The sequence below is a fragment of the Brevibacillus sp. AF8 genome (genome assembly GCF_021270385.1).
GTDB lineage: Bacteria > Bacillota > Bacilli > Brevibacillales > Brevibacillaceae > Brevibacillus.
The window spans coordinates 230031-286967 of record NZ_JAGQDN010000002.1; the positions used below are offsets into that span (position 1 = coordinate 230031).

Here is a 56937-nt window from a genome sequence, read left to right on the forward strand (position 1 = left end):
GATTCAGGCAACCTGTTCTTCTTTTTAGTGGGAGATATTATTTTGGGATTTTTCGTCTTGCTTCTCTTTTTGCTTCCCTTTGCTGCCTTCGATCACACGAAACGGATGATCTTTTCTAGGGGTAGTCGACTGCTTTTTCACTGCTTGCCGAGCGATGGAGGGCTTTTGCTTCACCTTGACCTTTGGCTGTCTAGGTTTGCCTGCTCCTGCGCCTTGTGAAAAGAAGGAGCCGGTTTGTAAATAGTTGCGCACGACCAAGAAAAGTACAACGGATAATCCCAAGATGACAATCGTACTGACAGGATCATTGATGAGAGTGATCAAAAATCCGTAAATCGCCAATACGATCACTATCATAATCACTGGTGGAATGCGGCGTAACATAGGGCTTCACCTCTATGGGAATAAAAATGCCTCACGTTATCCGGTCGTAATCATTCTTTCCTGCACGTGCTTCTGATCAAGCTCCCGCATCTTCTGGAAGGAAGCGATGGCTACCTCGACTTGGCTGTCATCTGGTTCACGAGTTGTGATCTTTTGCAGCCACAATCCTGGATAACCAAGATAACGTAGGACGGGTACATCACGGAGCTTGTTTGTCCACTGCAAAACCTCATAAGAGACGCCGATTACCAGTGGCAAAAGAACAATGCGTTGTACGACCCTCTCCGTCAGGGAGTCATAACTGAACAGTGAGTAAATCACTACACCGACGAACACTGAGAAAATGAGAAAACTGCTCCCGCAACGATAATGCAGAGCGGAAAATTTTTGTACATTGGCTACTGTTAATTCTACCCCGGATTCGAATGCGTTAATCACTTTATGCTCGGCTCCGTGGTATTGAAAAAGCCTTTTAATCAACGGAGTTTGTGCAATCGCTGTAATGTAGCCGAGGAGGAGCAAAATTTTAAATCCGCCTTCAGCCAACGTTTGAGGAACGCCATCCGGTACCCATTTTCCGAGTAAAAAGTCTGCCAGGAAAACGGGAACGAGTGTGAATACGAATTTCCCGAACAAGAAGGAAAGTACCCCGACGACAGCAACACCTAGAATCATGGTGAGCTTCGATGGACTTTCAGAAACTTCTTCTCCAGACTCCATACTGTATTGTTCAGAGGCGAAGTTGAGATGTTTGGCCCCATTGGCGCTGGCTTCGACCAAACCAACAATCCCACGCAAAAACGGAATCTTTTTCAGCGTAGTAATCCATTTATATTCGGACCTAGGGGATTCAAAATACTCAATTTCATGATTTTTTTTGCGAACAGCCGTAACAGTCGTGGTTTTGCCACCGAACATAACTCCTTCGATGACGGCCTGACCGCCGTAGCTAGGTACGTTTTGTTGCGCCAATACAATCACCATCCTTACCACTATATTAACGGAAATGGCGACTTGAAGCTACAAGGAGTTCGCACTTTTCCAACAAATGTAAAGTGAAAGTGAAAAGCTTGGAGGAAGAGCATACTAGAGAACAGAGGTGATGGAAATGGAAATAAGCAAAACAGGACGGAGGCACAAGCAAGCACGCGTATCCCATACAGAGGAAGGAAGGAAAGGGAGTAAAAGAATCTCCGCTTCGAAGATTTTGGAGGTTGCATTCTGGGGAACGATCATTTGGGGGCTCGTTCGATGGATTGCTCACTTTTTGAACATGACCCCGTACGGAGTGGGGGCGTTTGCACGTCCTTTTATCAGCATCGAGGACGAAAATACGTTTGCGAGCGTGTGCCTTGGTGGTATTGTGCTGTTTGTTGAAACAGTAGTTGCTTCCTTTGTGTTTAGCTTGCTATTTAGCCGGATCCGTGCGTGGTGGTTGGGACTCGTATACGGGGCGGTCATGTTAGTGATAGCGGGTTTCTTCTTTCATATCGGAAATTGGGAAATAGCCACCTTAAGTACGGAAGGCGCTTGGTACTTGACGTTTGGTTTATTCATAGGGATGACAATTATGCTTGAACAATCAGACGAGAATCATGCATGGAATGAGTCCACAAGGTAGGAGGATTTCTCCGTTCCTTGTCAAAATGGATGTACCAATGTTCGAAATGTTGCTTTGGCGATTGTCTGCTTTGGATTCAGAACGGCTTGTGGTAAAATGTTTCATTAATAAAAAAACTTTTATGGGAAGAGGGATGGTCGATGACTTCCGTCTTGTTACTGAACGGGCCCAACCTGAATTTATTGGGGACAAGGGAACCGGATGTTTACGGAAGGGAAACGCTGGAGGATGTGGTGACAACCTTGACGGGTGTCATGGATGAGTTGGGCGGAAAGCTTGAGCATCTCCAATCGAATCACGAAGGTGTCCTCATCGACGCGATTCATCAGGCGAGAGGTGTCCATGACGGCATCTTGATCAATCCAGGGGCATTCACCCATTACAGCTATGCGATCCGAGACGCATTGGCTAGCGTGGCTCTGCCGACGATTGAAGTACATATTTCCAATATTCATGCACGGGAACCATTTCGACATCACTCGGTCATCGCACCAATCGCGATTGGACAAGTTGTCGGGTTGGGGATCGATGGATATGAATGGGCGTTACGAGCGCTCGTCCGTAAAATTGAAAAAAAATAAAAGCTTTCAAAAAGGGGAAAAGGCTGCCATGAAACAACGTCTGGATAAATTGCGCGAAGCACTTGCACAAGTGGGAGCAGAGGCGTTTATTACCGAAAAAGCAGAGAATCGCTTCTACTTGAGTGGTTTCACCGGATCAACGGGATGGGTAATTGTCACTGAAACAGAGGCGTTTCTCGTCACTGACTTCCGCTATGTAGAACAAGCGCAAGAACAAGCACCTGATTTTACGGTGGTAAATAACGAGAGAAAAGCTGTTGAAGCGATGGCAAAGCTCCTGCAAGAAAAAGGGATCAAGCGTTTGGCATTCGAGAGCAGCGTGTCCTTTGGCACCTATCAGGAATGGCACCAAGGATTTGACGGAGTTGAGCTGGTGTCCACAAGCGGTCTGCTTGAAAAAATCCGCATGTTTAAAGACGAATCCGAGATGGTTATCATTCGTGAAGCAGTTCGCATCGCGGAAGCAGCATTTACGCATATTCAAGGGTACATCAAGCCAGGTGTGCGTGAATCCGATGTTGCCTTGGAATTGGAATACTTCATGCGCAAGCAAGGAGCGTCAGGCTCTGCATTTGATATGATTGTAGCCTCAGGTGTGCGCGGTGCTCTGCCACATGGACGTGCGTCCGAGAAAGTGATTCAGGCAGGGGAAATGGTTACGCTCGACTTTGGTGCTGCTTATCAGGGCTATCATTCTGATATCACACGCACGTTGTCTGTGGGAGAGCCAGACCCGAAAATGCGTGAAATCTACGAAATCGTTTTGCGAGCCCAGCTCGCAGGTTTAGAAGCACTGAAGCCAGGTGTCTCCGCAAAAGACGCTGACGCAGCAACAAGAAATATCATCACAGCAGCAGGCTATGGTGACGCATATGGACATAGCGCGGGTCATGGTCTCGGACTGGAAGTTCACGAGCTGCCAGGGCTGTCGACTGTAAGTACGTTCGTATTGGAGCCAGGTATGCTCGTAACGATGGAGCCAGGCATTTACGTCACAGGACTTGGTGGCGTTCGGATCGAAGACGATGTGTGGATTACAGCTGACGGTCATGAGAACCTGAACAAGTCCACGAAAGAGTTGCTCATTTTGCCTGTGTAATTTATACTTATTCTGTTATTGATTGATTTGGGAGGACTACCATGATCTCTGTAAACGATTTTCGTACCGGTTTGACAATCGAAGTGGATGGCAATATTTATACCGTGCTAGAATTCCAACACGTAAAACCAGGTAAAGGTGCGGCTTTCGTTCGCTCCAAACTGCGCAACCTGCGTAACGGCAACACGACGGAAATGACTTTCCGTGGCGGTGAAAAAGTTAACCCTGCCCGCATCGAATCCAGCACCATGCAATACCTGTATGCGAGCGGAGACGAGTACACTTTCATGAATACCGAGACTTATGAGCAAATGACGTTCACCCGCAACCAAATCGAGCGTGAACTGCGTTTCCTCAAGGAAAACATGAACGTGCAAATCATGCAGTACAACGGCGAAACAATCGGTATTCAATTGCCAAATACGGTTGAACTCGTTGTAACAGAATGTGAGCCAGGTGTAAAAGGTGACACTGCTTCCAACGTAACAAAGAAAGCAACCTTGGAAACTGGTTTCGTAGTAAACGTTCCTCTCTTCGTAGAAGAAGGAGAGCGTTTGATCATCGATACTCGTACGGAAGCATACGTTTCCCGCGCGTAAAAGTACAGATTACAAGAAAAAGCTGTGCCCATATGGGTGCAGCTTTTTTTATTTCCTTCTCCGATTGAAGTGGTATTGTAAAAATTATGCAATTGCACTACATTAATTGTACGAAGAAATAGAAAGTGGAGGGGGATGGCTTTGAGAACGGAACAAGAAATGATGAGCATGCTGATTGATTTCGCTAAAAAGGATGATCGAATCCGCTTGGTAACATTGGAAGGGTCACGCACGAACAGAAATATACCCGCTGATCCATTCCAAGATTATGATATTTCATATTTTGTAACTGAAATGGATTCATTCAAGGAAAATGATGAATGGCTCGATGCTTTTGGGAATCGGATTATGATGCAAAAACCAGAGGATATGGAGCTTTTTCCGTCCGAGCTAGGAAATTGGTTTTCCTATCTGATGCTATTTGAGGATGGGAATAAAGTAGATCTCACACTGATTCCGATAGACGAGACGGAGCAGTATTTCGCAGATAGCGACGGCCTTATTGAGGTTTTGCTGGATAAGGACGAGCTTATCCAACACGATGTGCTCCCTTCCGATCACCAATATTGGATCAAGAAACCAACTGCTAGAGAGTTTGACGACTGCTGCAACGAATTTTGGATGGTCTCTACTTACGTTGTCAAAGGTTTGGCGAGAAAAGAAATCCTGTTTGCGATTGACCATCTCAACGAAATCGCCCGACCGAATTTGCTCCGCATGATGGCTTGGCAAATCGGATGTGAGAAAGGGTTTACCTTTAGTGTCGGTAAAAACTACAAATTTATCGATCGCTATCTTCCAAAAGAAGATTGGGAAGCGCTACTATCCAGCTATAACGAAAACGGCTACCCGCAGATGTGGGAATCGTTATTCATGTGCTACGCGCTATTTCGAAAGTACTCCAAAGCGGTGGCAGATAGTCTCGGATATCCGTATCCAGATTACGATGAAGCCATTACCAAGTACGCGGAAAATATCTACCATTCGTGGAAGTGATGGATGGAACTCAACCGCCTTTTATCAAGGGCGGTTTTCTTATGTTGTGTAGATCGCTCGACGGTCCCCTTTTTGAAGTGTAGCCGGCCAGTGAATCCCTCAGGTATGGCGTGTCAGAGTCGAAGAGAACTGTGCTTTTTCTTCTCCTCCACCATGTTGACTCAAACTTTTTTAAAAAATGTAATCATTTTTGGAAAGAAAATACAAAATGATCCGTTAATCCATATGAAGCCTGCCAAAACGAACGCTGCGCAGCGAACTTTTTTGAAATGGGAGGATTTCCTTTGCAGGATGATTGGTTGCTCATACAACAGGTACAAAAAGGGAATCGGGATGCCTACGCGCACCTGGTCGACAAGTACAAAGAACGATTATACAGCTATCTTTATCGAATGACGGGACAGCAGCAGGATGCTCAAGACCTGACACAAGAGGCTTTCATCAAAGCGTACTGTCAGCTGGATAAGTATAAGCCGACAGATGCTTTTTTGGCCTGGCTGTATCGGATTGCGTCCAACTTGTGTATAGACGCGTGGCGCAAGAACAAGCACTACGCCAAAACACCTTTGGAAGAGACAAGACTGATTGAATCTGATACACCCGAAAAAGCGTATTTGGAAAAAGAAAAGCAAGATACTTTGCAGCAGCAAATCATGGCGTTGGGGGAAGAATACCGCGTTGTGTTTATGCTGAAATACTTGGAACAGATGAGCTACAAAGAGATTAGCGAAATTTTGCATGTTCCGGTTACAACTGTACAAATGCGTATCCATCACGCCAAGAAAAAGCTCCGGGCTAGTATCGCGCAAGAAATGTCAGGAGGTGCTGCTATCTATGAATTGCTCCAAAACTGAAGAGTTGCGCAAGTATTTGACTGGTGAGCTATCTGCAGGTGAAGCTAGACTGCTGGAAGGACATGTCGAAGAGTGCCTGCTCTGTCAGCGGCAGATGATGGAGGAAGAAGATAGCAGCGAGGAGTTTCCCAGCCTGCACGTTCCAAGCGCGTTACCCGCAGATTTTACTGCCCAGGTGATGTCGGCGTTGGAGCACGTCAAGTTGCCGAAACCAAAACCAAATTGGAAAAAAAGGAGTGTAAACATTTTGAAGAAAACCGCGTTAGCAGTAGCGAGTGTCACGGCAATTATTACGTTTGGGTCCATGGTGTCTCCGACTTTTGCGAGCTACGTAAACAGTGTCATCCAATCCATACAAGGCATCGACCAAGGAATGAAGCAGGCAGCAGAGAAGGGTTATGTCCAGGAGATCAATAAAAAGGTGACGGATCAAGGAATTACACTGGTTGTAAAAGAAGTGGTTGCGGATCCGGCTCGGATGGCGATCATTGCAAATATCGTGGATCAAAATGGCAAGCGTATCCCGTTTGATATGGAAAAAAACGCATTGTCCCTTACTTACAAAACCAAGTCAGGTGAAGACCTGAATCCTGGTGGAGGGGGTTATTCCTACGGTGAAGAAGGAGAGTATCTTGTCGTCAACCATGATATTTTCCGATTCCTGAAAGATAGCAAGTCATTACCGGATGAGATGGTCGTCGGTGTCGAAGCAACCATGTTAGGTGGGAAAGAAGGTAGCTGGAAGGTAGAGTTTCCAGTTGATATGAAAAAGGCAAGGGCAGTGGCAAGCTACACCGAGATAGGTCAAAAATATATGACTCCACATGGAATCGAGATCATGTTGCAAAACATTATGACGGTACCGAGCACAAGTATGATCGAGTTGGAAATAGACTGGACAAAAGAAAGAGAAGAACAAATCCAAAAATGGAAAGAGCAAAACGGTTGGGTTGTAAAAGAGCCAAAAACAGGTGCATTCACAGAAGCCGAGAGGATGGAGAGGTATTTCATCGACCTGGGAGTAGCATTCCAAATAATTGATGAAAAAGGGAATGTGGTAGCAGGATGGGACGATGCGTTGCATGAAGAGCTTAACCAAATTCGAAAGAACAACGTAGAGCACTCGTACCGTGGAAAAGTGCATGATGACGGCAAAGGAGTTACGAAATGGAATGGGATAACTCCACTGGAAAAGGATCAAACGTACAAATTAAAAATGCATTCTCTGTACCTGTATGAGCCAGCGAAGTTTCAGGCAACCATCCCGGTGGATACCCTGTTAAAGGATAAGGTGACAGTGACGAACAGTGACAGTACCTATACCTTTACGGGCTTTACCTTAAAAACGACGGAGGGAGAAGAAAAAATCGGGAATGAGACCTATTTTGGAAAAGGTGCACTGATCTCGTTCTCGGCCATCCTTCCAGAAGGGATCGTTGACACGAGCGAATGGTCAGCGAAGGATGAATCTAAACAAAATTACAAGGTATCCCGCAGCGGAACCTATAAGCGAGATAAGGATGGGCGCGTGCACGTAGAAGGAACATTCTTCATCCGCGACCTTGAAAAACAACCGAAAGAATTAAAGCTGTCCCACGCTATTCAGCAGCGGCAATACCAAGACCTCAACTGGGAAGTTCCGTTTGAGACGTCCAATAACGCCAAACGATAAAACAAAATAGACAAATCCCCCTCCTGGATGTATAAGAGGGGGATTTCGTTTTTTATTTGCTTCCAAACCACTCCCACAGCTTCAACACAAACGCTGTAATACCAGCAGCCATCAAAGGCCCGACGGGAATGCCCCGAAAAAACACAATGCCAATAATCGAGCCAATGACAAGTCCGACAATCATATGTGGCTCTGAGCGCAATAAATCGAGTCCTTTTCCATTCATCCAGGTAGCAATGGCCCCACCAGCCAGTGCGGTTAAGCCGACGACCGTAGTGAAAAGAGGCGTGACGTCTTTCCATGATATTTTTTCGCTGGCGAATGGAACCAGTACGGAAATGGTCAAAAAGAGCAGTCCGAGCTCCAATCCGCGCCGTTCTACTGTTGGGAAAAAACGCTCCAGTGCCGTTAGCTTCAACACCAACAATATACTTGCGGCAGTCGCAATAATCGGTGAGCGCCCAATAAGACCGATAACGATTAGGATGACCAGCATCACTTCTCCAGACATCATTGGCATCAAAACCCCTGTCCCTGTTCTCCTTTCACATTATGAGACAAGGTGTGGGAGTATGCGTTTCTCCTTGATATAAGGAACGATTTGATACTGATCCACTTGAGCGCAGTACCGTATATCGCTTGCGAGATGGTGCTGAATGAGCCTTTTTCCTGTTGTTGTGTGGGGTAAAAGCTCGCTCAGTTTTCCAGCGTAATAAAGATAGCTCGCTTTGAGCACTTCACCCAGATCACAAATTTGGATGCTCGGCAACGATTGTTGTGCCTGTGCAATCATCAAGCCGGCAGCTAGACCGTCTTCCAGAGCGAATTCCGACCGGGTACCGGCACAGTACAGCGTAATATCGAGATGATACGAAAGAGCGTGCCGCATGCATGCAGTGGCATTCAAGAAGCAGCCAATCAAGAGAGCAGAGGCGCGTTCTGCTTTTTGGATCGCGCGAGTCCCGTTCGTCGTGGTGAGAATAAGCTGGCTTCCCGTTTTCCCTAGTGCTGCGATTTCAGTTGGCGAGTTGTTGCAATCGAATTCGGGGATTTTTTTACAGTGACGTTCACCGGCCAAAATACAGTCGTTAGTGCGGAGGGAGTTCGCTTGCCCAATGGTTTCGACCGGGATGACGCTGCGAAATCCATTACCTAATGCGGTGACAATCGTACTGGAGGCACGAAGCACATCAATGACGATGACTACATGATTGCTGATCTGTTCAAAACGTATTTCTTCCACGGTCGGCACCACTTCTATTCGCACGGATAACACCTCCCTCTGTCCATGATTAGGGCTGTATCGCCGCGCAATCCTCGCCGTAGCGTCTCCAAAGAGAATACATCTGTATAGGCAATGTTTCCGAGATTCACGTCGCTGCCAATGGCCTTGATGAAGCTGACCTGTTGATCTTTTTGTGGTGCTTCCCAGATCAGGCGAGTTGCCTTTTCTTTGGCCGCCGTGACAATGTCCAAAACGAAGGAATCGTCAATCTTGCCATCTCCGTCACACACACCGACAGTCCCGCTTTCTCTCGCTTCCACAATAACGTGACTGGCACCATTGTGCAGGTCAAAGCTCAGGGTCTCCAGCAATTCTTCTCGACATGCGCGATACTCGGCCGTTTTTTTCCCGACCTCTGTATAGACCACCAGATCATTGTCTAAGGCGTAATTGATGGCTTCCTGACGCTGTGCAAAGGATAGAGGGAATGTTCCATCGGATATTTCTACCGCAGAAAAACCGAGTGAGCGAATCAGCTTCATATAATCTGCAATTGTATTGTGGCGAATGGCGATTTCAAAAAAAGTTCCTCCTGGCATGATGTGTACGCCATATTGTTTTGCAAGCATCAATTTTTGGCTGAGTATTTCGAGGGGGTACAGAGCGATGGTGCCAAAACCGAGTTTGTATAGATCGATATAGGGAGCAGCCAGCGCTAACAAGTCGGAATAAGCGGTAAGTCCAAGGCCTTTGTCAATGACCATGGTTAAGCCCTTCACACGAGGCTTCTCTCGTATTTGCCCGGACGGGTTTGCCCAGCTATCAGGTAAAAAAGATTGATCACACTCTACCATCGGCAAGTTCCTCATTTCTTCTAGGCGTATGGTTCAGTGTATGCCCAGTGAAGGGGAGGAGTGAGGGCAAAAGCCTATAGAGATGATTCAAAAAGTGCTGAAATGATGTGGTACAGGCATAGAGTGAAACGGAGGGGAGGACGAGACGGTATGTTGGAAAAAGCAATTATGGGTATGGCGGCACTTCGGGTCTTTTCAGGCAGTATCGAGATCATTGCAGCTTTGCTCATTTTGAAAGTGAACCAGGTCGAAAAAGCTCTGCTCATTAATTCAGGTCTGGCGATTGTCGGGCCAATTATCTTGATCACCACCACGACTATCGGATTATTAGGGATGTCGGACCGGGTTAGCTTTGCCAAAATAGCTTGGATTCTGGTGGGAATCTCCTGCATTTTGATTGGCGTCCGCAAATAGCTACCATTTCCTTCCACTGGTAAATGCCATCACCATGGGGAATTATATGTGGGAGAGATTGGATGGGAGGGAATGTGGATGCCAGAATCATTGGCGAATCGAATCGCATACTTGCAAGGGTTGGTAGATGGACTGGATGTAGGTGAGAAAAGCTCCGAAGGAAAAATTATGGTAGAGATGATTGAGATTCTAAATGAGGTGGAGGGCCAACTGCGAGAGCTTCACGCGCGAGTGGAAGAGGCAGAGGATTATGTGGAGGCCTTGGATGAAGACTTGGAGGACATTGAGCTCTACCTATTTGAAGATGATGATGACCTCTACGAAACCGTTGTCGATTGTGAGGATGATGACGACGAGTATGCGACCTTCTACGATTTGGATGATGATGAAGACGCACAACTGTACGAAGGACAAGTAGATCCCCATCTCGATACGACTTACGAGTTCTCATGCCCTAGCTGCCAAAAAGAAATCTACCTGCACGAGGGCAAAGATGAGGAAGGCTTCAGACACTATATAATAGAGCCGGTGGATAACAAGAAAACGGATAATCGATGATTCCGATAGGAAAAGCTTGCACTCGCGTTCTAGCACGAGAGCAAGCTATTTTTTTTGCATAAATCTCGTCCACCTCTGCATAGGATGGAGGTAAGTCAAAGTGGACAAAGGCAGAATGCTGCAAAAGGAGGGTACCTGATGAATGAGATCTTGGCGATTTTGCCAGCAACTTTACGCACGATTTTGACGGCCCTTCCTATCGCTGTAAGAGAGAATCTGGAAGAGATTCGGCTTCGGCAAAACCAGCCGCTGGAAGTCCGGTTTGGCCAGCAATCCAGCTATGTGACATCGTCGGGACAAATCACCTCGATACCCGCACAAGGATGGCTGTTTTCGGCAGAAGAGGCAGGAAAGCTCTTAAACCAGGTCAGCCAGCATTCTCTCTATGCCTTGGAAGAAGAGTTGAAAAGGGGTTACATCACGGTGGTTGGCGGTCATCGCATTGGCATTGCGGGGAAAGTGGTGCTGGACAAAGGTGAAGTGAAGGGAATCAGAGATGTGACCAGCTTCAACATCCGGATTGCCCGCGAGAAAAAAGGCGCGGCCAAGAAGGTCATGCCGTATTTGTTTGAGGATGGCAAATTGCAAAACACGCTGCTCATCTCCCCACCCCAATGCGGGAAGACAACCTTGTTGCGTGATATCGCACGAACCATCAGCTACGGGAGTGAGTGGTCTTCAAGTCGCAAGGTAGGAATTGTGGACGAGCGTTCCGAGTTGGCGGGATGCTTGCAAGGAGTTCCTCAACGAGACGTCGGTCCGCGAACGGATGTGCTGGACGCTTGCCCAAAGGCAGTAGGGATGATGATGCTGATTCGCTCCATGTCTCCTGATGTTCTGATTGTGGACGAGGTGGGAAGAGCGGAGGATGGTGACGCAGTCTGGGAAGCGATTCATGCAGGTGTAGCCGTCATTTGCTCGGCGCATGGAGCGAGCGTAAAGGAAGTGGCTGAACGCCCCATGCTGGGCAAGCTGATTCGATATGGAGCCTTTTCCCGCTACATCGTACTCAGCCGGGCAAAAGGTGTCGGAACGATCCAGGCCATCTACGATCAAAGCATGAACCTGGTTGAAAGGGAGAAGGTTGCATGGTCAAGCTGATGGGAGCCGTACTCATCCTGTTCTCGGCGTCGATGGTTGGTTGGCAGATCGGCAAGTATTACGCGAATCGTCCCGTTCAGCTTCGGGCTCTGCTCGTTGCTCTGCAAATGCTCGAAACGGAAATCGTGTTCGGGATGACTCCATTACAGCGAGCGTTTGTGAAGGTCGGTCATCGCGTTTCCGAAGAGGTAGGGAAAGTATTTCTTCTGGCAGCTGAATTCCTGCAGACAGAAAAGGCGCATTCGGCTGAGGAAGCGTTGCAACAAGCCATGAACAGACTCTGGACCCAAACCGCCTTGCGCAGACAAGAACGAGAGGTGCTTGAGAGTCTAGGTCAGGTACTCGGATCATCTGATCGGGAAGACCAGCAAAAGCATTTGCGCCTGGCTGTCACCCACCTGCGAGGGTTGGAAGAGGAGGCTCGTGCAGAACAGGAAAAGTACGAAAAAATGTACAAGAGTTTGGGCTTTTTAGGTGGACTCTTGGTCGTCATCCTGATGTTCTAAAGGCGAGGTGTTCACAGTGGATTTTGATTTGACACCTGTTTTCCAGATAGGAGCAGTAGGGTTCATTACAGCCATCCTGCATACGGTCCTGAAGCAGGCGGGCAAGGAAGATATTGCGCATTGGGCAACTCTGGTTGGATTCATCATTGTCCTTTACATGGTGTCCCATTACATCGGCGATTTGTTCTCCGAAGTAAAACGCGTCTTCCTGTTCAACTGAGGAGGGGCTCCAGATGGAGATTGTACAAATTGTCGGACTAGGACTGGTGGCTACGATTCTCGCGCTAGTCATTAAGGAACAGAAGCCGATGTTCGCCTTTTTGCTGGCGATCGCGAGCGGAGTCATCATCTTTTACTTTCTCGTCGGAAAAATAGCAGAGGTCATTCGGATTTTGGAAAGATTGGCGGTTCAAGCAGATTTGAACCTTGTGTTTCTGGAAACGATTCTAAAAATCATCGGAATTGCCTACATTGCTGAATTCGGTGCGCAGATGACCCGAGATGCTGGACAAGGTGCGATTGCTTCGAAAATCGAGCTCGCTGGAAAAGTTCTCATACTGGTTATGGCTGTACCGATCATCCAAATCATTATCGAAACAGTGATCGACTTGTTGCCGGCATAAGGGAGGTGGGATGTTCATGGCACATACTTGCAAGCTGATCCTGTTCTGGTTCCTGCTATTTGCCTTGTTTCCAGTAGCGGTGTCAGCTACTACGACACCCGCTGTGGCACCCGGAGCCGGTCCGATCAATCAAATCGTACAACAACAGGTCGATCACTTGCAGCTAGACCGAGTCGAACAGTATTGGAAACAGTTGCAGCGCGACTATAAAGGGTACTTGCCTGATTTGAAATCGGAAGGCTTTATCCAAATCCTCATGCAGCAAGGCGACTTTAGTATTTCAGGAGTCCTGCAAGGAATGGGCAAGTTCATCTTTCATGAGATTTTGATGAATGGCAAGCTGCTCAGCTCCATCATTATCATTACAGTCTTCGCGATGATTCTCGAAACGATGCAGAACGCCTTTGAGCGCAATGCGGTATCGACAGTGGCGTACTCGATTACGTATCTCGTCTTGATGGTACTTGCGATCAACAGCTTTCATGTCGCCATTACCTATGCAAAAGACGCAATCGCGAACATGTCTGATTTCATGCTGGCCATGATCCCGCTCGTCATCGCCCTGCTCGCTTCGGTAGGCAATCTGGCATCCGCCACAATGTTTCACCCGTTGATTATCTTCATGATCAACACCAGCGGCATGATGATCTCTTATGTCGTATTCCCGCTTCTGTTTCTCTCGGCGATGCTCTCTATCGTCAGCCTGTTTTCAGAGAGGTACAAAGTCACGCAGTTAGCGACCTTGCTGCGCAATATTGCAATGGGTGTCCTTGGCTCGTTTCTGACGATCTTTCTCGCCATCATTTCCATACAAGGAGCCACTTCAGCTGTTGCGGACGGGGTCACGCTCCGAACAGCGAAATACATCACGGGCAATTTCATCCCGATAGTAGGTCGTGTGTTCTCCGATGCGGCAGATACTGTACTCAATGCCTCGCTACTGGTCAAAAATGCCGTGGGCTTGGCGGGAGTTTTGATCCTGATCATGCTATGCGCGTTTCCGGCTTTGAAGATACTGGTACTGGCTCTGATCTACAATCTGTCATCTGCCGTACTCCAACCGCTTGGAAACAGCCCAATCATCAGTGCGTTAGGTACGATTGGGAAAAGTCTTTTGTTCGTCTTCGCTGCTTTGGCAACGGTCGGCCTGATGTTCTTTCTGGCGATTACAATCATTATTGCGGCGGGCAACATCTCCATGATGGTTCGGTAGGTGATGAGATGACGTGGTTAACCCTGTGGTTGAAAAAAATTATCCTGCTCGTCCTTTTGGCTGCCTTCCTCGATCTGATCTTGCCCAATACGACACTGCAACGCTACGTAAAAATGGTGATGGGCTTGATTCTCTTGCTGACAATCATTTCTCCTGTGTTCAGTCTGTTCAGCCTCTCGCAGGAAGATTTGGCCTTTCGTCTGGATCGATACCAGCAAGAGCTGAACAAGCCTGCTTCGGCAGAGTGGAAACGCATCACTGACAAGCTGCTCGGTCAACAAAACCAACAGATGACCGCTTACGTCCAGTCACAGGTAGCGTCCTCAGTAAAAGCGAGTGTCAAAGAGCAGTACGGCGTAACTGTCGAAGATGTCACGATTACCGTCAATCAGCAAAATCCAGAACAGCCAACCCTTGAGCGAATCGAGCTGGTAGTCGGTGACGCAAACAAGGAAGAGCAAAAAGGGCAGAGCACGATTGAGCCGATTAAACCTGTCCAACCTGTTGAGATTACGATTGGCAACCCTATTGAAATACAACCGGATCCCAAACCAGATATTGCAGCAACAGCTCATCATGACAACCCACTTTATGCGCAAATCACAAACGACGTCGCCAAAGAGTGGGGGCTCTCGAGAAGTCAGGTCGTCATCAAAGACGAATCGAGAGAAAGAGAGAAACAGTAGCGGATACAGTCAGGAAGCGAGGTGAAAACAATGAAGCAATTGTGGGAAAAGCTGAAAAGTCTGTTTATGAAGCAGCAAGGTGAGACGATGCAGGAAGAAAAGAAAATCGTAGTAGGAAGCAAGGGGAAAAACCAAAAACTAAAGCCGCTGCATTATTTCATCGTCATATTGGGAATTGGCGTAGCCATCATGATTCTGACGGATTTCCTCAGAGTGGAAAAAGACCAGCCACTCGGATTTGGAGATATAGGGAGTGAGGCGCCAGGTCCTTCTGGAGGCGATACAACTTCCCAGGTGTTGGGGGGATCACCGACAACCGATGTCATTGCCGAATATGAAAACATTTACGAGACACAGCTTCGCGATATCCTAGCTTCTGTTGTCGGCGTCGGTGAAGTAGAGGTCATGGTCAATCTGGAATCAACACCAGAGCTGGTTGTGGAAAAAAACCGCAACATTCGTTCTTCAACCAATCAGGAAATGGACAAAGAAAAGGCAACCCGCAATCAAAATGACCAGTCACGAGATGAGCAGGTTGTCATTGTGCAAGGCGGCAAGCAAGATGCCCCCGTTATTGTGAAGACGCTGAAGCCGAAAGTCCGCGGGGTCCTGGTAGTTGCAAAAGGGGCCGATAACATCCAGGTTAAAGCGTGGATCACTGAAGCCGTTCAAAAGGTTTTGGATGTTCCCGCTTATAAAATATCCATTTTGCCCAAAAAAGGGTAGGAGGTAATGGCGAATGATTCTGCGAAAGCAAACGGTTTGGTTGTTGACAATGCTTGCTGTCATGGTTGTGCTCTCTGGATATTACTTGGTAAAGGGACCGCAAGAACAGGTCCCAACATCAGGACAAGAGCAAGCCGTTCAGAAGCAAGAGCAAATTTCCGGAGTGGTTGTTGAATCCAAGCAAGTAGATCACGCCCCACAAGCAACGCCTGTCGATCAAGCTCCAAAGACAACTCCGGTAGACGAAAAAACTGGCACGAAGGAAGCGAAAACGCCTGCTTCGCCAGATGCAAAACCAGCAGCATCGAACACAGTCGTCCCGGTAGCAGAAACGGCAAGTGAAATTTTCCAAGGCTACAAGATGAAACGCGAAGCCATGCTGGCGCAACAAAAAGACGAACAGCTAGCGATCGTAAACAGCACGGATTCCTCTCCGCAGGCAGTAGCTGAAGCGATGGCCAAGTTTGAAGAACTATCCAATATGGAAAGTGCTACCATGACTGCAGAAGAAATGCTCAAGGCGAGTGGTTATCAGGATGCGGTCGTTACTGTCCAAAATGAAAAGGCGACAGTCATTGTACAAAAAGATAAATTGAGCGCAACCGAGGTTGTGGAAATCATTGCAAACGTGAAGCAGCACTTGAATATTCCGGCGACAAACATTAACGTACAATACAAGTCTTCCTAATCAAGCTACGGTACTTTCTCGTTATAAGGGACAGGAGAAACGGGCATGATGGTAAGGATTTTCTCGCTTCTGTTGGAAAAGAAGCGGGGAAATCCTTTCTTGACGTGGTTTAGGCAACAGGCTACCATGGATTTATGGTTTGCCAAAAGGATACATAATGGACTCCACGAACCTCTATTGAAAGAAAAGAAGGAGTGCTTGTTCGTAATGAAAATGCATGAGATCCGTGAAATTATTAAGTTAATTGATCAATCATCCATTCAAGAATTTAACTTGGAAACAGAAGGTGCCAAGGTGTCTCTGAAAAAATCCAATGGTACGGAAACGATTGTCGTCACGCAACCAGCGGTTCAAGCTCCTGTTGCAGCACCAGTAGCACATATCCCGGCTCAGCCAGTTGTCGCAGCAGCACCAGCCGCAGCAGAAGCTCCGAAAGCAGCAGCTGTACAAGCATCGGATGACGCAAATCTCCACAAGATTGTATCTCCAATGGTAGGGACTTTCTATAGCGCACCAGAACCAGGCAAGCCGCCTTACGTACAAGCTGGTGACAAAGTGACTGCGAGCAAAGTCGTTTGCATCGTGGAAGCAATGAAACTCTTTAACGAAATCGAAGCAGAAGTAAGCGGAGAAATCGTGAAAGTGCTCGTAGAAGACGGCCAATTGGTTGAGTATGGCCAAGCATTGTTTTTGGTGAAGCCAGAATAAGGTGGGGGAGAGCGGAATGTTTCAAAAAGTATTGATTGCCAATCGTGGGGAGATTGCCGTGCGTATTATCCGGGCATGCCGCGAGCTGGGCATTCGTACGGTCGCCGTCTACTCCGAAGCGGATCGTGAAGCGCTTCATGTGAAGCTGGCCGACGAAGCCTACTGTATTGGTCCCAAGGCATCCAAGGAAAGCTATTTGAATATAGCAAACATCATGAGTGTAGCGACCAAGGTAGGGGCAGACGCCATCCATCCTGGTTATGGCTTCCTGGCAGAAAACGCCGATTTTGCCGAGATTTGTGCCGCATGCAACATTACCTTTATCGGTCCAGACCCAGAAGCAATTGTGAAGATGGGGGACAAGTCCACAGCGAAGGATACGATGAAAACGGCAGGTGTGCCTACTGTACCAGGTACGGAAGGGCTGATCGAAGATGTGGCTGGCGCTGTCGTCACCGCAAATGAGATTGGCTATCCTGTCATGGTCAAAGCGACAGCGGGTGGCGGCGGACGTGGAATGCGCGTAGCTGTAGACGACGAGGATTTGGAAAAAGCCATCCGTCAGGCGCAAAATGAAGCAAAAACGGCTTTTGGCAATCCAGGTGTCTACTTGGAGAAGTTCGTGGAAGGCCCACGCCATGTGGAAATTCAAATCATGGCAGACAAGCATGGCAATGCCGTATACCTGGGTGAGCGCGACTGCTCTATCCAACGTCGTCACCAAAAGCTGATCGAGGAAGCGCCATCGCCAGCACTGAGTGAAGAGCTCCGCCGTCAAATGGGTGAAGCTGCTGTTGCGGCGGCAAAAGCCGTTTCCTATCACGGTGCGGGCACTGTCGAGTTTTTGCTGGACAAACACGGAAAGTTCTACTTCATGGAAATGAATACACGTATTCAGGTAGAACATCCGGTAACCGAGCTGGTGACTGGCTTTGACCTGATCAAAGAGCAGCTGACTGTAGCGGCAGGCCAACCATTGTCCTTTACGCAAGAGGATATCAAAATGGATGGTTGGGCTATTGAATGCCGTATTAATGCTGAGAATCCTGCGAAAAACTTCATGCCTTCGCCAGGTCGTATCACGGAATATTTGGCGCCAGGCGGCTTTGGTGTGCGCGTAGACAGTGCAGCGTATGCGGGATATTCCATTCCGCCATACTACGACTCTATGATCGCCAAGCTGATTGTGTGGGGCAAGGATCGTAACGAAGCGATTGACCGTATGAAGCGTGCTTTGGACGAATTCGTCGTAGAGGGTATTACGACAACGATTCCGTTCCATTTGAAGGTATTGGATCATGAGGTATTTGTCAGCGGGCATTTCGATACGAAATTCTTGGAAACCTACGACTTGAAACTGGATGAAGAGTAAGTAGGGCTGATTTGTAAAAATACGGTGTGCTTGTTATAATGAATTACAAATTAGAGGGAGGTGCGAAGCATGGAAGAGTTTACTCCAGACTTAGATAGAACAGAACTTGGTAAGGTCCAGATCGCTCCCGAAGTGTTGGAAGTGATCGCCGGCATGGCTGCGTCCGAAGTAGAAGGTGTGGCACAAATGAGCGGCGGTTTCGTAGGAGAAATAGCTGAACGTTTAGGCCGTAAAAATATAGCACGTGGTGTGCGTGTAGAGGTTGGCTCCCGCGAAGCGGCGGTGGATGTTTCGATTATTGTCAAATACGGACATCGCATCCCGGAAGTCGCTCGAAATATTCAAGATAGTGTACGCAATGCGATTGAGAGCATGACAGGTCTTTCTGTAGTGGAAGTAAACGTACATATCGTTGATGTTGAGCTGAAAGCAGAAGAAAAAGTACCGGCACCAGTACCGGTTGAAGAACACCAGCGCGTTCGCTAACAAGCAGCGGATGGATGCCCCCTACGAACAGGGGGCATTTTCCTCATTTGAAAACATTGATTTTGTTTAGGTTTTGAGCGTAAATTCATGGAGTTTTCCGGAGCGTGCCGTGTTTGTCTCCTTTTTCAAACATGGCTGAAAGGAGAGGTGCTTGTGAACTTGTTTGACCGCTTTATCTTGACGATTTACAGCTTTGCGCTCATTGTTTTGTCCTGCATCGCGATAGCAGCTACCAGCGGGTTGATCCCGCAAGATTTTTTCCGTCCATATGTGGATCAGATGCTGGCGGGTACGAACATCACCTATCTCATTGTCGCGATCATTTTCCTCGTAGTCAGCCTTCGCTTCTTTTTCAGTTCTTTCCGCTCTAACAAGCCTAAAGTAGAACGGGGAATCCGTCAGCGCAGTGATTTGGGTGAGGTCAACATTACGATTCAGACGATCCAGACCATTGCGGAGCGTGCAGCCCGCCGAGTGAAAGGCGTGCGCGATATGAAAACGACAGTAAAAGCACTCGAGAGCGGCAATATTATCACCCTGCGTGTTTCGGTAGATGGAGAAACGCCATTGCCCGAACTGACACAGAAGCTACAGGCTGACGTGAAGGAGCAAGTCGAGGGGATTGCTGGTGTTGTCATTTCTGAGGTGGCCATTGTCGTGACGGAAGTAGCTCAGCAGGAAAACTACGCGGCTCGTAAACGTGTGGAATAGAAGGTGAAGTAAATGATGCGGGAGTTAATGTGGGAACACAAGGGGAAGCTAATGGGGGTTTTTGCCGGACTTTTTTTAGGCATCATCTACCTTCTCGTGGGATTTTGGGATACACTGGTTTTTGTTGTGTTTGTCGGGACGGGTTATTATATTGGACGCAAGCTCGATCATAAAGAAGACTTGCGCGAAATACTCGACAAGATTTTGCCAGGCAAGTTTCGGTGACATAAAGAAAGTCCGAGCTCATTTTAATTAGTAGGTGAATGAATGGTATGAAACGAAGAACAGCACGAGAAAAAGTAGTCCAATGTCTTTTCCAAATCGATATGGCAGAGGTTCCGTTAACTGATGCGGTTGCCCTCGTCATGGAAGAATCCGAGGAAAATGCACAGTATTTGCGTTATCTCCTCGATGGTGTATTGAAAAACTTGACCGAGATTGATTCAGAAATCAAGAAGTATCTGCGTGGATGGCAATTGGAACGCATCGCCAATGTAGATCGCGCTATTCTTCGTCTGGCTTTTTACGAGATCATGTTTGAGCAAGACACACCAGACAAAGTCGTGATGAACGAAGCGATTGAGATCGCGAAGCTCTTTAGCGACGAGCAGTCCCACCGGTACATAAACGGTGTGTTGTCGAGCTTCTTGCAATCACGTGAAACCAAGCAGGCGTAATAGGTAGGAGATACAAGCATGAGTAAGGTAATGTTGGGAATCGACACGAGCAATTACCGGACATCACTGTGCTTGGCTGAGGAAGACGGCCGAATTGTCGCAGAAGCAAAACGCCTTCTGAAAGTAAAGGAGGGCAAGCGCGGACTGCAACAATCCGAAGCCGTCTTTCAGCATGTGATGAACCTGCCGGAATTAAGTGAAGAGATGAAGTGGAAGGACTACGAGATCGCAGCGATTTGTGTGAGCGAGAAGCCGCGTCCACAAGACGGATCATATATGCCTGTTTTTAAGGTAGGAGAGGGCTTGGCAAAATCGTTGGCGACTTACTTGCGCGTTCCTCTGCACTTGACGACTCATCAAGAGGGACATATCGCGGCAGGGGAATACTCCGCTGAGGTACGCCCGACAGAAGACCGATTTTTGGCTGTACATTTGTCTGGAGGTACAAGTGAGTTGCTGCTGTGTGAGCGTCATGCAGCCGGTTATGCCATTGAGAAAATCGGTGGGACGATTGATCTGCACGCAGGTCAACTGGTCGATCGGATTGGTGTGGCACTCGGTCTGTCCTTTCCTGCAGGTCCCGCGTTGGAGCAGTTAGCAAAGGGAGCAACAGGAGCGTTTCGGATTTCTTCGGCAGTTGACGGTCTTTCCTTTAGTTTCTCTGGTCCAGAAGCATCGCTTTTGCGGGAAGTGGAGAAGGGGAGTACAAGTCCTGCTGAGATTGCGCGAGCGACAGAACAATGTATTGCCAATACGCTAGAGAAGTCATTGCGCCATGCAGTAGAGCAAGGCTACCCGAAGGACATCTTGATTGTCGGCGGAGTAGCTGCTAATTATTACATACGTGAGCGACTGATCAAACGACTTGAACACCCTGCCGTTAAGGCGAAGCTGTACTTCTGTGACCCCGTTTACTCCGGTGATAATGCCTATGGAGTCGCTATGTTGGGGTGGATGAAGCAAAAGGCGAACGTTAAATAAATGAGAACTTTTTATAATTCGGCTTTACAGTTGAGGGGGAAATCGGTACACTTAACGTATCGACGTTAATAAAGGAGGCATTTTCTCCATGGCTGCAACCATTCTCCAGGGAAAAGAAGTAGCACAGAGTATTCGGACCGAATTGGCGAACGAAGTAGCTGAATTGAAAAAGCAAGGGATCGTACCGGGTTTGACCGTTGTTATTGTTGGAGACGACCCAGCTTCACACTCATATGTACGGGGGAAGGAAAAAGGCTGCGAGGAAGTCGGTATTTCATCCGAGATCATTATGAAGGACGCTGACATCACAGAGGAAGAATTGTTGGTGATCATTCAACAGTTAAACGAAAACCCGAACGTTCATGGGATTTTAGTTCAGCTTCCTCTTCCCGCTCATATTTCAGAGCATGCGGTCATTGAAGCCATTGCTCCAGAAAAAGATGTGGACGGTTTCCATCCGATTAGCATAGGAAACATGGTATTGGGAAATGAGACGATGCTTCCTTGCACACCGCACGGGATTATTGAATTGATCAAGCGCACAGGCACTCCGATGGCAGGCAAACATGCGGTGGTGATTGGACGCAGCAACATCGTTGGTAAGCCGGTCTCATTGCTGTTGCAACAGGAAAATGCTACGGTAACCATGTGTCATTCTCGCACGCAAAATCTCGAGGAATACGCTCAAAAGGCAGACATCCTCGTCGTAGCAACCGGAAGGGCTCATATGATCGGTAAAGAGCATGTTAAACCGGGCGCTGTCGTCATTGATGTTGGTGTGAATCGCATCGAATCAGGTAAGCTGGTTGGAGATGTCAAGTTCGACGAGGTCAAAGAAGTGGCTAGCTTTATCACCCCGGTTCCTGGCGGCGTTGGTCCGATGACGATTACGATGCTGTTGAAAAATACCGTTGCGGCTGCGAAAAAGCAAGCAAAACAATAGAAGAAAATCGGCAACTTATTATAGAATGGATAAGGCATAAGCTTTATCCATTCTTTTGCATAGTCCTTGTTGCATGCACGGCAAAGCCAAGTTTTTTTTGTAAAGGAGGGGCCGCATGGCATTACAAGATATCTTATCCGTCAGTGATCTCAATCGCTATATTAAGTTGGTGCTGGAAAAGGAACCCCACCTTCAAGATATATGGGTGAGAGGGGAAATCTCCAATTTTACCCATCATTCCAGCGGCCATATGTATTTCACGCTAAAGGACAAGCAGTCACGCATCAAAGTCGTCATGTTTGCGAGTTATAACCGCTTCCTGCGTTTCTTGCCCAAAGAAGGAGCCAAAGCGATTGTACGAGGGTCTATTTCTGCATACGAACGGGATGGTGCATATCAGTTTTACGCTAAAGAGATGCAGCCAGACGGAATTGGCTCGCTTTACTTAGCATTTGAGCAGTTAAAAGAAAAATTGGCTCAAGAAGGGTTGTTTGCAGCGGAGAGGAAGCGGATGCTCCCGCGTTTTCCCAAACGTGTCGGTGTCGTCACTTCTCCGACAGGAGCTGCTATCCGAGATATTTGCACGACAATTCGCAGACGTTATCCGCAAGCAGAGATCGTACTATCACCAGCCGTTGTCCAAGGTGCGGATGCACCTGCATCGATTGTTTCCGCTATTCGGATCATGAACGATCAGCCTGACATTGATGTTCTCATTGTAGGGCGCGGTGGTGGTTCCATCGAGGAGTTGTGGGCGTTTAATGATGAAAACGTAGCGAGAGCAATTGCCGCATCACTCATCCCCGTCATCTCTGCTGTAGGACACGAGACGGATGTGACGATCGCCGATTTCGTAGCAGATGTTCGGGCAGCAACACCGACAGCCGCAGCCGAATTGGCTGTACCGCATTATTTGGAGTGGGTGGAAAGAGTACGGCAGCTAGAAATACGGATGCATCGAGCAGTGCGTGGTACCATGACAGAACAGAGAAGCCGCTTGATACGCTTGAGCAATTCGTATGCGATGCGCCAACCAGAGCGGAGGCTGGAGGAAGCCGCAGAACGATTGGATCGGGCACATTTGCGGATGCGTCAATCGATGAAGCACTTGCTGGACAGAAGACGCGAACGCTATACGCGATTAGACGAACAGATCAAGCGCTATCGCCTCGCTGATCAAATCGGGGATAAAAGAAAAAATCTGTCTAAACTCCGCTCCACTTTGGACGAACGGATGCTGGGCCGTCTCAATCAAAAAAGAATGGCATTTGCAGCTCGCATAGCGACACTGGAAGCACTGAGCCCGCTGAAGGTCATGCAGCGTGGATTCTCACTCGTATACACCAATGACAGACTCGTGAAATCGGTGGAACAGTTTGCCCCTGGCGACGAGATCATGGTACGATTAAGTGATGGCAGTGCGACTGCGCGAGTGGAAAAAGTGAATCGGGAGGAGGAGAAGCAGAGTGGCTCGCAAGAAAACAGAACAAGAGACTGATATGCAGTTCGAGGACGCGATGAAACGCCTGGAAGAAGTCGTCAATCGACTTGAGGAAGGAGATATACCTCTCGAAGAAGCGATTACTCTATATCAAGAAGGAGTAACTCTTTCCAGAATTTGTGGCCAAAAGCTGGATGCAATCGAAGCGAAGATTACCCAGTTGGTGGAAGAAGACGGACAGGTAAAGCAGAAGGCTTTTCGTGTGGAAGGAGAATCATGATCGGCGTGCATACATTCGAGAGTTATTTAGTGGAGAAGACCGCCTATATAGAACAAAGACTCCTGCCAGCTCTTGAGAAGCAAGGAGTTCCGGAAAACTTGTACGAATCCATGAAGTATTCGCTCATGGCAGGCGGAAAAAGGTTGCGTCCCATGCTGGTTTTGGCGGTCCTCGAAGCACTGGACAAGCCGATTGAACGGGGTGTGGCATTTGCGGCTGCCTTGGAAATGATACATACGTACTCTTTGATTCACGATGATCTCCCTGCGATGGACGACGATGATCTTCGTCGCGGAAAACCGACCAATCACAAAGTATTCGGTGAAGCAACAGCCATTCTCGCTGGAGATGCCTTACTGACGAGGGCGTTCGCTTACATTGCAGAAGCTTACATGGATCGAGCTGATGTTTCAGCGGCTACTACCGTAAAACTGATTGCGGAGCTGGGAAAACGTGCAGGAGCAACTGGCATGGTCGGCGGACAGATGGCTGATATCGAAGGAGAGAGCAAGCGCCTTAACCTGGATCAGCTCGAATTTATCCATCGTCACAAAACGGGTGACCTCTTAATCGCAGCCTTGCGCGGGGGAGGCTACCTCGCAGAAGCATCCGAAGGCCAAATGGAAGCATTGACGCGCTATGGAGTTTGCATTGGGCTTGCTTTTCAAATTCAGGATGACATCTTGAATGTGGAAGGGGATGCCCAAGAGCTGGGGAAAGCAGTTGGCAGCGATGCAGATCGGGAAAAGGCGACGTATCCATCGCTTCTTGGTCTAGCCGAATCGAAGGTGCGTCTTGACGAATTGATTGCGGAGGCAAAAGCAGCGCTTTCAGATGCGGGAATCGAAAATTCTGCACTCAGTCCTTTGGCGGACTACGTGCGTGATCGCAATAAATAAAGGAAAGCTGGCAACCCATGCGGGAAATGCCAGCTTTTTTCGTACCTACCTATTACAAGCTTTTATCGTCAATGCTATTTAAAAATTGTTCAATCTCGCCAATCACCGATGGAAGGCAGTCGTCCTCAAATGGAGAATAAAGCTTCGCCACCTGTACCAGCTCGAGGAACGATTTGCTTCCGCCTTCGCGGCAAAGCGTCAAATAATCCTCCCAAGCTTGTTTTGGCTCTGATTGTGACCGTTTCCAAAATTGGAACGCACAAATCTGGGCTAGTGTGTAGTCGATGTAATAGAAGGGACTTTGAAAAATATGCGATTGCTGCTGCCAGAACCCACCCTCCTCGAGATACTCGTTCTGCGCGTAATTGCGATGCGGGAGGTACTTGCGCTCAATTTCACGCCAAGCCTTTTTACGCTCCGCTGGAGTCATATCTGGATTCTCGTAAACAACATGCTGGAACTCATCAACAGACACGCCATACGGAATGAACTGGAGTCCGCTACTGAGATGAGAGAATTTGTATTTGTCGGTATCTTCCTTGAAAAAATGCTCCATCCATGGCCACGTCAAAAACTCCATGCTCATTGAATGTATTTCACATGCCTCATAGGTTGGGAAATGATATTCAGGGACGTCAAAATCTCGGCTTACATACACCTGAAACGCATGTCCTGCCTCGTGCGTGAGTACGTCGATATCGCCGGATGTACCATTAAAGTTGGCGAAAATAAAGGGGAGCCTGTATTGGCTGATGTATTCACAGTAGCCGCCAGTAGCCTTTCCTTTTTTGCTCAATAGATCTAAACAGTCATTATCCAGCATGAAGTTGTAAAACTCATCCGTTTCAGGTGACAACTCGGCATACATCTTTTTCCCGTTTTCCACAATCCATTCCGGCGGACCTTTCGGGCTTGGATTCCCTGTAGCAAAATCAAAGGAAAGATCGTAATACTCAAGTGTATCGACACCAATGCGTTGTCGCTGACGTTCGACGAGCTTTGACGCTACGGGAACGATGTGATCGAGCACTTGCCGGCGGAAACTGGCTACCATTTCTGCATTGTAATCGGTACGGTTCATGCGTGCATAGCCTAGCTCCACAAAGCTATTGAAACCGAGTTTTTTGGCAATGCGTGTGCGTACCTTGACGAGTTGATCGTAGATGCGATCAAATTCATCCGTATGTTGCTGCATAAAATCATACTTCGCTTCATTAGCGCGCTTGCGCATGTCTCTATCCTTCGCAATTGTAAAAGGAATCATCTCGGAAAGGTTTCGCTCTACTCCATCAAACATGATTTTGGCAGAGGCTTTCAGTGCGACATATTGACTCGCCAAACGGTTTTCTTCCTGCAAATCAGAGATGACTTCCGGCGAAAATGTACGGAGTGTGCTCTCCGCAATGCGAAACAGCTGTGCACCCCATTTTTCTTCCAATTCAGCGCGGAAGGAAGAATCGACAATCGCCTGATAGTAGCGGGAAACGATTCCCGTATACAGAGGAGTTGCTTCATCCCAATAGTCCTGTTCCGCTTTGTAGAAAGGATCTTCTGTATTGATCGTGTGGCGGATTTGTGCGACATGCCGCGCAGATTCCACTTCTTGTCGCAGTTTGTTCAATTGAGCCATGATCGCATCTTGCTCAGAGAAGCTTGCAGCATGTTGAAACGCTTCCAATAATTGCGTGAATTGTCCTTCAACTTTGTCCATATCCATGCGCTCATACTGAATTTGTGAGAACTTCACGGACGTCCACCTCTTTTGTTCGGAGTATGTATTCAAAATCATCTTACCAGAAAATGCAAGATATCGCTTTCATATTCGTATATATTGATGAAAAGTGGTGTTTTTATTAAGAAACCGTTATAATGAATCAAGCTGAAAATAAGCGGAATCGGCTATAGCAATAAGGAAAGCCGGGTTTTCTAGTGGCTTGATTGATATGCAGCATGCACAATCGCCGGAGAACGAACAGTGGAAAGTGAGGAATACCAATGCTGCTTACTACTATAAATGATCCTCAAGACTTGAAAAAGTGCACGCAACCGCAGCTACATACATTGGCATCCGAGATCCGTCAGTTTCTAATCGAAACGCTCTCGAAAACAGGCGGTCATCTTGCGCCGAATTTGGGTGTCGTCGAGCTGACGCTAGCGCTGCACTATGTTTTTGACAGTCCCAAGGACAAGCTGATCTGGGATGTCGGACATCAAGCATACGTACATAAAATGCTGACCGGACGCCGGGAGATGTTTCCGACCTTGCGTCAGTACAAAGGTCTGTGCGGGTTCCCAAAAATGGTGGAAAGCCCGCATGACGTCTGGGAAACCGGGCATAGCAGTACGTCGTTGTCTGCCGCTATGGGGATGGCGACTGCGCGGGATTTGAAAAAGGAAAAGAATCATGTCGTTGCTGTGATCGGCGACGGTGCGCTGACAGGCGGCATGGCTTTAGAGGCATTGAACCACATTGGTCATGAGCGCAAGAATGTCATCGTTGTGCTAAATGATAACGAGATGTCCATTGCGCCAAACGTTGGTGCCCTGCACAACTACTTGGGCAAAATTCGCTCAACGGAGAACTATCAGTGGGCGAAGGATGAAGTCGAAGGCTTGTTGAAATCGATACCGGCTGTAGGGGGCAAATTAGCTCATATGGCTGAACGCTTTAAGGACAGCATGAAATATCTGCTCGTATCTGGCGTTCTTTTCGAGGAGTTAGGCTTTACGTATATTGGCCCAATCGACGGACATAACATGGAACTGTTGCTCGATACATTGAAGACAGCCAAGCATACAAAAGGACCTGTATTGATCCATGCCATCACGAAAAAAGGACTGGGCTATGCGCCAGCAGAAGCCGATTCGGTCAAGTGGCACGGCATCGGAACGTATAAAATCGAGTCAGGCGATACACCGAAATCTGCACCAACGTATACATCCGTTTTTGCGGATACGATGATGAAGCTCGCAGATGAAGACAATTCAATTGTGGCTGTGACCCCTGCAATGCCAGCGGGCTCCGGCTTGATCCCATTCGGTCAGAAGTACCCGGACAGACTATTTGACGTAGGGATCGCAGAGCAGCACGCATGTACATTTGCGGCAGGATTGGCTACGCAAGGCTTGAAGCCGGTCTTTGCGATTTATTCGACCTTTTTGCAAAGAGCCTATGATCAGTTGATCCACGATGTCGCCCGCCAAAAGCTCCATGTGATTTTTGCCGTTGACCGTGCTGGGCTCGTCGGAGCAGACGGGGAGACACACCAAGGCATGTATGATGTGGCATTCATGCGCATCATTCCGAATATGGTCATTATGGCACCAAAAGATGAAAATGAACTGCGTCACATGATGAAGACAGCAGTGGAATATAAAGAAGGCCCGATTTCTTATCGTTATCCGCGATTGCCGATTCGTGGCGTCAAAATGGATGAAGAGCTGCAAGTGCTGCCAATCGGAAAAGCGGAGATTGTACGCGAAGGCAAACACGTGGCGATTCTCTCGTTCGGTCACGTATTCGAAATAGCTGAGGCGGCTGTTAATCAGCTTCAAGAAGAAGGAATCAAACCGATGCTGGTCAATGCGCGTTTTTGCAAGCCGTTGGACGAAGAGCTTCTATTCCGACTGGCGAAGGAAGGCTACGATATTATTACAGTTGAAGAAGGCTGCGAAATGGGCGGCTTCGGCAGCGCTGTCATTGAATGCTACAGTCGTGCAGGCTATCACGGCATGAATGTACAGGTTATCGCGGTACCTGATTATTTTGTTGAGCATGGAAGTGTGAAAGAACAGCGGCAAGAGGTAGGGCTCACAGCTGATCATATCGCTGCTCGTGTCCGGTCTTTGATGCCAATTTCGAAGGGCGTAGTGGAAGCATGAGTGTAAGAAAAGAACGGATTGATGTTCTCTTGGTCGAAAGAGGCCATTATGAGACCAGAGAAAAAGCAAAAGCAGCCGTAATGGCAGGCCTTGTGCAAGTAGCTGGCGAGCGCTGTGACAAGCCGGGAACCAAATTTGCCGAGGATGTTGCGATTACGGTGAAGGGCGAGGTACACCCGTATGTGAGTCGGGGTGGCCTCAAGCTGGAAAAGGCATTGCGTGTCTTTGAGATCGACATGAAGGATCGTGTCATGATGGACATCGGGGCCTCCACTGGCGGATTTACGGACTGTGCACTGCAAAACGGTGCGCGCCTTGTATACGCGATTGACGTCGGGTACGGACAACTCGCGTGGAGCTTGCGCCAGGATGAACGAGTGGTCGTCATGGAACGGACGAATTTTCGGCATATGGACCCGGAAGCTTTCGAACATGAACGTCCAAACGCGGCATCGATTGACGTATCGTTTATTTCGTTACGATTGATCTTGCCAGTGTTGTACCGTTTTCTGACGGATGGCGGTGACGTCGTTGCGCTGATCAAACCTCAATTTGAAGCAGGCAAGGATAGAGTCGGAAAGAACGGAATCGTCCGAGATCCTGAGGTACACGAGAGCGTGCTGACTGACATTGGCCAATTTGCCAGTGGATTGGGTTTCGCGCTGAAAGGCTTGGACTACTCTCCAATTACTGGGGGAGAAGGAAACATTGAATTTGTTATGCACGTCCAGAAAAATGAGGGCGGCATGGATTCGGAAGCTTGGCTTCAATGCGTAACAGAGGTAGTTGCGTCTGCTCATGCGAATTTGAAATAGGATAAAAACCAAAGCCTCGGGAGTTTTGTCACAATCGAGGCTTTTTATTTATGCATGTGAAGTTGTATACTTGTATATGAGGTTGTTCAAGAAGGATTTCCAACCAACCAGTTTTGGGGTGGACCACGTGAAGAAAATTGGAATCATAGCGAACAAAGGAAAACCCGAAGCACGTATCGTTGCACGGGAACTGCTGTATTTACTTGAGGACAGAGGGGCGCAAGTATTCCTGGATGAACATATTGCTTCAGATGTTGGGCATCTGGAACTGGGCGCATCTGTAGAAGAGATGGGGAAGCAGGCGGATTTGGTTTGTGTATTGGGAGGCGATGGCACGCTACTCAGAATTGCTCGCCAGCTTGCCGGTCACTCTATCCCAATCTTTGGAATTAATTTAGGCACGTTGGGCTTTTTGTCGGAAGCGGAACCGGAGCATCTGCCTCAGGCTGTAGACAATCTCCTTTCTGGAAAGTACGACATTGAAAAGAGAGCCATGCTGGAAGCTTGTTTGGTTCGAAAAGGAATCACGCTGGGGACATACACGGCCATGAATGATATAGGGATTGCAAAAGGGTCATTTTGCCGGATCATTCAATGTGCAGTCTTTCTGGATGATGAGTACGTTGCGACGTTCAGTGGAGACGGTGTCATTGTCTCTACGCCGACCGGATCAACGGCATACTCACTTTCTGCAGGCGGTCCAATAGTGGCCCCTAATGTGGACATGCTATTACTGACACCAGTGGCTCCTCATTCCTTGACGGCTCGGCCAATGGTATTGTCTGGCAATCAAACGATCCGGGTCGAAGTGGATGCCATTCATCAAGAGATGGGATTGTCCATTGACGGGCAGTTTGGTTATCGACTCGAGGGCGGCGATCATATTTACATTAAAAAGTCACCGTGTGTTACCCCGCTGATTAAGTGGAAAAAAGGTGGCTTTTTCGAAGCAATACGAACGAAATTACAAGGGGAATGGGAGTAATCCATATGAACAAAGGGCAACGACATATTCGTATTCGGGATATCATCAGCAATCAAGAGGTGGAAACACAGGATGAGCTGGTGGACCGCTTGCGGACTGCTGGCTTTAACGTAACGCAAGCAACTGTATCCCGAGACATCAAGGAGCTACACTTGGTAAAAGTGCCCCTTCCTGATGGACGATATAAGTATTCAATGCCTGCTGAACAAAAATTCAATCCACTGCAAAAGCTGAAACGTATGCTTGTGGATTCCTTTATTAGCATTGACCAAGCCGATCATTTTATTGTACTGAAGACGCTTTCGGGACATGCGAATGCGGTAGCGGAACTGATTGACAACCTTCCTTGGGAAGAAATCATGGGGACGATCAGTGGAGACAACACCATCCTGATTATTTGCCGTTCGAAAGAAAATACCAATGAAGTGACGAAACGCTTAATGGAAATGTTGTAGAAGGTGGTCGCTTGCGATGCTAGTGGAACTCTCGATCCGAAATTTTGCCATCATCAAATCAGTGACGGTCTCTTTCCAAAAAGGGTTAAACATCCTGACAGGGGAGACTGGTGCTGGTAAATCCATCATTATCGATGCGCTAGGACTGTTGTTAGGAGGCCGGGCTTCGGCTGATTTTGTCCGTTACGGTGAGCCTCGTGCAGAGGTGGAAGGGCTGTTTGAATTGCCGCCTGGTCACCCGGGACTTGACGTCTGTAAGAATGTCGGCGTCCAGATTGAGCAAGACGGTATGCTTGTGGTACGCCGAGATATATCGAATCAAGGGAAAAGTATCATTCGAATCAATGGCCAGCTCGTAACTCTCGCTATGCTGCGTGAGTTAGGGCCATGGTTGGTTACGGTGCATGGGCAACACGATACGCATATGCTGATGCAGTCAGACAAGCATATCAATTGGCTGGATGCATATGGGGAAAGTGCGTTGGGAGCTGCGAAGCAAGAATATGGAACCCTGTATACTGCGTACCGCAAGACAAAGCAAGATCTGGAGCGCATGGCACGCAATGATCGGGAGCTGGTGCAGCGCATCGATCTTTTGCAATATCAGCTCGATGAAATTGAGTCGGCAACCCTCACGCCTGGTGAAGACGAGAAGCTCATGCAGCAGCGGAAAAAGTGGATGAACATTGAAAAAGTTTATTCAACGATTCAAGATGCATACCGGGCTTTGCATGGTGACCAAAAGGGCATGGATTGGTTGGGTCATGCGATGGGTGAGCTTGAGCGTGGTGTGAACTACGAAGAACAGCTCGTTCCGATTTTGGAAATGGTCCAATCGGCATACTATCAGATAGAAGATGTGGTGCATAACCTTCGTCAATTGTCGTACCAAATGGATTTTGAACCGGAGCAGCTGGCAGAAGTAGAACGCCGTCTTGATCAAATCCAGTCGTTAAAACGCAAGTATGGCAAAAGTGTAGACGATATTTTGGAGTACGCGGCAACGATTCAGGATGAATTGGATGACATGCATCACTACGAAGATCGCCTCCAGCAGGTGGAAAAGCAATTGCAGGAGCTTGCAGCCGATTTGGCAGTGGAAGCATTGGAGTTGTCAGTTATTCGCTCCGAATGTGCAGGAAAGCTCGCACAAGAAATCGAGCAGCAATTAAAAGAACTGCACATGGAGCGAGCTCGTTTTGCCATCGACGTCAGACAGACACCGGATGAAGACGGGGTAGAAATCGACGGAATCAAGCGCTTCGTAGATGCGAACGGAATGGATCAGATCGAGTTTTTAATCTCACCTAACCCGGGTGAGCCATTGCGTCCCTTGGCGAAGATTGCTTCCGGCGGAGAGTTGTCGCGTGTCATGCTGGCCATTAAAACGATTTTGGCGGGCACTGATCAAGTGGAGACCCTCATTTTTGATGAAGTCGACACAGGAGTAAGTGGAAGGGCAGCTCAAGCGATAGCAGAAAAGCTCGCCCGGGTCGCTGGACAGCGCCAAGTCCTGTGCATTACGCACTTGCCACAGGTCGCATCCATGGCAGACGCTCATTTTCTGATCAAAAAGGAAATGAGCGAGAATGAAACGGAGACGCGGGTGAATCGTCTGTCTGATGATGAACGGGTATCAGAGCTGGCTCGTATGCTAAGCGGGGCAGAGGTAACAGCAAAAACAGAAGAACATGCACGCGAGATGATCCTTCTCGGCCGTGAACGAAAGACTGTCAGCTAATTTGGTTGGCAGTCTTTTTTCGTTGATAAAAAGTGCAAAAATGGACTCGCTAAGGACTTGATGAAGCGTGGCTTTCTAATGTTCAGAGTGGGTTATTTTCCTGACATAATCCGCTTGGCTGGTGGCAACATTAAAGGTACACAAGGTGGAGGTGTCCCTCATGACCGCTTGCGGTCAATCAAAACGGACCTGACCGTTTTGTTTTTGTAGGTGTAGGTAGGGAACGGTAGGAGTGATTACTGGTGATCCGACAAAACAAAAGAAAATGGATGGGAAGTCTCCTTCTCCTCATCACGGCGCTTGTCGTGAGTTCCACCCCGTTCCGCGATCTGTCCTCCTTTCCCCGTGAATTGCGTTTGATGGAAGGGTCCCTCGAGCAACTACGGGTCTCAGTGCCGGTAATGGGCACGCTAATCAATAGCAATCCTGATATTTTGCACGTTAACGGGACAGAGGCGCGTGAGGTTTCCGTTGATTTGAGCAGGCCTATGTCTGTAGAACCGCGTAGGGCTGGGGAAGCCCAATTGCAGGTGAAGTGGCATAACATTCCGCTGACTGCTGTAAAAGTAAATGTATTGCCAGATCTGCGGTTGTACCCTGGTGGACAGTCAATCGGGGTGAAGCTGCAAACAGCGGGTGTTTTGGTTGTCGGTCATCATTTAGTAGACGATGGTAAAAACAAGTTTTCTCCAGGTGAACAGGCAGGTATACACGTTGGTGACATGATTATCAAAATGAATGACATGTACATCAACGACATGAATGATGTAAAGAAATTGATCAACGAAAATGGGAAAAAGAATCATTCCGTCCAATTGCTTGTCGTTCGTGGCAAGGAAAAGCTTTCGCTCACTTTGCACCCAGCAAAAGATAAAAAAGACAGTGAATACCGTATGGGTCTCTATATTCGGGATTCAGCGGCAGGAGTAGGGACACTGACCTTTTATGATCCAAATTCCAAAGCGTACGGGGCATTAGGGCACGTCATTTCCGACGTTGATACTGGTCAAGCTATTGTCGTAGGAGATGGCCAGATCGTGCAAGCAAGTGTCACATCGATTGAAAAAGGACAAAGTGGCAACCCAGGGGAGAAATTTGCACGTTTCTACAATGAAAGTGAAGTTCTTGGAAATATAACGAAAAACACCCCTTTTGGCATCTTCGGCAAAATGAAGGACGAGCCCAAACGCAGCTATTATCAGGAGCCGTTACCAATCGCTCTTGCCGAGCAGGTAGAGGAAGGGCCAGCCAAAATTCTTACTGTCGTGGAAGGTCAGAAAGTAGAAGAGTTCGATATTGAGATCGCGAACGTGGTCAAGCAGCATTTTCCCGCAACCAAAGGGATGATTATTAAAGTCACGGACAAACGCCTTTTGGAAAAGACAGGTGGCATCGTACAAGGGATGAGCGGCAGTCCCATCATTCAAAAGGGCAAGATCGTCGGTGCTGTCACGCATGTGTTTGTCAATGATCCTACTTCGGGATACGGTTGCTACATTGAATGGATGCTTCAGGATGCTGGCGTGAATGTCCGAGATACAGCCGAATCCCGAACCCATACAACCAAGGCTGCCTGAATAAAGTGCCGTCACGCGAACGAAGCGAGACGGCTTTTCCGATTTTTGCAGTCCTTTGACGAATCGGTTAGAAATGAAAGAATTCTTTGTCGAAATATCAGTTAAATCATTCAATCTTTCGTCATTGGCAGGAATGGAATTTGCTTTGTCGAATAATTTTTGTAGAGAAAAAGATGGTATGGACTAAACCTTTTAGATTTGTTAACTTCTAAAACGCCACCTTCTTTCCAAAAGACCGTCCATTGTTAGGAGGAACGACCTTGAGCAAGATTGAAGTGTTGTTGGCAGATGATAACCGAGAATTTGTGAATCTGTTGGAAGAGTACATCAGTAGCCAGTATGACATGAATGTTGTGGGTGTTGCTTACAACGGCAATGAGGTAGTTCGACTGCTGCAGGAACGTGTACCCGATGTATTAATTTTGGATATCATTATGCCACATCTGGATGGCTTGGCTGTTTTGGAGCAAATTCAGGCCATGCGCTTAAGTCCTCAACCTAAAATTATCATGTTGACTGCTTTCGGGCAGGAAGAAATTACGAAGAAAGCAGTAGAGCTGGGAGCAGCATACTACATTTTGAAACCGTTTGATATGGAGGTGCTGGCTCAGCGCATCCGTCAAATCATTACAACCAAGCCTGCCTCTTCTTTTGTTTCTTCTGTGAAACCGCAAGCTACCTTGCAAATCCGCGGTCGCAATTTGGACGCGAGCATCACCAGCATTATTCATGAGATTGGAGTTCCAGCGCACATCAAAGGCTATTTGTATTTGCGGGAAGCGATTACAATGGTATACAACGATGTCGAGCTGCTCGGCTCGATTACCAAAGTCCTGTACCCGGACATTGCAAAGAAATTCAATACAACGGCTAGTCGTGTAGAACGTGCCATCCGTCATGCGATTGAAGTAGCATGGTCCCGTGGTAATCTGGACTCGATCTCCAGCTTGTTTGGTTATACGATTTCCAACACCAAGGCGAAGCCGACCAACAGTGAGTTTATTGCCATGGTGGCAGATAAGCTGCGGATTGAGGCGAAGATTAGCTAGGATGTAGAGAATCGTTTACACGATCCTTAAAAAGACATTAGCATTTGCTTGCTAGTGTCTTTTTGTATGGGTAGGACGTAGTAAAAGCGAGGTGCAAAATGGAAAATCCTAAAGTGCAGTGTCCAAAATGTGGGTGTAATGAGATTGGAAAAGGGAGGCAAGCTGGGGATGCGGGAGTGTTTCCCTTCGGCAAGTTTGTTCCGCTTAGTTCCGCGATCATTCATAGAATCTGTACAAATTGTGGCTATGTGATCGAAAGTTATGTTGAAAACCCATCAAAGTTTAAAGGTTAATACTTCGGAGATTAAATGAAATGAGCAAACTACTATCCTATAAAGAAATTAGAATTAGCTCTTCTACATCACCAATTGCGTATAAGCAGGCTGGTTATCGTCAAAGGTTTCTAACCATTGAGGGAAAAGAGATCGCCAATACAGGAATAGATTGTGAAACCTGTCTTTTTTATGCCGACGTTTCAGGAATGGATATGAAAAGCCCAACAAAAATATCGAACAAATTAAATCAAGGGATAAATACACTAGACGAAGATTTCATGTCAGATTTATCCTGTCTCATTCCCAATGGTCATTACATTGCAACTTTGTTGAAGGTGTATCCTAGAATGAAAAGAGAGGCATATGGGACTGAGTACTACAAGGCTGGGCTAAGGAATATTAGCAGTATGAAGAAAATAGAGGAATATATTGTACCCATTCAATCCAGTGAATCATTGAATCATGTAGCCATAAATGATTATGTAGAAAGGGTGAATGTAGAAGAAACACCAACAGCGTTGAGCATTTCTTTCCTAGATATAAAATATCCGTTGAATCATTTTGATGAGATAGGGGTTTATAGTCATTTCTTATTGGATGGTCATCATAAAATGTTTGCGGCAAATAAAGCTAAAAAAGCAATTACCCTATTATCCTTTTTATCGATTGATGAATCATTCGCAAATAAGGAGCAATTAGGAAATCTATTTCAGGTTTTAACCTAATGTATTGACTAGTAAACGTAGAAGTGTCTAGGGGCAAGAAATAAGCCAAGGTATTTTAACCTTGGCCTTTGATGAAACTCAATTAGAAGTTTCTTTAGCTGGTGTAGTAGGTGGTTGTTCGGGGCTTGCTGGGGGAGCGTTTTTATATTCAAAGACCATTTCGGAAATACTACTCAATCCGGTTTGTTCCATGCCTTTACTCGTCAAGGCAATTCTGCCAAACGCAGTAACAGTGGAAGGAATCCTTCCATCTGGTTTGATAATGGTCACAGAAACGGAGTTAACTTCTTCTTTCTTGTCTTTCGCTAAGGTCCGAGTATTTTCCACTAAAGCGCGCAATTCCTTTTCATCATCTGATTCTGTGGCTAAAGCAACCATCCACATACCGGTGCTTTCGTCAAATCGGTCAATGGCTAATACATATGCAGGTAGCGGCACTTCTGGTGTGCTTGCAGTTTCACTACAGGCTGGAAGGATTAGTGCTAGTGCAAGTATTAAGGCTAGTCTAAATTTCAATCTGCAACTCTCCTAATTATTTTTTTGATTATTTTACCAAAGTTGGGGTACTTTTACTATAACTAAAAATGTACTCTTCCCGGAGGAACTGAATCCATGTGCCTAGAATTATTCGTCATGATAAGAGAAACACCAGGAATTGACCCTAATCCGATAGTCTCTCCTTATGTTTTGACAGGCAAGCTATCACATGAAAAAAGTCCTCATTTCTTCAAGCGTTTTCCGAAAAAACAGGCATGGTGGATGACAACCGAAGAGGGTTGCGCTTGCAGATTTAGCATTTCCAAGTATCCTGATAAAGTAAAATTCGGGATGTATCCAGAAGAGGAGAGACCTCGTCATTATCAAAGATACCTAGAGGACTATCAAAAAAGCATGAACAGAATGATGCATCTTCGTGCTTGGTGCGAGGAGCTGCTAGATCACGACAAGACGCAGGCATTACATCCTGACAAAATGAACCATTTGATAAGAAACTGCCAGAGTCCCTTGCGAGATTTTGATCCTCCTATGTAAAATAGAAAAGCATACAATACAAATACATACTACTAAGAGCGAGGCAGGTGCTGTGAAAGTGCGCAATTTGGATGAAATTCTCGCATTTAACCGCGAATTTGTGGCCAACCAAGAATATGAAAAGTACCAAACCACCAAGTTTCCTGATAAACGATTGGTCGTGCTGTCTTGTATGGATACTCGTTTGGTTGAACTTCTACCGAAAGCCATGAACATGCGCAATGGGGATATCAAGCACGTAAAAAGCGCCGGGGCAATCGTGTCCCACCCTTTTGGGAGTATCATGCGTAGTATTCTAATTGCGATCTACGAATTGAATGCTGAAGAAGTGATGGTCGTCGGGCATTATGACTGCGGGATGAGTGCAATCGATAGCAAACGCACAATGGAGAAAATGCTGGAGCGAGGAGTCACGGCTCAAACGTTTTCCACGCTCCAACATGCGGGGATTAACTTACATAAATGGCTGCACGGGTTCGATCGTGTAGAGGAAAGTGTGAAAAATAGCGTAGAAACGATTAAAAATCACCCGCTCCTCCCACCGAATGTGGAGGTACATGGCTTACTCATTGACCCGGTGACGGGGAGATTGGACGTTGTCGTGAATGGGTATGAGCGAACGAAGGACAGTGAATGATCCTAACCTTGCTCCCATTTCGAGGAAAACATTTCTCCACAGAGTCACGAAATGGGTAGGGGGATTGATTGGTCTCGGAATAGCGACTGGCGTGTACGGTCATGTATGGGAACGTAAAGCACTTGATATCGTGCGATTGTCCATTACGATACCGGGATTGCCAGAAAACTTTAAGGGAACAAAGCTCATTCATTTCAGCGATGTCCACCTCGGTCATTATTTTGAAGCGAAAGAGTTGGAGTCGGTTATTGCTGTGATCCAGGGCGAAAAACCGGATTTGATTTGCTTCACAGGGGATATCGTTGATGAAGTGACACGACCTCTATTCGCCGCCGTTCCCCTTTTCAATCAGCTCCTAGCCCCATTAGGTAAATTCGCCGTTTTGGGCAACCACGATTATCGAGCTGGTGAACAGCAAAAAGTCCGGGATGGATTGGTCGCATCAGGATTCGAAGTGTTGGATAATCGGCATGTTGTCATACACCAAGATGGCCAGCAGTTATACATGGCGGGAGTGGATGACCTTTTCTATGGCGTACCAGATCTTTCAAAAGCGTTAGAAAATATCCCGCCAGAGGGCAGCGTTATCTTGTTGGCGCATGAGCCTGATTTTGCTGATATGGCGTCACGATATCCCGTGCATCTTCAACTGTCTGGCCACAGTCATGGAGGACAGGTACGCTTGCCCTTCATTGGTCATCTATTGGCGCCGCAATACGGGCGTAAATATGTACAAGGAATGTATCAGGTAGGTGGCATGGCTGTGTACACCAACAGAGGATTGGGTACGACGATCTTGCCTGTTCGTTTGTTTTGCCGCCCGGAGCTTACGGTACTAACCCTACAGTGAATTTTGTTAATAATGTTCCTTGATCCATTGGACGAATTGCTGGAAAGCATCGTCCTCTTTTTTTGGATGAAGGTAGGCGATAAGGGTTGGGCGAACTAATTCGCCGTTTGCGATATCGTAGGCAACCAATCTTCCGGTCGCAAGCTCTTGTTGTATGGTTCTTTCCGGAAGGATGGTGATCCCTAGCTGCCGTTCGACCATTTTTTTAACAGCATTGAAGCTGTCCAATTCCATAATAATATTCGGAAAAACTCCCTTCTGTGCCAGATAGCGGTCAATCCGTTGGCGATAAGGAGCGGTGTGATTCCCGAACACAATCATTTCCTCGGTACGCCATGCTTGAAAACCTGGAAACCCACTTGCCCAAGGGTGGCTCGGGGCCATGACGAGCAGGAGTCGATCGCTGGGAAGAAATTCTTGATGGATGTGCGGGTGATACATTTCACTCCCGAGAAAGGCAATATCGGCTGTGCCGGTTAGCAGAGCGCTGAGGGACTCCTCGTACAACGTAGAGCGGACGTAGCAGGTAAAGCCCGGATGAGCAATCCGGTACTCACCAATCAGTCTCGGCAGCTCATAGGCGACAAAAGCTTTTCCTGCGACGATGTTCATCGATTGGCGCTGTTCTTTCTCTTGGATAAAGGAGCGCATTTGCTCCACGATATTTGTAGCCACCGGTAGTAACCGACGTCCTTCGCCTGTTAGACTCACTCCTGAAGCAGTGCGAACAAAAAGCGCACTCCCAACCTGGCGCTCTAGCTGCTTCAATCGGTGTGTAAGTGTTGATTGCGCCAAAAATAACGCCTGTGCAGCACGATTAATCGATCCATGACGAGCAATCGTCAAAAAAACCTCAAGACTTTCTCGATCCACTTTTAGTTGCCTCCTATTCAAATTCTCGATAACTAGTTATCTGTATTCTATAACAAGGATGACAAACATTGGAATATGATGTAGGCAGGAGGTGTTCCTGATGAAGAATGAGGAGATCAAACAGGCTGTACAAGCGCAATTTGGAAAAAATGCTGAGCAATACGTGCAAAGCAAGACGCATGCAAAAGGCAGCGACCTGGAACTGATGGTGGAGTGGATGCAGCCAAGAGAGAACTGGCGGGCACTGGATATCGCCACGGGAGGTGGGCACGTAGCGAGAACATTGGCTCCACATGTGAGCTTGGTCGTCGCCACGGATTTGACTCGTCCGATGCTCATGGCGGCATCTGCGGCCAATGAAACAGCACTTGTCCATAATGTGATGTATGTTCAGGCTGACGCAGAATCTCTCCCGTTTCTCGATGGATCATTTGAGATCGTCACATGCCGAATTGCAGCTCATCATTTTCCCGATCCGGCGGCTTTTGTTCGTGAGGTGAGTCGCGTGCTTTCCCCTGGTGGGTTGTTTCTCTTCATCGACAATGTCTCTCCTGAGGAATCGTCACTCTCGGCATTCATAAATGAAATAGAGAAAACACGCGATCCCAGTCATGTTCGCTGTCTTTCCGTAAGTGAATGGCGAGGTTTGTTTGAAGCGAACGGCATGACTTTGCAAAAGCAGCAGGGACGCAAAAAAAGATTTGAATTTTTAGCATGGGTCCAACGTACCTCCGAATCATCCGAGCAGGAAGCGATCGTGGAAAAACTGCTGCTGAACGCTACAGATGAACAAAAAGAATATCTAGGGCTTACCACAAAGGATGGTAGAGTCATGACCCATCAGATTGACGAATGGATGGTTCTTTGCCAAAAATGAGGAGGAAATGAAGACGATGACAACAACAACGCATAAATGGATTGGGCTTGATCATGTGCAATTAGCAGCACCAGCAGGAACAGAGGACGTAGCGCGCAAGTTTTTCGGTGAGCTCTTGGGAATGCCGGAGGTTCCAAAGCCAGCGAAGCTTCTTGTTCGAGGGGGTGTATGGTTTCAATGTGGTGCCCAAATGATTCATATTGGCGTAGAAGAAGGATTCATTCCCGCGAAAAAAGCGCATCCGGCGTTTCTCGTGCAAAACATTGGTTCACTGATGGAGCACCTGCAAGCAAATGGGGTATCGTTTCGGATTGATGAAGAAATCCCGCACCTTATCCGCTTTTTCACAGAGGACCCATTTGGGAACCGATTGGAGTTCATGGAGGCGAAACAGGAATGACAATTGATTTTCACGCGGAGAAAAACCAGTTGAGCTATACAGGGAGAACCGCCGACAATTCGTGGAGTCAGGCGATCCAGTCGCTCGTCAATCCCGTGGGAAAAAACGTCGTGGACATCGGTTGTGGTGGTGGAATTTATACCAAGGCTTGGTCTGGGTTAGGAGCTGCTTCTGTCACGGGGGTTGATTTTTCCCAGGTGATGGTTGAAGCGGCGAGAGAGCAATGCGCTGACGATCCGAAGATTTCGTTTGCACAGGGGGATGCACGGGCAACCGGCTTGCCGAGTCAATGTGCGGATATTGTATTCGCTCGCGCCTTGATCCATCATTTCCCGGAGCAAGACTTGCAGAAATTTTTTAAAGAAGTCATTAGGCTATTGGCACCGGGGGGAATTTGCTTAATCCAAGACCGGACGATGGATGATGTCAAAATGCCGGCCTCGCCGACTCATTTTCGCGGTTATTTCTTTACGCGATACCCGCGCTTGCTAGCGATAGAGCAGACACGAAGACCGGATGATACAACGGTGCAGGACACCATGAAGCTCGCGGGGCTTGAGCAGGTGAACAAGACAACGCTATGGGAGACAAGACGAGAATACAATAGCTGGTCTGATTTGGAGGCTGACTTGCTTTCAAGAAAAGGCCGATCCATTCTGTATGAATTAACTGATGGCGAACTGAAAGACCTCGTTCATACCATCCACGGTCACGTAGCCGGGCAAGAAAAATGGATCGAGCAGGATTGCTGGAGTATCTGGATAGGCAGCGCAACTTGTGGCACAATAAAAGGAAAATAATTGTGAAACTTTTTGTTCACAAATTTGGATATGCTTGTCTCATAATACCCGAAGCTATATAATGGAATTGCCATTGTATTCCTGTTGCGTCATCATGGTGAAGGAGTTGTCGTTAATGAAAATCGTTTTATTTGACATCCTGATGTTTATCTTCACATTCTTTATCGCTTGGGGCTGTTTGAATTCCATCAGAGCGAAAAACACATTTGCAATCTTATTTGGCTTTGTATCTTTGGTGGTTTTCCTGTTCGCAGACGGTTTGATCATTTACTACCTGGCCAAAGGTGCGTAGGTGAAACTGAAAACGCTTCGCTTAAAAGAGGCTGTGCATTTCGTGCACAGTCTCTTTTTTTTGCATGTGAGAAGGAAATATTTAGCATACTAAAGGCGGAGGTGGAAAAGTGGGCAAACGAAAAGGTTCTGCAGCACATTCATACACGGCTGTTGTAGCGGCTGATCTGAAGACGAAGCAGTTGTGCAAACGTCTCCACTCCCATCATATCGCCATCATTGATCATCCGGACGTTGATGAGATAGCAGCACAGTCCTTGCTGGAAAGAGGGGTAAAAGTCGTCCTCAACCTATCGGCATTCATGACGGGGCAATACCCGGCTGAAGGGGCTCGCCAACTTTTAACAAACGGGATCACACTCTATGAGGTACTGGATGTAGATGTGTCGGATTCATTCATGGAGTGGATCGAGGGCAAGTATGCAACAATCCGTGAAGAAAATCTGTACATCCTTTTGGAAGAAAAGTGGGTCCATGTATGCAGGCTGCAGCAGGTGACGGTTCCCTCCATTTTAAAACGATGGCATGAAGCGCACGATAAGTTGGATGACACACTCTCTTCGTTTATCGACAATACACTTTTGTACGCCAGCAAGGAAAAAGACCTATTTTTAAAACCGCTTTGCCATGTGCAATTACATACAAAAATGGAGCAGCGACATGTCGTTGTCGTCGTTCGCGGGAAACATTACAGAGAGGACTTGCTGACGCTATCTTCCTACATTCGGGAATATCGACCTGTTTTGATCGGGGTCGATGGTGGTGCAGATGCCCTCATGGAAGCAGGATATCGTCCAGATCTGATTGTGGGAGATATGGACAGCATCTCGGACAGAGCGCTCCAATGCGGAGCGGAGATTGTCGTACATGCTTTTGTGAATGGGACAGCACCTGGAACGACTCGCGTAAAAGCTCTCGGCTTGCCTTATCATGTCTTGCCAGCGCCTGGTACGAGCGAAGATGTGGCGATGCTGTTAGCGTACGAAAAGGAGGCTGAACTGATCGTCACGATCGGTGCTCATACCAATATGATTGATTTTCTGGAAAAAGGCCGTAAAGGTATGGCGAGCACGTTATTGGTCCGCACGAAGATCGGGACAAAGCTAATTGATGCCAAAGGAGTCAGTCATCTCTATAGGCCGAGCGAGTCATGGAAGCTGTGGGGTTGGTGCATAGTCGCTATGCTTCTCCCGGTTTCAGCCGCGCTCGTTATTAATCCAATCGCCCGCCATGCTGTACAGATGATTTGGACCCAATGGCGGACTTGGACTTTATGAACAACGCACTTTTCATGGAGGTATACATGATACCCTTCCGCTATCATTTGATTTCACTGGCTGCCATATTTGTCGCACTTGGGGTAGGGATCTTGTTAGGAGGGACGGCAGGCCATTCATGGATAACACAAGGAACTAAAGGCATTCTTTCCAATATGGAAGCAAAGTACGATCGCGCTCTCAAAAGCAACCATGAGTTAAGGCAGCAAATGAATCGATTGCTAAAGGAAGTTGCGCGCAGCAACCAAGAAGTTGTCCAACTCATGAGCATACGCTATGTGAACGAACTTGCAGGAAGCAAGGTGTATGTTTGGCAGGAGGATGGCAACGTTTCTGAACAGCTTACGCAACTGATGCATTCAGTAGGCATGGATGTGGTTTCTTATCGCGAGGGAAACAGTTGGGAAGATGGGGTGCTTTTGGTGGTAGCAAGGCAACCCCCGCTTTGGCTACGGGAAAAACAGATGAATTCCTGGATACAGGTCGTAGAAGTGCCCGACTCTCCTACAAAACAATGGGCACTTTTGGAACAAGTGCAAAATAGATTGGCTGAGAGGAAGGGCTCGCGTGAAAAAAGTTAGTGTCGTCATCCCAGCGTTCAACGAACAGGCTTCCATTGGTGATACTCTCCGTGCCATCCGTGAACGCTTTTTTTGTGATGAACTGATCGTCGTTGATGATGGCAGTAAAGATGAGACGGCACACATCGCAAGCAAGTGGGCGGATAGGGTCATTCGAGTGCCGCGCAATCAAGGGAAAGGTGCAGCTGTTCAATTGGGCTGGCAGTACGCCAGTGGGGATGTGGTCATGCTTCTGGACGGTGATTTGCGAGACAGCGCAGCAGAAGCTGCACAGTTGCTTACACCGGTGCTACAAGATGTCTGTGATATGGCGGTAGCTGTTCTGCCACCTCCGAAAGTGAAAGCAGGTCTCGGATTAGCAAAAGGCTTGGCCCATCATGGCATTCGGATGTTGACAGGCTTTGAAACAAAAGCCCCTTTATCGGGACAACGCGCAATACGTCGCGAGCTTCTTGAGCAATTAGGGAGCCAGGATAGAGGATTTGGCATAGAGGTGGGGCTCACTGTCGATGCTTTGCGAGCAGGGTATCGTGTAGCAGAGGTCCCTGTCTTTTTTTCGCATCGTGAAACGAAAAACGATTGGGCAGGCTTCTGTCATCGGGGGAAAGAGTTTGTCGCGATTAGCCGAACGCTATGCTGGAAATGGTGGGAGGGGCAAGAGTGGAAACGAAAATCATGATGATGATACTCGTCGCAGTCGTTTTTCCACTGGTGCTTGACCGTCCCCTGTATAAAGTCGGCACACAAAAGCTCAAAGCGCTTGGAATGAATCGATTCAATTACGATGGAGAGCCGGTATTGACAGCAGGGGGGCTCATCCTCGTAGGTTCGAGCGTTATAACCGGGATAGTTCTAATCGGACTACTTTGGCTCAGAAGGGTCGATCGCGAGCTTTTCCTGCAAGGTATTTTATTTCTAACAGGTATGATTACGATGGCCTTTTGGGGCTGGCGTGATGATTGTGCATCAGATCGGGATGTAAAAGGCTTTCGTGGACATTTCGGTGTGTTATGGCGAGAAAGGCGAATAACCAGCGGCATGTGGAAGTTAATTGGGGGGACAAGCACGGCCTTTTGTCTCACCCTGGCTCTTTCAAACACAATTTGGGCAGAGTTTGTGGCCTTTGGTTTGCTTGCGCTCACACCCAATATCATTAACTTGTTTGATCTGCGGCCAGGACGAGCGATTAAAGTATTTTGGTGCCTGATAGCACTCGCTGTAGCTTTTGGCCTACTGACAATAGGAGCCAGTGCGGCAATGGTGAACTGGATTTTGTTGATTCCTATCTTCCTTGCGAGCATCCTCCTATTTCCCCACGACGTAGGCGGCAAAATCATGCTCGGAGATACAGGCTCGAATGCCTTAGGTTTTGCAGCAGGCTTTTTCTTTGTCATCGGGACACCGATTTATGTGCAGGCGAGTATGCTCGTGCTTTTCTTGTGTGTTCAGATTGCGGCAGAATTTTGCTCGTTTTCCCGCGTTATTGAACAGATTGGTTGGCTTCGTCGACTCGACCAATGGGGGAGAGTTACAGAAGCTGAAAATAAAGAAAACCAGACTGGCTCGTCCGGTTTGGTCTAGTCCTCGTCATCAGGTTCAGGAACCATGAAACGGGGCTGTACGCGATTTTTTTTGCGTTCGTGATGAAGAATAAATCCGGCAATAAACCATACAGGGATGGCGAAAGCCAGTATACCTAGAATGAGTTTTCCCCATAAAAATCCAACGTCTGGAGAGGCAGAATAGAAGAATGCGTCACGGATTAATTTGATTCCGTACATGGCGATTGCCGCCGGAATTACCATAATTAAGAGTGCAATGATTTTCTGAAAAACCAAGGGTTTTCACCCCTTTCTCGAATGCGTAAAGGACTACAATAATTACGGGACGGTCTTTTCATCATATCGGATGCGTTCAGCCTTGTCCACCGTACCTGTTGCACACGAACGAGCGCACGTTAGGGAAGAACGCCTGTCCATCAACGATTTGTTGGAGTACAATGGTTACGAGTAAGATCGTAAAGAGGTTGTTCAAAAAGTGAGGGGTCTCTCGCATGCACAAGCTGCTCATCGTTGGTGCGGGACGTGGTGGAACAGCACTCCTGCGGATGCTAAATCAGATGGACCGATTACAAGTTGTTGCTGTCGTCGATCAAAGGCCGGACGCCCCAGGCATACTGCTTGCCCAATCATTGGGGATTCCCGTCGATCAGGATTATCGGCCTTATTTGGATGAGGATCTGGATGTCATTCTAGAAGCTACAGGGGACCTGGGGGAGTATGAGCACCTCAGGCAATTAAAAAAAGACAAGACAGTGCTCATCCCAGGAACGTTTACAAGAATCGTCATGAAATTGATTCGCGAACGCGATAAGCTGATTGCCGTTTTGATGCAAAATCAGCGAGAGCGGGAAACGATGTTGAACTCTACACATGACGCGATCATTGGGGTCAATCGCCAAGGGATTATTACATTGTTCAACAAAGCTGCAGAGCGATTGATGGGCATCGAGGCGAGTGAAGTGCTGGATACAAAAGTTTCAGAGCGTATACCGAACACTCGGTTACATATTGTATTAACGACAGGCTCTCCCGAGTTGAATCAGGAGCAAGTCTTGCCGAATCAGACGCGCATTATTACAAACCGCGTGCCCGTTCGCAATGATCGAGGAGAAGTTGTCGGAGCTGTTGCCATTTTCCGTGATATTACAGAAATCATGGCGTTGGCAGAAGAAGTGACGAACTTGAAAGATTTGCAGAGCATGCTGCAAGCGATTATTCAATCATCGGACGAAGCGATATCAGTCGTTGACCAATACGGGAATGGACTTTTGATCAACCCGGCCTACACAAGGCTTACGGGTTTTTCGCAAGAAGACATTATCGGGAAACCAGCGACGGTAGATATTTCCGAAGGCGACAGTATGCACATGCAAGTCCTGAAAACGAAGAAGGCAGTGAGAGGCGTCCCTATGAAACTGGGACCAAAGCGCAAGGACGTCGTGGTCAATGTTGCGCCGGTTGTGGTCGATGGGGAGCTGAAAGGCAGCGTAGGCGTCATTCACGATGTCTCCGAATTCAAGCGTCTGTCAGAAGAGCTGGAGAAAGCTCGTCGCATCATCCGCAATCTGGAGGCAAAATATAGCTTTGCAGACATCATCGGCTATAGCGAGTCCATGCAGCAGGCGATCGAGCAAGCCAAAAAAGCGGCGTCAACACCAGCAACTGTCCTTCTCCGCGGGGAATCGGGAACGGGGAAAGAACTGTTTGCCCACGCCATACATAATGCAAGTGAACGAAAATACAACCAATTCATCCGGGTTAATTGTGCAGCGATCTCAGAGAGCCTCTTGGAGAGTGAGCTTTTCGGGTATGAGGAAGGCGCGTTTACAGGTGCGCGTCGAGGAGGGAAGCGGGGGCTTTTTGAGGAAGCGAGCGGTGGAACCATCTTTTTGGACGAGATCGGCGAGCTGTCCATGAGCATGCAGGTCATGCTTTTGCGCGTCCTGCAGGAGCGAGAGGTTGTGCGTGTCGGTGGAACGAAGCCGATCAACATCGATGTTCGCGTCATTGCGGCTACCCATGTGAATCTGGAGGCAGCGATCGGAGCGGGACGTTTCCGTGAAGACCTGTACTATCGTCTCCACGTCGTACCGATTCATATCCCTCCACTCAGACAGCGCTTGGAAGATATTAAGCCGATTGCTATGCACCTGCTACGAAAAGCCAATCTGGAATACGGAAGAAATGTAGAAGAGCTGCATGAAGAAACATGGCAGATGCTTCTGTCCTACCACTGGCCAGGCAATGTACGCGAGCTAGAGAATGTACTGGGCAGAGCGATGATTCATATGCGGATCAACGAGCGAATCATTATGCCGGAGCATTTACCCCCATTGGAAAGAAGAATCGTTTCGACCAAAAAGGAAGAGGCCCAGCATGAGGGTTCCACTGGCACTACGTTAAAAGAAGCGGTGGAAAAGGCCGAACGTCAGCACATATTGCGGGAACTGGCGGCAGCCAAAGGCAATCGCACTCTTGCAGCCAAGCGCCTCGGAATCGCGATTCGCAGTTTGTACTACAAGATGGAAAAATTGGGCATCATGGATGTGCAGGAAGAGTAAGGAAATGGGTGTGCAAAATATTGCACGCAAATCTTTGCGCGTATATGCAAAAAAATGCAGACTTGACGCAGGGACAATCATCCCGCGTTCTCTAAAATAAAGCGCTTTCACAAGTTTGGTTTTGTTGGCATGACTTTTGCATATACCTCTTGGCGGGAAATTCTCCAAATGGAGCCCACTGTTACGCCAGCTTACTTAAGCGGAAAACGAAAGATACTAGGGAGGTTTCTTCAGTGAACATCTTTGACTACATGCAAAAGTACGATTACGAGCAATTGGTATTTTGCCAAGACGAAAATTCCGGTTTGAAAGCAATCATTTGCATTCATGATACGACATTAGGACCAGCACTCGGCGGTACGCGCATGTGGCCGTATAAAACAGAAGAAGAGGCGATTGTGGACGTACTGCGTCTCGGTCGTGGGATGACTTACAAAAACGCAGCAGCAGGACTGAACATCGGTGGTGGTAAAGCAGTCATCATCGGTGATCCGCGCGAGCATAAGAGCGAAGAGCTGTTCCGTGCTTTCGGTCGCTATATTCAAGGGCTGAATGGCCGTTACATCACAGCTGAGGATGTAGGAACAACGGTAGCAGACATGGATATGATCCACTTGGAAACAGACTTTGTCACAGGTGTTTCTCCTGCATTCGGTTCCAGTGGCAATCCATCCCCTGTCACAGCTTACGGTGTCTACCGTGGAATGAAAGCTGCTGCAAAATTGGCGTTTGGTTCCGACTCTCTCTCCGGACGAGTGATTGCTGTACAAGGTGTAGGAAACGTAGCGTACAATCTGTGCCGCCATCTGCATGAAGAAGGCGCGCATTTGATCGTAACGGATATCAATCAAGAAAACGTAGATCGCGCAGTGAATGATTTCGGTGCGAAAGCTGTTGGTGTTAACGAGATCTTTGGCGTAGAGTGCGATATCTTCTCTCCTTGCGCATTGGGTGCGATCATCAACGATGACACCATTCCACTCTTCAAAGCAAAAGTGATTGCAGGGGCAGCTAACAACCAGCTGAAAGAAGAGAGACACGGCGACCAAATTCACGAAATGGGTCTGATCTACGCGCCTGACTACGTGATCAATGCTGGTGGTGTAATCAACGTGGCAGATGAGCTGCAAGGCTACAACCGCGAGCGTGCACTGAAAAAAGTAGAAACAATCTATGACAGCATCCTGAAAATTTACGAAATCGCTGAACGTGATGGCATGGCTTCCTACAAAGCTGCTGACCGCATGGCGGAAGAGCGCATTGCAAGTGTTGCCAGATCACGTAATACTTTCCTGCAAAACGGCAAGACTGTTTACAAGCGCTAATCTTGTTTCATCTATTAGGTTCATACTCCTGTCCGCTCTTCTAAGGAGGGCGGTCAGGAATACATAAACGATTTTCTTTGAATATTCATATTCTCGTTAATACGCAGGTTAGCTTTCCGAATGAAAGGAGAGATCGTGGTGTCTCAAGAGTTTGATCTAGTCGTCCTCGGGGGAGGTACCGGCGGTTATGTAGCGGCAATCCGCGCTTCCCAATTGGGAATGAAGGTAGCAATCGTGGAAAAAGAAAAGCTCGGTGGTACTTGCTTACACCGTGGTTGCATCCCATCCAAAGCGCTATTGCGCAGTGCAGAAGTATTCTCCACCCTGAAGGAAGCTGACAAATACGGAGTCTCGGCAGGTGCTGTAGGCTATGACTTCACCAAAATACAAGAGCGAAAGCAAGGCATTATCGACCAACTTCACAAAGGGATTCAATACTTGATGAAAAAAGGCAGCATTACTATCTTTGAAGGCTTTGGAAGAGTCATGGGGCCTTCCATTTTTTCTCCGCAGGCAGGTGCTGTACGCATTGAAAAGGAAAACGGGGACCAAGAAATGATCGTTCCACGATTCCTTTTGCTGGCAACAGGTTCCCGTCCACGCACACTCCCGGGTTTGGTCATCGACGGATCCTATGTGGTAACAAGCGATGAAGCATTGCAGTGGGAGCAATTGCCTGCTTCTGTTGTCATCGTGGGTGGCGGTGTCATCGGGATTGAGTGGGCTTCCATGCTCAATGATTTCGGTGTGGAAGTAACTGTTGTGGAGTACGCCGACCGTATTTTGCCGTTTGAGGATGAAGAAGTGAGCAAGGAATTGGCTCGCCTGTTGAAAAAGCGGAAAGTCAACATCGTGACGGGAGCAAAGGTACTGCCTGAATCGTTGGAAAAAGGGGAAGGCAAAGTCTCTATTCAAGCGGAAGTCAAGGATGGAGTCCAAACCTTTGAAGCCGAAAAGGTACTCGTATCAGTAGGACGCCAAGCGAACGTAGAAAACATCGGTTTGGAAGCAACAGAAATCAAAGTCGAGCGCGGCGTAGTCGTAGTTAATGAATACTTCCAGACAGCAGAGTCTCATATTTATGCGATTGGAGACGTTATTGGCGGTCTGCAATTGGCGCATGTTGCTTCGCATGAAGGAATACTCGCGGTAGAGCACATGGCTGGACAAAACCCGCACCCGATGGATTACACCAAGGTTCCGAAATGTACGTATAGCCGACCTGAAGTCGCAAATGTTGGACTCACTGAAAAAGAAGCAAAAGAACAAGGCTACGATGTGAAAATCGGCAAGTTCAGCTTTAAGCCACTAGGCAAAGCACTAATCCACGGTGAGAATGACGGCTTTGTGAAGTTGGTCGTTGATGCCAAGACCAATGATTTGTTAGGGGTTCACATGATCGGTACACATGTGACAGATATGATTTCCGAAGCGGGCCTGGCCCGTGTGCTGGATGCGACTCCGTGGGAGATCGGTCAGACGATTCACCCGCATCCATCCTTATCCGAAGCAATCATGGAGGCAGCTCAGGCTGTCGACGGAAAAGCGATACACAATTAGCAAGGAGGGAATGTAACGATGACAACCAAGCGACATGAGCAAGTGGGATTAACCGATGCACAAGTCCTTGACATGTATTATTACATGCTATTGGCCAGAAAAATTGACGAGCGCCAATGGCTGTTGAATCGTGCGGGCAAAGTACCGTTCGTGATTTCCTGCCAGGGTCAGGAAGCAGCTCAGGTGGGAGCCGCTTTTGCGATGGAAAAAGACAGAGATTTCTTGTGCCCGTACTATCGCGATCTTGGTTTGGTGCTGGTCTTTGGCCAAACAGCCCGTGATTGCATGCTGTCCGCTTTTGCGAAAGCAGAAGATCCGAATAGCGGAGGAAGACAGATGCCAGGTCACTTCGGTGGCAAGAAGTACAATATTTTGACTGGCTCAAGCCCTGTGACTACCCAAGTGCCACACGCAGTCGGTATGGCTTTGGCAGGTAGAATGAAGCAAAAAGATTTTGTTGTGTATGCATCGTTCGGTGAAGGCTCCAGCAACCAGGGTGACTTCCACGAAGGTGCGAACTTTGCGGGTGTCCACAAGCTCCCGGTTATCTTTTTCTGCGAAAACAATAAATACGCGATCTCTGTACCACTGAAAAAGCAGTTAGCTTGTGAAAGTGTAGCAGACCGTGCGATCGGTTACGGCTTTCCGGGAGTCAGTGTGGACGGAAACGATCCGATTGAAGTATATCGTGTCATGAAAGAAGCGGTTGAACGTGCTCGCAGTGGTCAAGGGCCGACGCTGATCGAAGCCGTTATGTACCGCCTTGTTCCCCACTCCAGTGACGATGACGATCGTGTGTATCGTACGAGAGAAGAAGTGGAAGAAGCGAAGAAAAAGGACCCATTGATTGTTTTCGCTACGTATTTAAGAGAGATCGGGCTCTTGGACGAACACAAGGAAGCAGATATGCTTGCTCGCGTACAGCTGGAAGTGGATGAAGCCACTGAATATGCAGAAAACGCGCCATATCCAACACCAGAATCGACAATGACGTACGTATACGGGGAATAAGGGGGGATCTTTTATGGCAGTCATTTCTTTTATTGATGCAATTACAATGGCGATGCGTGAAGAAATGCGTCGCGATTCCAATGTGTTCATTCTCGGAGAAGACGTTGGCGTTCGTGGTGGAGTTTTCCGTGCGACAAACGGATTGATTGAAGAGTTTGGCGAGGAACGCGTGATTGATACGCCACTGGCTGAATCCGCAATTGTCGGTGTAGGGATTGGTGCGGCAGCTTACGGTATGCGTCCAATCGCAGAGATTCAGTTTGCGGACTTCATCATGCCAGCTGTGAACCAAATTGTCAGTGAGGCGGCGAAAATGCGCTATCGTTCGAACAACGACTGGCATTGCCCGATCACGATTCGTGCTCCTTTCGGCGGAGGGGTTCACGGTGCATTGTACCACTCGCAATCTGTGGAAGCGATGTTCACCAACACTCCTGGCTTGAAAGTAGTAGCACCTTCGACACCTTATGATGCTAAAGGTCTTCTGAAAGCAGCTATCCGCGATGAAGATCCGGTGCTCTTTTTCGAGCACAAGCGTTGCTATCGCTTGATCAAGGGCGAAGTGCCTGAGGATGACTATGTACTGCCGATTGGCAAAGCGGACGTCAAGCGAGAGGGGACAGACATCACAGTCATCTCCTACGGTTTGACTCTCCACTTCGCACTGCAAGCTGCGGAAAAGCTCGCTCAAGAAGGCATCAGCGCGCATGTTCTCGATTTGCGCACACTGTATCCGTTGGACAAAGAAGCGATTGTTGAAGCGGCTTCGAAGACAGGCAAAGTATTGATCGTACACGAGGACAACAAAGAAGGCGGCGTTGGCGGTGAGGTAGCTGCCATTATAGCGGAGCATTGCTTGTTCGATTTGGATGCACCGATTAAACGCCTTTGTGGTCCAGATGTACCAGCGATGCCATACAGCCCGCCAATGGAAAAATACTTTATGCTGAACCCGGAAAAAGTATTGGAAGCAATGCGCGAGCTGGCCAACTTTTAAGGCGAGGAGGACCAAGGATCATGGCAACGAAAGTACTTATGCCCCAGCTCGGAGAGAGCGTGACCGAGGGCACCATCAGCAAATGGTTGGTCAATGTAGGCGACACGGTCAAGAAATACGATTCGCTGGCTGAAGTGACGACGGATAAAGTAAACGCAGAGGTTCCTTCTACCGTTTCAGGACGCGTTACTGAGATCGTCGTGCCAGAAGGTGAGACAGTCGCTGTCGGCACATTGATCCTATATATAGAAGAAAGTGGTGCGGAAGGTGGAACTGCAGCGCCTGCTAGCACGACGGAAACTACGGCTCCCCAAGCGCCTGTAACCGAGCAGCCAAAGGCAGCAACGCCGGCTGTATCCATTGAACAAGCACCAGTCGTCGATGGATCAAAACAACGTTATTCACCTGCTGTTGTCATGCTCTCCCAACAACATGGCATTGATTTGTCCCGCGTTGCAGGGACTGGAGCAGGCGGGCGCATTACCCGTAAAGATGTCCAAGCGATTATCGACGCGGGCGGTCAAAAGCCAGCTGAGACAGGAAAGGAAACGGTCGCGCAGGCACCCGTAGCAGCGGTCGAACAAACTACTGTCGTTTCAACACCCGCACCGGTAGCACCAGCTTCTACTCCTGCTGTTTCCGTAGATATTCCGGTTGCAAGCGGTGATCAAGTTGTACCTGTAACCTCCATTCGTCGTACGATTGCTAACCGGATGGTGCAGAGCAAGCATGAAGCTCCACATGCTTGGACGATGGTCGAAGTAGATGTGACCAATCTCGTTAACTTCCGCAATCAGGCAAAAGGCGAATTTGCGAAAAAAGAAGGGCTCAACCTCACGTTCCTGCCGTTCTTTATCAAAGCGGTTGTAGAAGCGTTGAAAGAGTACCCAATGATCAATTCCACATGGGCACATGACAAAATCATTGTGAAAAAGGACATCAACATCTCCATCGCAGTAGCTACGGAAGATGCTCTCTATGTTCCTGTCATCAAGCATGCTGACCAAAAATCAATTCTTGGCATTGCTAAGGCAGTCGATGATCTGGCAGCGCGGACCCGTGCAGGGAAATTGACGATGGATGATATGACAGGTGGGACCTTTACGGTTAACAATACAGGCTCCTTCGGCTCTGTTTTGTCCCAGCCGATTATCAATGCTCCGCAAGCTGCGATTCTTAGTGTCGAGTCCATTGTGAAACGCCCTGTCGTCATTAACGATATGATCGCAGTGCGTTCTATGGTCAATCTGTGCATGTCCTTGGATCATCGCGTGCTGGACGGTCTGATATGCGGGCGATTCCTGCAAAGTGTGAAACAAAAGCTTGAAAATGTAGGACCGGATACCAAGTTGTACTAGGGTGTCGAAAAACCAGGTCAAGTAAAGACCTGGTTTTTTTGATAAAAGAATCGCCAAAAAAATTTTTCCAAATGGATCATTACGTATGTAACTTTTTCCGAGACATCTTCGTCATAACAGTTGGAGCCAGTAAGTCTCATAAATGACATAGAAATCATTCCCACCTGATAGCATTTGTGGTAGACTGGTAGCGTCCTGCTAGAGGGTTTTCCAGATTAAGGGTAAATATGGGAGGAAAAACATGGAGAAAAGTAAAAAAGCACTACCAATAGTGCTGGCATCAGCGCTGGCCGCTACACCTTTTGTTGCAGTACCGCAAGCATATGCAATTGAAAAGTTGGATGTATCAGCTGACAACGATGGTGCCGGGAAAGAAAGTGAGTATGATATTAAATTCACGCTAGAAGAAGACCTGGCGAGTGGAGATACCATCACGGTTGATTTCGACGATGATTTCGATGTGGATGATAGTATCAGTAAGAAAGATATTTCCGGTATAGATGTGAAAAGGGTAGAAGTGGATGACAATGAAGTGACCATCACGGTGGATGAGGATTTTGATGAAGGTGATAAAATCTCGTTTACCATTAAAAAGGGAATCACAAACCCCGATGACAAGGGTACATATGACGTAAGTGTAGAAACCGAAAATGAGAGCTCTGACACAGACGAAGTTGAGATCAAAAAAAGCAGCTCCAGCAGCAGTAGCAAGTCCAAAAACGATTACAGCGTAACGTTGAGCAGCAAAGCAGCAGGCGAAAAAGTAAGCCTCAAGCTCGGCAAAATTTCTCTGAAAGGTAGCGATGAGCTGGAGACGAACTCCACGATTACTGTCACTTTCCCGGAGAAAGGCATGTTGCCTTCGAGCATTGATGAAGACGATGTAACGGTAAACGGTACGAAAGCGAAATCCGTCAGCATCAGTGGTAGCTCGGTAGATATCAAGATTCCGAGTGGAGCAGACTCAGATGATTACATTACGTTGGAATTTGACAAATCTGCTGGCATTGAGAATCCTAGTTCCGGTGACAAATATGTTTTCAAAGTGAAATACGACGGTACGACATATGAGTCAGATGAATTTGAAATTACGAAAAACGGCTCCGGCTCAAGCAGCGCTTCCGACAGCTTTACGGTTAATCTGTCTGATCCAGGTGCTGGAGCTCGCACTAGCTACACGTTTGATGCTGACTTCGGCAGCAAAGAGCTAAAAGAAGATGGAGAATTGATTCTTGAGTTCCCGTCCTCTGATATGGTACCGGGCATTTTGACAGCATCAGACTTTTTGCTCAATGGGAAATCAGCGAAGAAAGCAACTGCAGTAGGGAACAGAGTTGCCCTGGTTGCACCAACCGGCTTCAAAGCGACTAGCAAAGTGAAGGTTGAAGTTACTTACGGAGCGTGGATTTCGAATCCAAAAACGGCTGGCAACTACACGTTGAAGGCTACTGTTTCCGGAAGAACTTTGGAATCCAAATCCTTCAGCATCGGTGGTTCTTCGGTGAACCCGACGCCAACCAACCCAACTAACCCAACAAATCCAGTACCTGTACCAAATACAGGTATTAACAATAGCACTGCAACTATCGCATTGACACAAAATGCACTTGGCAAGCAGACAGGTGTAAATGTAGCAATCAAAGGATTGGGTGTTGGTCTGCAAAAGCAGCGTGATTTCATCGAGATCGTATTCCCGGTAGGCTACAAGGTACCGGCTTATATCGCACCAGCTAACATCTCTGTGAATGGTGTAGGTGCGAATTTCGTTGCAGTTCGTGGACAAAACGTTCTGATTTATCCTTCTCAGGATATTCCTGCGGCAACAAACGCTAATATCGTGATCAATCCAGCTGCGAACATCGTAAATCCTGCTGTGAAAAACACATATAGCATTAGCGTATTTACATCCGAAGAAAGAGGTTTGTTGTTTTCTCGTATTGTTGGTGTAGGAATGCCTTCCCCGGCTCAACCAAAGCCTGCAACGCCAACACCACAACAGCCGCAACAACCATCGACTGCTATTCCAGCGAACTCGGCTTCCTTTAAAGTAAATACGGCAAACTTCACCCTGCATGGCAAAACGTATCCTCTGTCTGCAGCTCCATACATTGATGGAAATACGACTATGGTTCCAGCCCAATTCTTTAAAGAAGCGCTGGCACTGACTACGCAATGGAACAATACAAGTGTTGCTGTTATCAGTGGAACTAAAGTCGTGAAGTTTACAGTTGGATCGAAAACAGCAAAAGTAGGGAAAACAGATATTCAACTGCCTACACCTGTTGTCCTCAAAAACGGCATGCCAATGATTCCGATCCGTACAGTAACGGATAATCTTGGTTACAAAGTCGGCTGGGATGCGAAAACTTCCAGCGTATACGTATACAAATAAAAATTAGCTGGGACAAACGAAAAACCCCTTTCCGCTTTTTGGTCGGAAAGGGGTTTTCATTGTGAATCATCACTCGTTTATTGAAAGTAAAAAAACGTGGGAACGATGAGTGAAAGTATTAGAATGCCGATCAGGATTTTGGCAAAAAGAG

General features: G+C 47.7%; 63 protein-coding genes. 54 read left to right on the forward strand and 9 right to left on the reverse strand.

Features of this window, described 5'->3' with window-relative positions; genetic code table 11:
• Nucleotides 1–24 precede the first annotated feature (24 nt).
• Together KB186_RS04190 and KB186_RS04195 are read right to left on the reverse strand one after the other, a co-directional pair.
• Nucleotides 25–384 carry a hypothetical protein gene (locus KB186_RS04190; protein WP_221867160.1) on the reverse strand — a complete coding sequence of 120 codons (360 nt, stop codon included), beginning with the start codon at nt 382–384 and terminating at the stop codon, nt 25–27.
• A gap of 36 nt (nt 385–420) precedes the next feature.
• Complete coding sequence (locus KB186_RS04195; protein WP_173609620.1) at nt 421–1368, reverse strand: DUF1385 domain-containing protein; 948 nt, start codon at nt 1366–1368, stop codon at nt 421–423.
• A gap of 124 nt (nt 1369–1492) precedes the next feature.
• Here KB186_RS04195 and KB186_RS04200 point away from each other — a divergent pair, with 124 nt between their 5' ends.
• From KB186_RS04200 to KB186_RS04230, 7 genes are all read left to right on the forward strand, one after another.
• Nucleotides 1493–2005 carry a YqhR family membrane protein gene (locus KB186_RS04200; protein ID WP_173609619.1) on the forward strand — a complete coding sequence of 171 codons (513 nt, stop codon included), beginning with the start codon at nt 1493–1495 and terminating at the stop codon, nt 2003–2005.
• Between the two features lie 140 nt (nt 2006–2145).
• Nucleotides 2146–2586, forward strand: a complete 441-nt coding sequence (gene aroQ, locus KB186_RS04205; protein ID WP_232773153.1) for a type II 3-dehydroquinate dehydratase — start codon at nt 2146–2148, stop codon at nt 2584–2586.
• A gap of 28 nt (nt 2587–2614) precedes the next feature.
• Entirely contained in the window at nt 2615–3685 is a 1071-nt protein-coding gene (locus tag KB186_RS04210; protein WP_232773154.1) for a M24 family metallopeptidase, read from the forward strand.
• A 41-nt stretch (nt 3686–3726) separates the two neighbouring features.
• Complete coding sequence (gene efp / locus KB186_RS04215) at nt 3727–4284, forward strand: elongation factor P (protein WP_047068830.1); 558 nt, start codon at nt 3727–3729, stop codon at nt 4282–4284.
• Nucleotides 4285–4425: 141 nt separating this feature from the next.
• A complete protein-coding gene (gene ant(6) / locus KB186_RS04220; RefSeq protein WP_221867156.1) occupies nt 4426–5280 on the forward strand; it encodes an aminoglycoside 6-adenylyltransferase in 855 nt (284 codons plus the stop codon).
• A 284-nt stretch (nt 5281–5564) separates the two neighbouring features.
• Nucleotides 5565–6134: an RNA polymerase sigma factor gene (locus KB186_RS04225; protein ID WP_064199881.1), complete on the forward strand. Its 570-nt coding sequence runs from the start codon at nt 5565–5567 to the stop codon at nt 6132–6134.
• On the forward strand, nt 6115–7806 hold the full coding sequence (locus KB186_RS04230) for a DUF4179 domain-containing protein (RefSeq protein ID WP_221867155.1): 1692 nt from the start codon (nt 6115–6117) through the stop codon (nt 7804–7806). Before KB186_RS04225 ends, KB186_RS04230 begins: the two co-directional genes overlap by 20 nt.
• Before the next feature lie 52 nt (nt 7807–7858).
• On the opposite strand, the gene KB186_RS04235 is transcribed toward KB186_RS04230, so the two are convergent.
• The 3 genes from KB186_RS04235 to comA are packed head-to-tail and all read right to left on the reverse strand — an operon-like array spanning nt 7859 to nt 9885.
• A complete protein-coding gene (locus tag KB186_RS04235; protein ID WP_047068835.1) occupies nt 7859–8320 on the reverse strand; it encodes a DUF441 domain-containing protein in 462 nt (153 codons plus the stop codon).
• 36 nt (nt 8321–8356) lie between these two features.
• On the reverse strand, nt 8357–9073 hold the full coding sequence (locus tag KB186_RS04240; protein ID WP_232773155.1) for a 2-phosphosulfolactate phosphatase: 717 nt from the start codon (nt 9071–9073) through the stop codon (nt 8357–8359).
• Nucleotides 9064–9885 carry a phosphosulfolactate synthase gene (gene comA, locus KB186_RS04245; RefSeq protein ID WP_221867154.1) on the reverse strand — a complete coding sequence of 274 codons (822 nt, stop codon included), beginning with the start codon at nt 9883–9885 and terminating at the stop codon, nt 9064–9066. The genes KB186_RS04240 and comA overlap by 10 nt, the downstream gene beginning before the upstream one ends.
• A gap of 150 nt (nt 9886–10035) precedes the next feature.
• On the opposite strand from comA, the gene KB186_RS04250 reads away from it, so the two are divergent.
• The 21 genes from KB186_RS04250 to KB186_RS04350 all read left to right on the forward strand — a co-directional run bounded on the left by KB186_RS04250 (nt 10036) and on the right by KB186_RS04350 (nt 24898).
• Nucleotides 10036–10299, forward strand: coding sequence for a YqhV family protein (locus KB186_RS04250; RefSeq protein WP_007725730.1), 264 nt, complete (start codon nt 10036–10038; stop codon nt 10297–10299).
• 78 nt (nt 10300–10377) lie between these two features.
• On the forward strand, nt 10378–10857 hold the full coding sequence (locus KB186_RS04255; RefSeq protein WP_232773156.1) for a CD1247 N-terminal domain-containing protein: 480 nt from the start codon (nt 10378–10380) through the stop codon (nt 10855–10857).
• Nucleotides 10858–10995: 138 nt separating this feature from the next.
• Nucleotides 10996–11958 carry a stage III sporulation protein AA gene (gene spoIIIAA / locus KB186_RS04260; RefSeq protein WP_173609611.1) on the forward strand — a complete coding sequence of 321 codons (963 nt, stop codon included), beginning with the start codon at nt 10996–10998 and terminating at the stop codon, nt 11956–11958.
• Entirely contained in the window at nt 11946–12464 is a 519-nt protein-coding gene (gene spoIIIAB, locus KB186_RS04265; RefSeq protein WP_012686020.1) for a stage III sporulation protein SpoIIIAB, read from the forward strand. Before spoIIIAA ends, spoIIIAB begins: the two co-directional genes overlap by 13 nt.
• A gap of 16 nt (nt 12465–12480) precedes the next feature.
• The gene (gene spoIIIAC, locus KB186_RS04270) at nt 12481–12684 is read left to right on the forward strand and encodes a stage III sporulation protein AC (protein WP_007725726.1); all 204 of its coding nucleotides are present in this window, start codon (nt 12481–12483) and stop codon (nt 12682–12684) included.
• 13 nt (nt 12685–12697) lie between these two features.
• Nucleotides 12698–13087: a stage III sporulation protein AD gene (spoIIIAD, locus tag KB186_RS04275; RefSeq protein ID WP_005827266.1), complete on the forward strand. Its 390-nt coding sequence runs from the start codon at nt 12698–12700 to the stop codon at nt 13085–13087.
• 16 nt (nt 13088–13103) lie between these two features.
• Complete coding sequence (gene spoIIIAE / locus KB186_RS04280; protein ID WP_221867147.1) at nt 13104–14300, forward strand: stage III sporulation protein AE; 1197 nt, start codon at nt 13104–13106, stop codon at nt 14298–14300.
• Between the two features lie 8 nt (nt 14301–14308).
• Entirely contained in the window at nt 14309–14986 is a 678-nt protein-coding gene (gene spoIIIAF, locus KB186_RS04285) for a stage III sporulation protein AF (RefSeq protein ID WP_173609609.1), read from the forward strand.
• Nucleotides 14987–15016: 30 nt separating this feature from the next.
• Nucleotides 15017–15712 (forward strand): stage III sporulation protein AG, encoded by a 696-nt coding sequence (spoIIIAG, locus tag KB186_RS04290; protein WP_232773157.1) that lies wholly within the window; start codon nt 15017–15019, stop codon nt 15710–15712.
• Nucleotides 15713–15725: 13 nt separating this feature from the next.
• Nucleotides 15726–16400 (forward strand): SpoIIIAH-like family protein, encoded by a 675-nt coding sequence (locus KB186_RS04295; protein ID WP_173609607.1) that lies wholly within the window; start codon nt 15726–15728, stop codon nt 16398–16400.
• 207 nt (nt 16401–16607) lie between these two features.
• Nucleotides 16608–17108, forward strand: a complete 501-nt coding sequence (gene accB, locus KB186_RS04300) for an acetyl-CoA carboxylase biotin carboxyl carrier protein (RefSeq protein WP_221867254.1) — start codon at nt 16608–16610, stop codon at nt 17106–17108.
• A 16-nt stretch (nt 17109–17124) separates the two neighbouring features.
• A complete protein-coding gene (gene accC / locus KB186_RS04305) occupies nt 17125–18480 on the forward strand; it encodes an acetyl-CoA carboxylase biotin carboxylase subunit (protein ID WP_221867145.1) in 1356 nt (451 codons plus the stop codon).
• 69 nt (nt 18481–18549) lie between these two features.
• Nucleotides 18550–18966 carry an Asp23/Gls24 family envelope stress response protein gene (locus tag KB186_RS04310; protein ID WP_012686027.1) on the forward strand — a complete coding sequence of 139 codons (417 nt, stop codon included), beginning with the start codon at nt 18550–18552 and terminating at the stop codon, nt 18964–18966.
• Between the two features lie 153 nt (nt 18967–19119).
• A complete protein-coding gene (amaP, locus tag KB186_RS04315; RefSeq protein ID WP_173609605.1) occupies nt 19120–19677 on the forward strand; it encodes an alkaline shock response membrane anchor protein AmaP in 558 nt (185 codons plus the stop codon).
• A gap of 12 nt (nt 19678–19689) precedes the next feature.
• Nucleotides 19690–19902: a DUF2273 domain-containing protein gene (locus KB186_RS04320; RefSeq protein WP_012686029.1), complete on the forward strand. Its 213-nt coding sequence runs from the start codon at nt 19690–19692 to the stop codon at nt 19900–19902.
• Nucleotides 19903–19949: 47 nt separating this feature from the next.
• Nucleotides 19950–20354 (forward strand): transcription antitermination factor NusB, encoded by a 405-nt coding sequence (nusB, locus tag KB186_RS04325; protein WP_088907127.1) that lies wholly within the window; start codon nt 19950–19952, stop codon nt 20352–20354.
• 18 nt (nt 20355–20372) lie between these two features.
• Complete coding sequence (locus tag KB186_RS04330; protein WP_173609604.1) at nt 20373–21335, forward strand: tRNA (adenosine(37)-N6)-threonylcarbamoyltransferase complex transferase subunit TsaD; 963 nt, start codon at nt 20373–20375, stop codon at nt 21333–21335.
• Between the two features lie 88 nt (nt 21336–21423).
• Nucleotides 21424–22278 (forward strand): bifunctional methylenetetrahydrofolate dehydrogenase/methenyltetrahydrofolate cyclohydrolase FolD, encoded by an 855-nt coding sequence (gene folD, locus KB186_RS04335; RefSeq protein WP_232773158.1) that lies wholly within the window; start codon nt 21424–21426, stop codon nt 22276–22278.
• Between the two features lie 115 nt (nt 22279–22393).
• Nucleotides 22394–23776, forward strand: a complete 1383-nt coding sequence (xseA, locus tag KB186_RS04340) for an exodeoxyribonuclease VII large subunit (protein ID WP_232773159.1) — start codon at nt 22394–22396, stop codon at nt 23774–23776.
• A complete protein-coding gene (gene xseB, locus KB186_RS04345; RefSeq protein ID WP_048032540.1) occupies nt 23745–23999 on the forward strand; it encodes an exodeoxyribonuclease VII small subunit in 255 nt (84 codons plus the stop codon). The genes xseA and xseB overlap by 32 nt, the downstream gene beginning before the upstream one ends.
• Nucleotides 23996–24898 (forward strand): polyprenyl synthetase family protein, encoded by a 903-nt coding sequence (locus tag KB186_RS04350; protein ID WP_173609601.1) that lies wholly within the window; start codon nt 23996–23998, stop codon nt 24896–24898. Before xseB ends, KB186_RS04350 begins: the two co-directional genes overlap by 4 nt.
• A 52-nt stretch (nt 24899–24950) precedes the next feature.
• Here KB186_RS04350 and KB186_RS04355 read toward each other — a convergent pair whose 3' ends face one another.
• Nucleotides 24951–26645, reverse strand: a complete 1695-nt coding sequence (locus KB186_RS04355) for a M3 family oligoendopeptidase (protein ID WP_232773160.1) — start codon at nt 26643–26645, stop codon at nt 24951–24953.
• A gap of 248 nt (nt 26646–26893) precedes the next feature.
• Between KB186_RS04355 and dxs the strand changes: the two genes are divergently transcribed.
• The 8 genes from dxs to KB186_RS04395 all read left to right on the forward strand — a co-directional run bounded on the left by dxs (nt 26894) and on the right by KB186_RS04395 (nt 36402).
• The gene (dxs, locus tag KB186_RS04360) at nt 26894–28780 is read left to right on the forward strand and encodes a 1-deoxy-D-xylulose-5-phosphate synthase (protein WP_232773161.1); all 1887 of its coding nucleotides are present in this window, start codon (nt 26894–26896) and stop codon (nt 28778–28780) included.
• The gene (locus tag KB186_RS04365) at nt 28777–29595 is read left to right on the forward strand and encodes a TlyA family RNA methyltransferase (RefSeq protein WP_173609598.1); all 819 of its coding nucleotides are present in this window, start codon (nt 28777–28779) and stop codon (nt 29593–29595) included. The genes dxs and KB186_RS04365 overlap by 4 nt, the downstream gene beginning before the upstream one ends.
• Before the next feature lie 127 nt (nt 29596–29722).
• Nucleotides 29723–30580 (forward strand): NAD(+)/NADH kinase, encoded by an 858-nt coding sequence (locus tag KB186_RS04370; protein ID WP_173609597.1) that lies wholly within the window; start codon nt 29723–29725, stop codon nt 30578–30580.
• Between the two features lie 5 nt (nt 30581–30585).
• Nucleotides 30586–31035 (forward strand): transcriptional regulator AhrC/ArgR, encoded by a 450-nt coding sequence (gene ahrC / locus KB186_RS04375; RefSeq protein WP_007720787.1) that lies wholly within the window; start codon nt 30586–30588, stop codon nt 31033–31035.
• 16 nt (nt 31036–31051) lie between these two features.
• On the forward strand, nt 31052–32776 hold the full coding sequence (gene recN, locus KB186_RS04380) for a DNA repair protein RecN (RefSeq protein ID WP_173609596.1): 1725 nt from the start codon (nt 31052–31054) through the stop codon (nt 32774–32776).
• Nucleotides 32777–33018: 242 nt separating this feature from the next.
• A complete protein-coding gene (gene spoIVB, locus KB186_RS04385) occupies nt 33019–34353 on the forward strand; it encodes a SpoIVB peptidase (RefSeq protein WP_173609595.1) in 1335 nt (444 codons plus the stop codon).
• A 260-nt stretch (nt 34354–34613) separates the two neighbouring features.
• On the forward strand, nt 34614–35402 hold the full coding sequence (spo0A, locus tag KB186_RS04390) for a sporulation transcription factor Spo0A (RefSeq protein WP_007720793.1): 789 nt from the start codon (nt 34614–34616) through the stop codon (nt 35400–35402).
• Between the two features lie 313 nt (nt 35403–35715).
• Nucleotides 35716–36402: a hypothetical protein gene (locus tag KB186_RS04395; RefSeq protein WP_232773162.1), complete on the forward strand. Its 687-nt coding sequence runs from the start codon at nt 35716–35718 to the stop codon at nt 36400–36402.
• A gap of 78 nt (nt 36403–36480) precedes the next feature.
• Here KB186_RS04395 and KB186_RS04400 read toward each other — a convergent pair whose 3' ends face one another.
• Complete coding sequence (locus tag KB186_RS04400; protein WP_173609593.1) at nt 36481–36918, reverse strand: hypothetical protein; 438 nt, start codon at nt 36916–36918, stop codon at nt 36481–36483.
• Between the two features lie 96 nt (nt 36919–37014).
• Between KB186_RS04400 and KB186_RS04405 the strand changes: the two genes are divergently transcribed.
• The 3 genes from KB186_RS04405 to KB186_RS04415 are packed head-to-tail and all read left to right on the forward strand — an operon-like array spanning nt 37015 to nt 38921.
• Nucleotides 37015–37434 (forward strand): hypothetical protein, encoded by a 420-nt coding sequence (locus tag KB186_RS04405; RefSeq protein ID WP_229088040.1) that lies wholly within the window; start codon nt 37015–37017, stop codon nt 37432–37434.
• Between the two features lie 58 nt (nt 37435–37492).
• Entirely contained in the window at nt 37493–38071 is a 579-nt protein-coding gene (locus KB186_RS04410) for a beta-class carbonic anhydrase (protein WP_173609838.1), read from the forward strand.
• Nucleotides 38046–38921 carry a metallophosphoesterase gene (locus KB186_RS04415; RefSeq protein ID WP_232773163.1) on the forward strand — a complete coding sequence of 292 codons (876 nt, stop codon included), beginning with the start codon at nt 38046–38048 and terminating at the stop codon, nt 38919–38921. The genes KB186_RS04410 and KB186_RS04415 overlap by 26 nt, the downstream gene beginning before the upstream one ends.
• Before the next feature lie 6 nt (nt 38922–38927).
• Here the strand turns inward: KB186_RS04415 and KB186_RS04420 are convergent, their stop codons facing one another.
• The gene (locus tag KB186_RS04420; RefSeq protein ID WP_173609591.1) at nt 38928–39794 is read right to left on the reverse strand and encodes a LysR family transcriptional regulator; all 867 of its coding nucleotides are present in this window, start codon (nt 39792–39794) and stop codon (nt 38928–38930) included.
• Nucleotides 39795–39894: 100 nt separating this feature from the next.
• Between KB186_RS04420 and KB186_RS04425 the strand changes: the two genes are divergently transcribed.
• The 8 genes from KB186_RS04425 to KB186_RS04460 all read left to right on the forward strand — a co-directional run bounded on the left by KB186_RS04425 (nt 39895) and on the right by KB186_RS04460 (nt 45601).
• The gene (locus tag KB186_RS04425) at nt 39895–40671 is read left to right on the forward strand and encodes a class I SAM-dependent methyltransferase (protein ID WP_221867139.1); all 777 of its coding nucleotides are present in this window, start codon (nt 39895–39897) and stop codon (nt 40669–40671) included.
• Between the two features lie 16 nt (nt 40672–40687).
• Nucleotides 40688–41071, forward strand: coding sequence for a VOC family protein (locus KB186_RS04430; protein WP_173609589.1), 384 nt, complete (start codon nt 40688–40690; stop codon nt 41069–41071).
• Nucleotides 41068–41871 (forward strand): class I SAM-dependent methyltransferase, encoded by an 804-nt coding sequence (locus KB186_RS04435; RefSeq protein ID WP_173609588.1) that lies wholly within the window; start codon nt 41068–41070, stop codon nt 41869–41871. Before KB186_RS04430 ends, KB186_RS04435 begins: the two co-directional genes overlap by 4 nt.
• Before the next feature lie 115 nt (nt 41872–41986).
• Complete coding sequence (locus KB186_RS04440) at nt 41987–42163, forward strand: DUF2759 family protein (RefSeq protein WP_173609587.1); 177 nt, start codon at nt 41987–41989, stop codon at nt 42161–42163.
• A 109-nt stretch (nt 42164–42272) separates the two neighbouring features.
• Nucleotides 42273–43439 (forward strand): putative cytokinetic ring protein SteA, encoded by a 1167-nt coding sequence (steA, locus tag KB186_RS04445; RefSeq protein WP_232773164.1) that lies wholly within the window; start codon nt 42273–42275, stop codon nt 43437–43439.
• Nucleotides 43440–43465: 26 nt separating this feature from the next.
• Nucleotides 43466–44020, forward strand: a complete 555-nt coding sequence (locus tag KB186_RS04450; protein WP_232773165.1) for a copper transporter — start codon at nt 43466–43468, stop codon at nt 44018–44020.
• Nucleotides 44007–44699 carry a glycosyltransferase family 2 protein gene (locus KB186_RS04455; protein WP_232773166.1) on the forward strand — a complete coding sequence of 231 codons (693 nt, stop codon included), beginning with the start codon at nt 44007–44009 and terminating at the stop codon, nt 44697–44699. Before KB186_RS04450 ends, KB186_RS04455 begins: the two co-directional genes overlap by 14 nt.
• Nucleotides 44681–45601, forward strand: a complete 921-nt coding sequence (locus KB186_RS04460; RefSeq protein ID WP_232773167.1) for a UDP-N-acetylmuramyl pentapeptide phosphotransferase — start codon at nt 44681–44683, stop codon at nt 45599–45601. The genes KB186_RS04455 and KB186_RS04460 overlap by 19 nt, the downstream gene beginning before the upstream one ends.
• Here the strand turns inward: KB186_RS04460 and KB186_RS04465 are convergent.
• Complete coding sequence (locus KB186_RS04465) at nt 45598–45858, reverse strand: DUF2627 domain-containing protein (RefSeq protein ID WP_007720834.1); 261 nt, start codon at nt 45856–45858, stop codon at nt 45598–45600. The genes KB186_RS04460 and KB186_RS04465 overlap by 4 nt on opposite strands.
• Nucleotides 45859–46073: 215 nt before the next feature.
• On the opposite strand from KB186_RS04465, the gene KB186_RS04470 reads away from it, so the two are divergent.
• From KB186_RS04470 to KB186_RS04500, 7 genes are all read left to right on the forward strand, one after another.
• On the forward strand, nt 46074–48143 hold the full coding sequence (locus KB186_RS04470) for a sigma 54-interacting transcriptional regulator (RefSeq protein ID WP_173609582.1): 2070 nt from the start codon (nt 46074–46076) through the stop codon (nt 48141–48143).
• A 233-nt stretch (nt 48144–48376) separates the two neighbouring features.
• Nucleotides 48377–49468, forward strand: coding sequence for a Glu/Leu/Phe/Val dehydrogenase dimerization domain-containing protein (locus KB186_RS04475; protein ID WP_047068882.1), 1092 nt, complete (start codon nt 48377–48379; stop codon nt 49466–49468).
• Between the two features lie 138 nt (nt 49469–49606).
• Nucleotides 49607–51028 (forward strand): dihydrolipoyl dehydrogenase, encoded by a 1422-nt coding sequence (gene lpdA / locus KB186_RS04480; protein WP_173609581.1) that lies wholly within the window; start codon nt 49607–49609, stop codon nt 51026–51028.
• 18 nt (nt 51029–51046) lie between these two features.
• Nucleotides 51047–52039 (forward strand): thiamine pyrophosphate-dependent dehydrogenase E1 component subunit alpha, encoded by a 993-nt coding sequence (locus KB186_RS04485; protein WP_173609580.1) that lies wholly within the window; start codon nt 51047–51049, stop codon nt 52037–52039.
• A gap of 13 nt (nt 52040–52052) precedes the next feature.
• Nucleotides 52053–53036 (forward strand): alpha-ketoacid dehydrogenase subunit beta, encoded by a 984-nt coding sequence (locus KB186_RS04490; RefSeq protein WP_173609579.1) that lies wholly within the window; start codon nt 52053–52055, stop codon nt 53034–53036.
• Nucleotides 53037–53056: 20 nt separating this feature from the next.
• The gene (locus KB186_RS04495) at nt 53057–54394 is read left to right on the forward strand and encodes a dihydrolipoamide acetyltransferase family protein (RefSeq protein ID WP_255688409.1); all 1338 of its coding nucleotides are present in this window, start codon (nt 53057–53059) and stop codon (nt 54392–54394) included.
• Between the two features lie 241 nt (nt 54395–54635).
• On the forward strand, nt 54636–56786 hold the full coding sequence (locus KB186_RS04500; RefSeq protein WP_173609578.1) for a copper amine oxidase N-terminal domain-containing protein: 2151 nt from the start codon (nt 54636–54638) through the stop codon (nt 56784–56786).
• Nucleotides 56787–56937: the final 151 nt, after the last annotated feature.

Bases quoted from the DNA above. Each gene is read 5' to 3' on its own strand.
- KB186_RS04415 (WP_232773163.1), top strand. From the start codon at position 38,046: ATGAGCGAACGAAGGACAGTGAATGATCCTAACCTTGCTCCCATTTCG.
- ahrC (WP_007720787.1), top strand. From the start codon at position 30,586: ATGAACAAAGGGCAACGACATATTCGTATTCGGGATATCATCAGCAAT.
- KB186_RS04430 (WP_173609589.1), top strand. From the start codon at position 40,688: ATGACAACAACAACGCATAAATGGATTGGGCTTGATCATGTGCAATTA.
- efp (WP_047068830.1), top strand. From the start codon at position 3,727: ATGATCTCTGTAAACGATTTTCGTACCGGTTTGACAATCGAAGTGGAT.
- comA (WP_221867154.1), bottom strand. From the start codon at position 9,885: ATGGTAGAGTGTGATCAATCTTTTTTACCTGATAGCTGGGCAAACCCG.
- aroQ (WP_232773153.1), top strand. From the start codon at position 2,146: ATGACTTCCGTCTTGTTACTGAACGGGCCCAACCTGAATTTATTGGGG.
- spoIIIAE (WP_221867147.1), top strand. From the start codon at position 13,104: ATGGCACATACTTGCAAGCTGATCCTGTTCTGGTTCCTGCTATTTGCC.
- xseA (WP_232773159.1), top strand. From the start codon at position 22,394: ATGGCATTACAAGATATCTTATCCGTCAGTGATCTCAATCGCTATATT.
- KB186_RS04320 (WP_012686029.1), top strand. From the start codon at position 19,690: ATGATGCGGGAGTTAATGTGGGAACACAAGGGGAAGCTAATGGGGGTT.
- KB186_RS04230 (WP_221867155.1), top strand. From the start codon at position 6,115: ATGAATTGCTCCAAAACTGAAGAGTTGCGCAAGTATTTGACTGGTGAG.
- KB186_RS04255 (WP_232773156.1), top strand. From the start codon at position 10,378: ATGCCAGAATCATTGGCGAATCGAATCGCATACTTGCAAGGGTTGGTA.
- KB186_RS04295 (WP_173609607.1), top strand. From the start codon at position 15,726: ATGATTCTGCGAAAGCAAACGGTTTGGTTGTTGACAATGCTTGCTGTC.
- KB186_RS04395 (WP_232773162.1), top strand. From the start codon at position 35,716: ATGAGCAAACTACTATCCTATAAAGAAATTAGAATTAGCTCTTCTACA.
- KB186_RS04235 (WP_047068835.1), bottom strand. From the start codon at position 8,320: ATGATGTCTGGAGAAGTGATGCTGGTCATCCTAATCGTTATCGGTCTT.
- accC (WP_221867145.1), top strand. From the start codon at position 17,125: ATGTTTCAAAAAGTATTGATTGCCAATCGTGGGGAGATTGCCGTGCGT.
- KB186_RS04365 (WP_173609598.1), top strand. From the start codon at position 28,777: ATGAGTGTAAGAAAAGAACGGATTGATGTTCTCTTGGTCGAAAGAGGC.
- spoIIIAF (WP_173609609.1), top strand. From the start codon at position 14,309: ATGACGTGGTTAACCCTGTGGTTGAAAAAAATTATCCTGCTCGTCCTT.
- dxs (WP_232773161.1), top strand. From the start codon at position 26,894: ATGCTGCTTACTACTATAAATGATCCTCAAGACTTGAAAAAGTGCACG.
- KB186_RS04210 (WP_232773154.1), top strand. From the start codon at position 2,615: ATGAAACAACGTCTGGATAAATTGCGCGAAGCACTTGCACAAGTGGGA.
- KB186_RS04490 (WP_173609579.1), top strand. From the start codon at position 52,053: ATGGCAGTCATTTCTTTTATTGATGCAATTACAATGGCGATGCGTGAA.
- KB186_RS04425 (WP_221867139.1), top strand. From the start codon at position 39,895: ATGAAGAATGAGGAGATCAAACAGGCTGTACAAGCGCAATTTGGAAAA.
- KB186_RS04200 (WP_173609619.1), top strand. From the start codon at position 1,493: ATGGAAATAAGCAAAACAGGACGGAGGCACAAGCAAGCACGCGTATCC.
- KB186_RS04195 (WP_173609620.1), bottom strand. From the start codon at position 1,368: ATGGTGATTGTATTGGCGCAACAAAACGTACCTAGCTACGGCGGTCAG.
- folD (WP_232773158.1), top strand. From the start codon at position 21,424: ATGGCTGCAACCATTCTCCAGGGAAAAGAAGTAGCACAGAGTATTCGG.
- recN (WP_173609596.1), top strand. From the start codon at position 31,052: ATGCTAGTGGAACTCTCGATCCGAAATTTTGCCATCATCAAATCAGTG.
- KB186_RS04435 (WP_173609588.1), top strand. From the start codon at position 41,068: ATGACAATTGATTTTCACGCGGAGAAAAACCAGTTGAGCTATACAGGG.
- KB186_RS04350 (WP_173609601.1), top strand. From the start codon at position 23,996: ATGATCGGCGTGCATACATTCGAGAGTTATTTAGTGGAGAAGACCGCC.
- KB186_RS04330 (WP_173609604.1), top strand. From the start codon at position 20,373: ATGAGTAAGGTAATGTTGGGAATCGACACGAGCAATTACCGGACATCA.
- KB186_RS04485 (WP_173609580.1), top strand. From the start codon at position 51,047: ATGACAACCAAGCGACATGAGCAAGTGGGATTAACCGATGCACAAGTC.
- KB186_RS04450 (WP_232773165.1), top strand. From the start codon at position 43,466: ATGATACCCTTCCGCTATCATTTGATTTCACTGGCTGCCATATTTGTC.
- KB186_RS04440 (WP_173609587.1), top strand. From the start codon at position 41,987: ATGAAAATCGTTTTATTTGACATCCTGATGTTTATCTTCACATTCTTT.
- KB186_RS04470 (WP_173609582.1), top strand. From the start codon at position 46,074: ATGCACAAGCTGCTCATCGTTGGTGCGGGACGTGGTGGAACAGCACTC.
- KB186_RS04495 (WP_255688409.1), top strand. From the start codon at position 53,057: ATGGCAACGAAAGTACTTATGCCCCAGCTCGGAGAGAGCGTGACCGAG.
- spoIIIAD (WP_005827266.1), top strand. From the start codon at position 12,698: ATGGAGATTGTACAAATTGTCGGACTAGGACTGGTGGCTACGATTCTC.
- nusB (WP_088907127.1), top strand. From the start codon at position 19,950: ATGAAACGAAGAACAGCACGAGAAAAAGTAGTCCAATGTCTTTTCCAA.
- spoIIIAG (WP_232773157.1), top strand. From the start codon at position 15,017: ATGAAGCAATTGTGGGAAAAGCTGAAAAGTCTGTTTATGAAGCAGCAA.
- KB186_RS04310 (WP_012686027.1), top strand. From the start codon at position 18,550: ATGGAAGAGTTTACTCCAGACTTAGATAGAACAGAACTTGGTAAGGTC.
- spoIIIAB (WP_012686020.1), top strand. From the start codon at position 11,946: ATGGTCAAGCTGATGGGAGCCGTACTCATCCTGTTCTCGGCGTCGATG.
- KB186_RS04250 (WP_007725730.1), top strand. From the start codon at position 10,036: ATGTTGGAAAAAGCAATTATGGGTATGGCGGCACTTCGGGTCTTTTCA.
- KB186_RS04190 (WP_221867160.1), bottom strand. From the start codon at position 384: ATGTTACGCCGCATTCCACCAGTGATTATGATAGTGATCGTATTGGCG.
- KB186_RS04500 (WP_173609578.1), top strand. From the start codon at position 54,636: ATGGAGAAAAGTAAAAAAGCACTACCAATAGTGCTGGCATCAGCGCTG.
- KB186_RS04405 (WP_229088040.1), top strand. From the start codon at position 37,015: ATGTGCCTAGAATTATTCGTCATGATAAGAGAAACACCAGGAATTGAC.
- accB (WP_221867254.1), top strand. From the start codon at position 16,608: ATGAAAATGCATGAGATCCGTGAAATTATTAAGTTAATTGATCAATCA.
- spoIIIAA (WP_173609611.1), top strand. From the start codon at position 10,996: ATGAATGAGATCTTGGCGATTTTGCCAGCAACTTTACGCACGATTTTG.